The organism is uncultured Gordonia sp., assembly GCF_937858515.1.
Lineage (GTDB): Bacteria > Actinomycetota > Actinomycetes > Mycobacteriales > Mycobacteriaceae > Gordonia.
In genome coordinates this window covers 1-57,076 of the sequence record NZ_CALLZT010000142.1, presented here as the reverse complement: position 1 = coordinate 57,076, position 57,076 = coordinate 1, and the positions used below count along the sequence as shown (strand labels likewise).

Here is a 57,076-nt window from a genome sequence, read left to right as displayed (position 1 = left end):
CACAGTGGCCCGCCATGATCGGCGACGAGTCCGGATACCAGGGGCAACAATATATTCCATGTCGGTGATGTGGTCGGCGCGACAAGGATGTCGCCGGGTTGAACCCGGGCGAAGTCGTCGGATGAGGTGATGACCCGCGCGGTCCCCTCTACGACCCCGCGCGAGGCGCCATGCCCCCGCACACCCGCGCTGACCACAGCCTCATGCTCGTCGAAATTGAGGCTGATACACAGCAGGGTGAGTCGCAGGTTGGTGCGGTGCGGTTCGCCGAACGCACGCAACGGCGGCGGAGGAGGTTCGGGGGCGCCGAGCGTCTTGGCGGGCGGCGCCGGCTGCTGGAGACGGGGCCACCGCGCGGCCACGGAGGCGGGGGGGGAGGCGGTTATCAGGGCGTCGTCGATCTCGGTGACTTCGGCCAGCAGGGCGTACTCGGGGCGCGCCAGTCGGTGCCGGGCGACCAGGCGTTCCCCGACGGCCAGCAGTGCTCGACGTGTCAGGCCGGCTGACCAGTAGTCGTTGTAGAGAACCCGCGCGTCGCGCAGCGCCAGGCTGCGACGGGCGTCGGCGAGGAGTGCGTCGAACTCGCTCGTGGCAGCCGTGCTGCGGCCGAATTGCATCCTGAGCTCGGCCAGGACCGGTTGGGGATCGGCCTGAGCGACCCCGCCCTCGGCTGCGGAGCGAAGGGTGGCCAGCAAGAATGCCGGTACCTCGATTGCCCGCGGCGCCAGTACGTCGAAGGTGTCGAGGGTGCGCTCACCCGCGGTGCCCAGCCAGAGGCGAGCCGCCTCGCCGAGCGGGCCGTCGGCACCTGCCAGCTCGTTCAGTGCCGTTGCCGGGTCGGCCTCGGTAGCGGTCACCGACCGCAGTGCGTCAGGCTCGGAACGGAGCGCATCGACCAGAACACGCAGTGTCGGCTCATCGGCCACCGAGACCGGTGAACTGCCGTGCACCGCGCCCACAACCTCTTTGACGTCGGTGCCGGTCACCTCGCTGACGCGCTCGGCGAATCGGCCCATCCCGATATTGGCGGCCACCGTGAGGCGGGAGTGGAGCGTGACGCTGTCCCGAAAGGTCGCCACGCACCGGTTGACGTGCGCGGTCAGCGCCGCGTCATCGAGCGTGCCGGGGTCGTCGCGCAGCAGCGCGAGGTGCGCCGCGATGCGGGCTGGGCGGTGCACGTTCTCCCACTCGTCGACATCCTGCGCGAGAATCTCCGACGTTCGACGACCCGTGGACCTGCGGCGTCGATACTCCGGGTGCAGACGGGATATCAGCCACAGGACCGGCTCGGGTGGTGTGGCGGCACCCAGTGGCGCGCCGAGCGGGTGCGGCTGGTTGTACATCCACCCGCCGGATTCGCGGTAGGCGAGCGTCGTGACCGGCAGCCCATAGCGTTTCGCGCCGGCGGCGAATCCCTCCGGGAAGGCCGTCGTATAGATATCGCGGGCTATAGGTGACACCGGACGCGGAAAGTGCGCGTTGTCGAGTTTCCAGGAACCGGGGCCGGGAATGGGTTGGCTATTCATGGTGTGTCCTTGGGAGCATTCCGGGGGTGATCAGTGGCGCCGGGGGTATGTCGTGGTGCAGTTGATGCCGTTGTGTACCTTTCGGTTTCGATACCGGAGTGGTTCGCGAGTCAGCGCTCGGGGAACCACGCGGCCAGGTGCTTGGCGGTGTCCGCGTAGTGCTTCATCGACACCGCGCGGCCGGCGTCGTCGAACTCCCAGCGGTGCATCTCGTCGTCGACAATGCGGATTCCGGCGGGGGTGGTGAGGTCGATGCGGACGTGGACGGCGGCCTGCCCATCGCCGCTGAACATGTGGAGAATGTCGAAGCTATGCAGTTCGCAGCGGCCGACCTCGGTGAAGAACCCCGCGACCTCACCCTTGCCCTGACGGACGGACAGGAGCGGATGGCCGGCTGCCGCCGCGGTGCTCGGCGGTTCGGATGCCTCGAAACTCACGTCATCGGACAGCAGTCCGAGCAGACTCGGGATATCGCCGCGGCCGAACGCTTCATAGATGGCGATGAGCGTCGTCAGGTTGGACGCCGGCACTGCGGGCGCGGGTGTACTGGTACTCATGACTTCTCCTGGGATAGAGGGGATTTCCTGGTCATCACCAGGCCTGGTACGAACGTAGGTCGACGACGCCGGCTGCGAATCGGTTGGATGACCTATTGCCGATGGCGGCGTTCTGACACACGTCGCGCCCGCGATGCCGGCGACCGCCACAGCACAACCGGCCGAGGGTCGGTCGCACGGCGCGGCCCTTTCCGCGCCGGTGTGGTTGATCCGGTAGGCCATTTTCGTGACCAGTACTGTGATGAAACGTTCGTATGCTGCATCGGTGCACTCGTTGAGGGTGGCGAAGCAGGCATAACTGGCCGAGCGCGACGTAGATGAATGAGGTGCAGCACATGCGACGACCCTGGGGCCTTCTTTCCGTGGGAGTGACGGCGTTGACGACCCTGCTGGTGGTCTCGTCACCGGCGGTACCAGACGCTGCCGCGGCTCCGGGTGCGGCGTTGTCGGAGCAGGCGATCTTTTCGACGGTCAAGGACCTGACCGGTATCGCGCCCCGTGCCACGGGTTCGCCCGGCGGCAAGGCGGCAGCGGACTATGTGATGGACCGGTTCCGCAACGCGGGGCTCTCCGAGGTCCACGTCGAAGAAGTGACCTCGTATGACTGGCGGCCGTCGAATTTCGGTCTGCATGTGGGCGGCACCCCGGTTGACGCGTACCCGGTGGCGCACTCGTTCATCCCGGCCGACGCCAAGGCCGGCGTGCGCACGACCGGCCCGAAAGGTCGCACCGCGCCCGTCGTCGACATCGGCACCGGGAAGATCGGAGGTCGCGACGTCCGCGGCAAGATCGTCATGTTCGACCTGTCGTTCTATCTGCCCACGGCGGGGTTGCTGCCGTTGGCGGAGTACATTCACGACCCCGACAACGCGCTGTTCGACCCGGGGACGATGCTCAGCGCCAACCCGTTCCTCACCTCGCTCTCGAGCACTGTGCGTGAGGCGCAGGCGGCCGGAGCCGTCGGATTCGTCGGTGTCCTGAAGGACTACTTCGATTCCAACCGCTACCACAACGAGTACTACCGCAAGCTGACCATGACGATCCCCGGAATGTGGGTCACCCGAGCCGACGGGGCACGAATGCGGAAGTTGTTGGCGCGGCACGGAAATCGTTCCCGCATCGATCTCACGGTACATCGGCGCGCCGTGGTGGGGCGCACCGTCTTCGGGTTTCTTCGCGGGAACAGGAAGGACACCGTGATGGTCCAGTCGCATCACGACTCGGTCGGTACCGGCGCTGTTGAGGACGCCACCGGAACGGCCGAGGTGATCGCTCTGGCCGAGCACTACGGCCGTGCGGCCAAGCAGCCCGGCTACCGTCCGCGCGAGAAGTCGCTGATGTTCGTCACCTTCGACACCCACTTCACCGGGTATCAAGCGCATCAGGCATTCGTCGATCGCTACATCACCCGCCGCGCCACCCCCTGGAACATCGTGGCCAACACCACGATCGAGCATGTCGGAAAGTACGCGCGCCGCGCCACGAACGGCAAACTGATCACCACCGATCGGGCCGAACCCAAGGGCGTGTTCGAGAACGTCAATCTCACCTCGAAAGTCGCGTTGGCACGAGCGTTGACACGCAACAACGTCCGGTCATCGACGCTGCTCAACGCGACCCCGTTCCAGTTGACGGAGACCGGCATACCGACCGACGCATCCTTCGTGCTGAACGCGGGGGTCCCGGTGGTGAGTCTGATCGCCGGACCGTTGTACATGTACGACGACGCCGACACCCTCGACAAGGTCGATCGGAGCCAACTCGTCCCCGTCGCACGATTCTTCGTCGACACGATCAACCACCTCGACACCGTCCCCGGCGCCGCAATCGGTTTGATCCCATCGTGACAGTTGCCCGCGTCGCCTCGGCGATACTTGTTTCTGCCGTGCTGGTTTCGGCCACACTTGCCCAGGTTCCCGGGGCGGCGAAGGCGTGGCCGGTCGGCGTGACATCGACGGCCACCGTCGAACCGATCACGAATCCGGTTGTCGCGCTGCCCGGTGCGTCGTCGGCGATGCTGCTGCACTATCGGTCGACAAGCATCGCAGGCACGCCCGTCGCGCTGACCGGATCGCTGCTTCTACCGAAAACTGCGGTGCCGCACGATGGTTGGCCGCTGGCGGTGTGGAACCACATGACGGTGGGCAGCGCCGACAAGTGTGCGCCGTCGCGGGCGCGGCGCGGGATGAGTGCCTATGCGGACATGACCTCCGGTGATCTGACCGTGGCGGCATTGCTGCGCGCCGGGTTCGCGGTGGTGCGGCCGGACTACGAGGGCATCGGCAGCGCCGGGCCGCATCCGTATCTGATCGGACGGTCGCTGGCGACGTCGGTGATCGACGCGGCGACAGCGGCGCGGGCGATCGATCCGCGGATCGGGCAGAACGTGGTGGTGGCCGGGCACTCCGAAGGCGCGGTGGCCGCATTGTTCGCCGCGGCAGAACCGGAGAAACGTTGGGGTGATATGCAATTGCGGGCCGTCGCGGCCTACACCCCACCGACGCGGATAGCGGACCTGGTGTCGGTGATCGGCGATGTCCCGGTGGCGTCTCGGCCGGTGACCGGGGACCTCGTGGCGTTGGCCGCACTGTTGGTCTCCGGCGCCACGCAAGTCGACACCGACTTCGCCCGCCTGATCCGCAGCGGTGGACTGAGCCCGCGTGCCCTGGCATTGATGCCACAGGTCGAGACGAAGTGCTTCCGCGATCTCGCGGAAACCGACTCCTTCGGCGGGCTGGCCCCCCGAGAAGTGTTGGGGCCGAAAGGGGACCGCGCCAAAGCGCGACTGGCCACCATCGTCGACGCCAATGACGTTGCACACCTGAACTTTCCGAGCTACCTTCCGGTGCGCATCGATGCCGGAATCATCGACGCGGTGATACCGTTACCGTTTGCCGTCGAGCTGGCCGATACCTACCGCCGACGCGGAGTACCGGTGACCTACGCCCAACACCTCGCCGGACATTCCTCGGTTCCACGGGACTCGGCGACAGCCGACACCGTCGCCGACTGGCTGGCGCGGCGAGCCGAGCCCGGGCGATGAATCGACTCATAGACGGCTACCGCCGATTGTGACCGCAAACCGGTCACAATCGGTGTCTCGCAATCGGCGTCGTATCGCTTGTGCGAGCAGTAGTCTTCGCTGGTGACCACCACTGTGCAGGTACCGCGTCGCCGGATCGTAGTCGCCTCAATGGTGGGCACCACCATTGAGTTCTTCGACTTCTACATCTATGCGACGGCTGCGGTATTCGTCTTCCCGAAGCTGTTCTTCCCGTCCGGCAATCAGACGGCCAGCCTGCTGGCGTCGTTCGCTGTGTTCGGCGTGGCCTTCGTCGCGCGCCCGGTCGGCTCAATTCTGTTCGGCCACTTCGGTGACCGCATCGGCCGTAAGGCGACACTCGTCGGTTCATTGCTGACGATGGGGATCGCGACGTTCCTCATCGGCTGCCTCCCGACATATGCGGCGATCGGCTACGCCGCGCCGGTCGTGTTGGCGCTGTTGCGCTTCTGTCAGGGCGTGGGGCTGGGCGGTGAGTGGTCTGGTGCCGCACTACTGGCCACCGAGACCGCCGAGGAAGGCAAGCGCGGATGGGCCGCGATGTGGCCGCAGCTGGGTGCACCGTTCGGCTTCCTGCTGGCCAACGGCGTCTACCTCGCACTGATGCTCGGGATGGATTTCAACAAGAACGAATCGCCGCTCGACCACGCCTTCTACCAGTGGGGTTGGCGTATCCCGTTCCTCGCGAGCGCCATCATGGTGATCATCGGTCTCTACGTGCGCCTGCGGCTGGCGGAAACCCCCGTCTTCCAAGCCGTCGTCGACGCCGGCGAGAAGGCCAAGACCCCGCTCGCCACCGCGATGCGCACCGCGTGGCGACCGATGGTGTTGGGCACCTTCATCATGCTGGCGACGTACACCCTCTTCTATCTGATGACGGCATGGGCCAGCTCGTACGGCACCAAGAAATCGACCGCCGAACAGGTGACCAACCTCGGGATCGCGCCCACCACGTTCATCAAGATGCAGTTGATCGCGGTCCTGTTCTTCGCCGTCTGCATTCCGGTGTCGGGACTGCTCGCCGATCGGCTGGGCCGCAAGCCGGTGCTGATCGCCGTCACCGTCGCGATCATCATCTTCGGTATCAGCTTCAGCCTGTTCATCGGCCCGGACGTCGCCGATCAGACACGCATGCTCTGGTTCCTGATCGTCGGTATGACGTTGATGGGCCTCACCTTCGGCCCGATGAGCGCCGTGCTGCCGGAACTGTTCGCGACGAACATCCGGTACACCGGTTCGGGCATCTCATACAACATGGCGTCCATCCTCGGCGCCGCCGTCGCCCCGTTCATCGCGACCGCACTGGCGTCGAGCCACGGTGTCGGTGCCGTCGGCGTCTACCTGGCTGTCGCCGCGGCCATCACCCTGGTGGCGCTGATCCTCGCGCCCGAGACCCGCGACATCGAGCTCACCGAGATCTGACCAAGCAGGCCACTCGCCGCAGTCGGGGTCAGAATCTGTTGGCTATCCAAAAATCCTTCATTGGCAATGGGTTACGGTGTTCGTCAAACTCTCGGAGTGCTGTCCTGTAAGCAATATCTTCTGGAGTTCCGGCGTCCACCCAGGTGTGGCGTACCGGGAGTCTGAAGTGCCGAACTGCCACGAACCAACAGAAGAGACGGACCACTCGTCCGTTGAAGTCCCTGAAGGGATGTACGTTGAGGAACGAGCACTCGGCCTGGGCGAGCGCCTCCACCTGGTGTTCGGGGTCGTCGTTGAGATAGGGGATGCGGGCGACAAAGTCGTCCATCGCTGCCCGCATCTCGCGATCCACCGCCCTCGGATGAGGTGGTTGATGGCACCCGACAGCAACCTGCTCCGAACGCCATACGCCCGCGATGCCTGGCATGACCGGCCCAACGAAGCGGCGATGCAGTTCCCGCAGCAGGTCGACCGACAGCGTTTCATTGTCGAACTCGCCGTCCAGCACAGCATCCAATGTCCGACGGTAAGGCTCAGCGATCAGATCATTGAGTTCGTCGTAGGTGACGGTGCCCTGGATCGTGTCAAACGTGCGAGTGGAGTCTGAGCCTTGCACAGCGGAATGAATCAGGCATTCATGCGTGCGCGGTTCTCCCACGCAGCCGAGACGGGCTGGCCTTCCATACGCATGTTGCCGACAACCTCATCGACGACCCTGCCCCGCAACTCGCGGACCTGCGCATCGTCGCAGAGCGTGCGCCATGCGGCGATACGTTCCAGCAGCTCAATCGGCATGACTTCTCCCTTCGATGCGGCCTGCGGTGCTTCAGGATACGCCTGGCCGCGCGGTCTGACAAAGAGTTGCACCGAACGGACCGCCGATTTCGCAGTTGCTGTGACCGAAGCTCCGATGTTCGTGATCGACGCGAGTGGGGTCCGTCAGGAGTGCCGGAGGCCAACGAGTTTGTCGTTCGCCAGACCCTCTACTACACGTTCCGCACCAAGTCCGACCTACTCCAGAACCCCACGAGTGGGCGGTCCGCGACGACGGCCCGCACCCACACGAGTCGCAGTGGTGGCAGGCGGTCGAGACCGCGGACAACGTCCACGACGCGGTGGGGCATCTGGTCGCGGGCACAGTGCCGATCCTCGAGCGAGCGGCGCCGCTCGTCTGGGTGGTGCGCTCCGACCAGGATGCCCGGGCGACGTACGACTTCAACGAGAAACTACGCCGCGACCGCACTGGCGTCGAGCCACGGTGTCGGTGCCGTCGGCGACTACCTGGCTGTCGCCGCGGCCATCACCCTGGTGGCGCTGATCCTCTCACCCGAGACCCGCGACATCGAGCTCACCGGGATCTGATCGCACGTACCGGCCTTCCGGCCGGCACCTGCACAAACCTTGCTGATGGCTCCGGATTTCGGAGCCATCAGCAAGGTCTATGCGAAGTTCGTGCCGGCTTCGTTATCGGCCGTCATATCGCGGCGACGGGGGTATCCCACGCAGCCGAGATGCGTTGCACGTCAGCGCCGGTGCAGACCCTTGGCGACATCGAGCCCGAGGGGGATGAACAGAACGCTCCAGATGAGTAGGGCGACCTGACGGAGGCCGGGGTCGCCGGAGATGTTCGCCGGTGTGACCAGCGCAACGATCACCAGGCCAGTGGCGAAAACGACCCACCGCCACGGGCCCTGCCATACGCCGGCGCGCAAAACGGCGACCCCGCCCACGATCGCGCCGAGCGCGAACACGATGGACGAGATCCCGAAAAGACCGCTGACAGTCGCGGCCACGGATGAGTCGTCGGCCTCGTCGGCGATGAGTCCGCTCCAGACCTCCGCCACAGCGAGACCTACGAGTCCGAGAAGGGCGACCCACAGACCGACCCGCCCCGGCCTGCTGTTGCCAGGCGCGCCCAGGCGCAGGGCTCCGACGAAGCCGGCGCCCTGCATCAGGTGCATGAGGGCCAGCAGGACCGCCTCCACGACGAAGACCCCCCGCGTGTGGGGATAGCTCCACTGCGTCTCGGGGACGTCACCGACGTGGACCCCCATGAGGAGAGCCAGTGCCGTCCCGATCACGCCGGAGGCTGCGCAGGCCAGCCCAAGGCCACGTGTGGGGACTGAGTGTCGCTTCTGGCACGCAGTCGTATCACTCATGGTCGGTTCCTCGCTATCAAATCCCGTTGACCTGACTAGAGAGATACACTAGTGATAGTCACTAGTCAATTGGTGGGTCTAGAGTCCACTCCATGTCCCCGTCCCGCAAGGAGAAGGCCGCGGCGACGCGTCGACGGATGATGTCGGCTGCGTGCCGGGTGTTCAGCGAACGCGGGTACGGCGGGACAACGATGGAGGCCGTAGCAACGGAGGCCGGAGTCGCCGTCCAGACCCTCTACTACACGTTCCGCACCAAGTCCGACCTGCTCCAGGCCACCTACGAGTGGGCGGTCCGCGACGACGGACCGCACCCACACGAGTCGCAGTGGTGGCAGGCGGTCGAGACCGCGGACAACGTCCACGACGCGGTGGGGCATCTGGTCGCGGGCACAGTGCCGATCCTCGAGCGAGCGGCGCCGCTCGTCTGGGTGGTGCGCTCCGACGAGGATGCCCGGGCGACGTACGACTTCAACGAGAAGCTGCGCATCGACGGCAACCAGAAACTCATCGAGATGCTGGTCGCCAAACAGCCACTCCGCGCCGGCCTTTCGCTCACTCATGCCCGCGACATCCTCCTGGCACTGACCGGACCGCAGCAGTACCAGCTGCTGATCAGCGAATACGGCTGGAGCCGTGAGGATTACGCCGAATGGGTAACCGGTGCCGTTCTCCGCGAACTCTTCGGGGTGGAGCCGGATTCGACCGAAACTCGGTAACCCCGAGCGCCCCCGGCGTTGCCGCGAATGACACCGGCCCGATTGCCTGGGATACCGGCCGATGCGTGCTCGGCGGAATCCGCCCAACCGGCGTGGGCTATGGCTGATAAGAACAGTGACAACCGAATACTCAGATGAACACACGAGCGCTCAATTCTGTTCTCGCGGCCACAGCGCCACGGCCAAGAACAGCCAGCACAGGCCCCATCCTGTGAGGACCGGAAAGTTTGGTTGTCCGGCTGCGGCGAAGCTCGGAAAAATCGCGACAAACGGGTACACCCCGCAAACAAGCGGAACCCACCGCCGCCAGGCTGACCACCTCCGGGCACGGAGTACATCGATGCCAACGACCAGCATTCCGGCACCGATGGCGATGGTTGCGATCGGGAACAGCGCCTTCTCGGCGACGTCGGAGTCGATGTTCAGGACCAGCTGCGCTACGGCTGACAGCACCCAGCCCGCGCCGGCGACCATGAGGGCGACGCGCACAACACGGCCGCGTCCCGCCGTCGTACTGCGCCGGAGTTCGATCACCGCGCCGAGCAGGCAGAGATAGGCGAGGCCGATCAGGACTGTCCGGAAGCCGAACCCGGGACTCCCTGCCTCCACCCTGTCCAACGTCTCCAACACCCCGCCGAGCGTTTGCAGCAGGGCGCCGAGCAGAGCGAGGAGGACGAGTGCGCGGCTCGATGCGCGTGGACTCGACGAGAGCGGTGTATCCGTCGGTACGTGTGCGGGTTGGGTGGTCATTACGCCTCCCGTCGAGGGTAAGTATTGGAGTCAACCTTTAGTGGTTACCACTAACGCTACGATGGGCCGGTGCGCGAGGTCAAGGCATCTGCAAACAAGATGGAGCAGCGTTCCACCGAGACGCGCGCGCGCATCGTCCGCGCTGCCTACGACCTCTTCTGCGCACACGGCTTCCGTGCGACCACGATGGAGGCGATCGGTACGGCCGCGGGAGTCTCGGTGCAGACGGTCTATTTCCAGTTCCGCACCAAGAATCAAGTGCTTCAGGCGGTGCATGAATGGACCGTTCTCGGCGACGAAGGCCTGCCGCCGGAGCGTCAGTCCTGGTATCTCCACGCCCTCGCGCACCCGGAGGCCGGCACGCTCCTAGCCGCCGTCGTCGCCGGTACGGCATCCCTGAACGCGCGGATCGCGCCTACGCTGCCGATCTTTGCGACCCTGGCGAAGGAACCGCAGGGCGACATCTATCGCGCATCACAGCGGCTCCGCCGTGACGGTATGGAGCGGCTCGCCGAGGAGTTGCGTGCACGCCAACCACTCCGTTCGGGGCTCACGTCCGAGCGAGCCGCCGACATCTTGGACTTCCTGATCGGACCTGAATCCTATGCCGCACTGGTGCTCCACGCGGGGTGGTCGGCCGCGGACTGGACAACCTGGGTATCGGACATCCTGCTCCACCAACTGTTCGATCGAGCCCGAGGGGATGAACAGAATACTCCAGACGAGTAGCGCGACCTGACAGAACGATTCACCTGGAACCGGCCGGTCGGCATCGCCGACAACATCGTCTTCCGATGACAACACACGAGTGGTTCACCGATGAACTGACGGCCGGTGAGAAGCCCCAGTTCGCCTGTACGAAGCGGGCTTCTGCATCATCACGGCCCGCACCCCGCTGAACACCTCGTGATTGAAATTCAGTTGCGCCGCACAGGCACATTCAGCAGACTGCTCGTACCGAGATTCTTCAGAAGGAGGTTGGCAATGCCAAAGCGATTGTGTTAGCCCCAGAACGCCAGCCGAACAAGCCTGTTCGGCGCTGGTGGCTCCAAGGAGTCAGTCGTGCGTAACCACGACCAGAAAATCAAAGACATTCAGCGCTCCGTGCTGCCCTCCACCACGGGCAAGTATGCCCGCGAACAGCGTCGGATAATCCACAAGCAGAACCGTTCCCGCGAGCGGGATTCGTTCTCCGCCGCACGCCAGATCTTCAACGCCGACATCGACGCCGACATCCATCTCGACTTCGACGAAGGCCGTGCAACTCGGAATATGAACGAGATGGTGTGGGAACGCCGATCCCGTGACAAGGTCGGGCCGCTGTGCAATTGGGCGATCCGGACAGTCGCGGCCGACGAGAAACTGCGCGCGGCCCCACTTCACGAGCAGATCGCCTTCATCGCGGCGCTGATGACGAAAGACCTCATCGGCGCCCACGCCGTCTCCCACGTCCACTGGGCACTCGGTCGCGAGTTCCACCCGGACCGCTTTCGCCCTTGGCGGACGTCCTACGCTGTGGAACGCGCCGAACGACGTGACCGGGTCTCATCCGATCTCCGGCGAATCCTTGAGACGGGGCGACATCGCAAGCTCAATGCCGAACTGCGACGGCGCTTCGCTGTCGAGGATGATCGGGGCCGAACCGATCCTCGGCGAGTCCGGCTGCTACTCGGCCTCCATGACGTCGATGCCTTCACCGACTACGTCGGGAATAGCGACAGCTGGTACGAGGTGATCAGCCGAGTGGCCAACTGATCCGGGCTCGTCTCCGGAGGATGTCGGCCTTACGCCAGATATTGCTGTCAGTGCCGGAATCCGGAACTGACAGCAATATCTGTCTTGCGCAGACCCTTGGCACTCGTCGGAAATCACAAGGGTAACTACGACTTCTGGTCTGGTCTGTCGCACCCGCAGAGCCCCAGGGACCACCAGTCGTAGGTCCGCCGGCCTACCCGATGTCGAGAACCGTCGGGCGGCTCCGTCCTAGGGTTGACGGCGGCACACCGGCCGCCTCGGACCAAGGAGAACATCATGGCCAAGTACCTGTTGCTCAAGCACTACCGCGGCGACCACGAAATCGCCCCCGGCGGCCTCGTCCCGATGGATCAGTGGACACCGGACGAGGTCGAGGCGCACATCGCGTTCATGGGCCAGGTGGCCGACGAACTCAAGGCCAACGGCGAGTTCGTCGACGAGCAGGCACTGTCGCCGGAGGGCACCTTCGTGCGGTACGACGGTGAAGGACGCCCACCTGTCACCGACGGCCCGTTCGCGGAGACCAAGGACCTGATCGCGGGCTGGATGGTGATCGACGTCGACTCGCAGCAACGCGCCTACGAGGCGGCGGCCCGGCTGTCGGCGGCACCGGGCCCGGGTGGTACCCCGATCTGCGAATGGATCGAGGTCCGGCCGTTCTACGGTCACGTCCCGACGGTCACCGAATGACCGACGTGCTCCCCTACCTGATTCCGCAGGTCGTCGGCATCCTCGTCCGTCGTGGTCTCGACCGGGCGGCGGCCGAGGATGCCGTGCAGGAGGCGGCCATCGAAGCGCTACGACGCTGGCCCGAACAGCAGCCCGACGATCCGCTCGGGTGGCTGGTCACCGTCGCCGGCCGAAAGTCCGTCGACGCCCAGCGCTCCGATGCCGCCCGCCACCGCAGGGAGGAGCGGCTGCAGCAGGAGCCGGCATCGGGCCCGACCGAGGTCGATGACGACACCCTGCTCCTGCTCAGCCGCTGCTGCCACCCGTCACTGAGTATGGCGTCGGCGATAGCGCTGACCCTGCGCTCGGTCGGCGGGCTGACCACACGGCAGATCGCCGATGCCTTCATGGTTCCGGAATCAACGATGGCCCAACGGATCTCGCGAGCCAAGCGGACGGTGCGCGAGGCCCGGTTCGATCAGCCCGGCGATGTCACCGCGGTATTGCGCGTGCTGTATCTGATCTTCAACGAGGGTTACACCGGGGAGGTCGACCTGGCCGTCGAGGCGATCCGGCTGACCCGGCAGCTCGCCGCAGGCAGCGACGATCCCGAGATTGCCGGACTGCTTGCCCTGATGCTGCTGCATCATGCCCGACGGGCAGCCCGCCTGACGCCGGACGGTGAGATCGTTCCGCTCGCCGAGCAGGACCGCTCACGCTGGGACACCGCGATGATCACCGAGGGCGTCGGCATCCTGCAGCGGACGCTGGCGCGCGACCGGCTCGGCGAATATCAGGCGCAGGCCGCGATCGCCGCCTTACACGACGACGCCGCGCACGCCGGCGAAACCGACTGGCCCCAGATCGCGTCCTGGTACGACGAGTTGCTGCGTTTCTCCGGCGGAATGGTGGTCCTGCTCAACCGGGCCGTCGCGATCGGCGAGGCCGACGGACCGCAGTCAGGTCTGAAGGCACTCGAGGGCGTCGCAGCCGGTACCCCGCGTCGTGACGCCGTCGCCGCGCACCTGCACGAGCGCGCCGGTGACCTGGCCACCGCGGCCACGTTGTACGCGACGGCCGCACGCGCCGCGACCAATCAGGCCGAAATGTTCCACCTGACCAAACAGGCCGCCCGGCTCAACCGGATTCTCGCCGAGAACCCACACTCAGACCGTCACCTCTGTCGGCGTACCTGGTTCCAACCACAGCACCGAACCACCGAGTTCTGAACTTGCGAGGATGTCACGCGCCGCCGACTGATCCTGCCGGAAGTGCTTCCACCCCTCGCAATGAACAGGAACGATGGTCTGCGGATTCAGCTGCCGGCCGAGGTGGACGGCATCCTCGGCGGTCATCGTGTAGCGCAACGGCCCGCTGATCGGGAACCGGACACCGCCCAGGTGGATCACGGCGGTGCCGACGGTGAAACGCCGCCCCACCTCACGCACACCGTCGAACAGAACCGTGTCACCGGAGATCCACAGCACCCCGTTCTCCTGCCCCTTCCAGCGGAGGACGAAACCGATCACCGCGCCGACGATCGGTCTGCTGCCGGGTGGTCCGTGCCGGGCCGGTGTCGCGACGATCTCAAGAGTGGGCGCCCCCGACTTCGCCGATTCAACGCTTGCCCAGGGTGCCAATCCGACGGTATCCCCATGGCCGAGCCGTCGCTTCCCCGGAATCGTCGTCACCACCGTTCCGGCGCGCGACAGCATCTCCCGTCCGGCGTGGTCGAGGTTGTCGCCGTGATGGTCGTGACTGAGCAGCACGATGTCGATCGGGCCGATGTCGGTGGGTGCGATCGCCGGGCCCGCCAGTTTGCGGGATGTGGCGCCCCATCCGAAGTTCCAGTGTTCACCGGGCGGATCGAAGGTCGGATCGGTGAGAATCCGCCACCCGCCGACTTCGATGAGAACCGTCGGTCCCCCGATGTGTGTGATCGTCGCCCTGCTCATCCACAACTCCCCTGCTCATCTACAACTCTTGCCCGCCCCGCAGCGCGGTTGCCGTTTGGTACCAGTCTCGACGGGGAACGCCACCTACAGTGAGTGGCATATCTGCACACCTTCGATGAGTTCAGGACAGAATCGTTGCGTATCGCCGTCCACGCCTTCACCGGGATCACCCTGTTCCACCTCGCCGCACCGTTGCTCGTCTTCGGCGAGGTGTCACGGCAGATCCAGGACGCCGGCTGGTCGGTGCACGCATGGACATCCGAGGACGGTCCGGTGACCACCTGCGAAGGCCAGTCCCTCGGCAACCTGGCCGGCGCGGAGGCCGCCGACGACGCCGATCTCCTGGTCTTTCCGTCGTGGCCGATGGCATTCCCCGACCCCGGCGATGGGCTTCTCGAGGTGATCACCCGCGCTCATCGGCGTGGGGCGCGGATCGCCGGACTGTGCTTGGGGGCGTTCCCGGTCGCCGCGGCCGGCATCCTCGACGGATGGTCGGCGACCACGCACTGGGCCGCCGCGGAGTTCCTGGCACAGCGCTATCCGGACGTACAGGTCGATGCGGACTCGCTGTACATCGATCACGGCGACGTCTTGACCTCCGCCGGAACGGCTTCGGCGATCGATGCGAGTCTGCACATCGTGCGCTCTGAACTCGGATCCGACGTGGCGACATACATCGCCCGGTTCCTGGTGGTCGCGCCGCACCGGGATGGCGGTCAGGCACAGTACATTCACCGTCCGATCGTCACGCTCGAGGCCAGTCCGCTCGGAGACACCATCTCTTGGGCGCTCGGGCACCTCGATCAGCCGCTGACCGTCGAGGCATTGGCGGAGCGGTCGGCGATGAGCCCGAGAAACTTCTCCCGGCGTTTCCGTGAGATAACCGGGTTAAGCCCGGCGCGCTGGTTGCGGATGCAACGACTCGACGAAGCGCGAAGGCTGCTCGAGGTCACCACGTGGCCGATCGCCCGGGTGGCGGCCGAGTGCGGATTCCTCAGTGTCGTGACCTTTCGGCAGAACTTCGTCGCCCGCTACGGGACGACGCCGACCATATACCGGAGCCGGTTCAGCGGTCCGTAATCCGTTTCGCCCCTTGCTGATCAGGAGGGCTCCTGCCTGTTCGTGTATTCCTTGTCGAATACCGCTGCGTCAGAAGGTGAAAGGTCGTCACACGGCACCCGGCAATGACAGCGGATCGCACCGAGCGGATGCCCGGTGAGTAGGCTGGTCCGGGCGTCGGATGCGAAGACAGGAGCTGACACGTGAAGGCCTTGTTGTTGTCGTGGGGTGCGGGAGCGCTTCCGGGATTCCTTGACCGGCACACCGGAAAAGCACCGGCGGACATCCGGCTCGGCTATCTCAACGATGCGATGCTGCCCTTCGCCGGAGAGGACTTCGCCGGTACCGAGCATGGCCGCCTCGAAGAACTCGGCTACCGGCCCCGCACCATCACCGCGGGTGACATCGACTCCGCCGGCGAATTCGCCGCCATTCTCGACGAGCTCGACGCGCTGTATGTGTGCGGTGGCGAGACCTTCGTTCTGCTGGCCAATCTGCGTCGGCACGGACTCGACGACGTACTCGTCGACAAAGTCCTTGCCGGCGAAGGGAATTCGACATCGTTACCCTATATCGGGCTGTCCGCGGGAGCGGTGATCGCCGGTTCCAGCATCGAACCCGTGTCACTCATGGACGATCCGGCAAGTGCACCGGATCTCACCGACTATCGCGGTCTCGGTTTCATCGACACGGCGATCGTGCGCCACGCAGACAGCAAGGTCGACCTCTTCCCGCCGGAACTCTTCGTCAAGATCAATCAGACCTATTCGCCCCGGCATCAGCTGACCTTTCTCAACGACGACCAGGCAATCCTCGTGGAAGGCACGCAGACAACCGTCGTCGAATCCGTCTGATCGTCCGGTCGACGCCTGCGCAAACGTTGCCCTCAGTTCCGGATTCCAGAACTATCAGCAAGGTCTATTGCGTATTCCGTGTTCAACGGTCTCGCCCAGGTCGAACTGCGAAACATCGTCGGGGCGTGCGGGTTTCCCGTTCAGGGTCAGATTCCAGCAGGTACCTCGGAAGCGGAGCCGGGTGGCCGTCACCGACACCGGGTTGACGGTGAATCGTCCGGTTAGGTTCACCCTGACCCACGCCCGTACCCTCGGGTCCGCCTGATCGAGCCGATCCCAGGTGGCCTTCGGAACCTCCAGTGCCGCATTGCATTCGCGCGGGTCGTCGGTCAGGCCACGAGGGCGCGGCGACTGCCGCATGCCGTCGTAGGCGTGCAGCAGCAAGGTCAGCTCGGCGCCCCTGCCGACAGTGACGCGAACCTCGGTGGGCGTGCACGCCCAGTCGAAGGCGGCGATCTCGGCGGTCGCACCACCCATAGTGCCCAGGTAGCGGCGGGCCGGGCGGGTGATCGGGGTCGATGAGGCCGGCAGCGGACGTCCGGGCAAAGCCCCGCCGGTCCGGACCAACCGCCACTGCGGGGCGGCGATACGCTTCACCCACACACCGGGCCCGCCGGCATTGCGGCCTTCGACGCGCAGTTCGCGGTCACGGGCATCGAGTCCGGTCGAGACGATCGCCACCCGGTCGGTGAACGTGCCGGGCGGGGTGGGTTGGCGCTTCCAGTCGGGGATCGGCAACTGCCACGACGCCGGGTCGGCGGGCCTGCCGGTCCGCCAGGTGTACTTGCCGAGAACGGCATTGGCGCCGGTCAGATCGAAGTCGTACATCCGGGTGAAGAGCTCCCCCGACCTGGTCGCGACCAGCAGCGTCGAACCAGTCGCATCCATACCGGCCAACTGCGATGTGCCGGCGTTCGGCAGGCACACCTCGCGGCTGGAGTCCGTCGGCAACCACGGATCGAGATAGGTGATGCGGCGCCCCTGATCGAGCAGGAGAAACAGGGTGGCCACACCGATCGGCTGGTGGCGCCGCCCGGCACTGTCGGTGAAGGTGTCCGGCTTGGACAGGTCGGAAGTGGCGAACCGCACCAGGTCCGACGGCAGCCGGGCCCCCGAACCCATCCAGAGGTACGGTCCCCAACGCCACGTCCACCGGCCGGGATTCAGGTCGCCGCCCGGCATGCTGTGGCTGTACACCTGCCCGCCCGGGCCGACGGCGAGCAGCAGATTCCGGTCGGCGGAGATTCCGGTGAGCTTGCCGCGCAGGCACTCCGGCAGATTCACCTCACGCCAGATCGAACCCTTGTCGGGAACACCGTGTGTCGCCCGTCGCGCGAACAGGCGCCCCCCGCGCAGGGCGAGCGCATGATTCGCGGACACCGTGTTCCGGGTGTCCTTGAGCAGAATTCGCGACGGCAGTTTCAGCGCGGCCGGTGCGGGCGCACCCCACGTACCCTGCCCGGTGACGGCGGCCAGCGGCGGAGCCTGATCGTCGACACCCAGGACGCCGGTGGTTCCGAACACCAGCGGCAGGCAGGCGTGGTCGGTCGGCGGGCCGGACTCGATGCGCGGTGCACCGGGTGCGGCGTGCACCGGTGCGGCAGCGAACATCACCAGCAACACGAGACCGCAGACCGCGAAACGAATGGTCTGGAGCCCGAGTCGGTACACAGGCGTATTCAATCACGCCGCCGAACTCGCGGCCGAGAAGTTCCCGATCCGGCTACGAGACTTATCCCGCAGTGGTTGCCGGGCGAGTGCGCAGCGAATCCGCGAATCCCGGAATGAGTGGACGACAGCCGGTTTCGGAAACCACGCGGTCAATAGTCTTCCGGATCGTCTTCGAGTCGATATAGCCTCGGTGCCGATCGGACCTGACCAGGGACAGGCCACCACTCAGATCAGGTGTGTCGTGGGCGATGAGATCGTCGAACCGGGCGGCCAGTGCCGGATCCGAATCCTGCGCGGCCAGGTACTGGGCGATCAGGTTCGACACACTGTCGAACAGGGTGTACGCACTCGAGTTGGTCTCGATGTAGCCGAGGGTGAACAGGTTCCGATGACGGCGGTTGAATGCGGTCAGATACTGGGCGGGGCGGTCGCCGTTCCACTCGAACAAGGTGTCGTCGACGTACGGAATCCGCATCTCGTAGCCCGTCGCGTACAGCACCAGATCGATCTGCTCGCGACTACCGTCGACGAACACCACGTCCGTGCCGTCGAAGCGTTCGACCTCCGGCTTCACGGTGATGTCTCCGTGCTGAAGGTGGTGCAGCAGTTGACTGTTCAGGAGCGGGTGCGACTCGAACAGCTTGTGATCGGGTTTCGGCAGCCCCCACCGCGTGACGTCACCGACGAGCAACCGCAGCAGTGCCGTCATCAGTGGGCGCTCGATCCAGCGGGGCAGTGCCACCGGACCGTCGTCGAGCTGATCGACCGGGACTCCGAACAGGTGCTTGGGAATGACGTGGTAGCCGCGTCGGGTGGAGATGAATGCGGCGTCGGCCGACTGCGCTGCGTCGCAACCGATGTCGGCGGCGGAGTTGCCCAGGCCGACGACGAGCACGCGCTTGCCGTCGAACTCGCGGGCGCTCCGGTAGGTCACGGCGTGCCGGATCTCGCCGTCGAAGTGGCCCGGGTGCACCGGTATTCGCGGATGCCAGTTGGTGCCCGATGCGCAGACCACACCGTGATAGCGCGCGGTGGTGCCGTCGGACGTGGTCACCAACCACTTGTCGCCGTCGGCATCGACGCGGGTGACACCGTTTCCGAGGCGGATCGCGTCGAAGAGGCCGAAGTCGTCGGCGAACTGCCTGGTGTAGGAGAGGATCTGTCTGCGGGTCGGGTAGTCGGCGAACGACGCCGGCATCGGATAGTCGTAGAAACCGGACAGATCCCGGGACGAGATGAAGTGCGCCGACTCGTACATGGGCGTTCCGGGGTTGTCGATGTCCCACAGACCTCCGACGCCGCTGTGCCGCTCGAACTGGTCGTAGTCGACACCGTACTTGCGGAACATGCGCGCGACGCTGAGCCCGGCGGGTCCCGCACCGACGATGGCCACGGCCCCACTGCGATCTGCAATCTGATTCATCTCTGCCCTTCGTTTCGACACCATCGGCGACAGACCGGACCCACCGCCCGGAGATGAGTCAGGGACGGCTCCCAGATCACCTGGAAACGGCCCCTGAACTGTGCGGAAGCGACAGGATTTGAACCTGCGAGGCTTTTTACACCTGCTCGCTTTCAAGGTGAGCCGAACAGGACTGAACGCGGCCGGAGCCTCAGGCGTTGCCGTACGACTTGGTGACGGCGAAGCAGTAGAGGACCGCGTGCTCGTCGATCATAACCTGTCGGAAGGCGTCGTCGTCGAGACCGATGTGGTGGCTGCGGTCGCTGTGGTAGTCGAGCGGCCCGGTCGGCTTGGCGTCGCGGATCCGGAAGTAGCGCAGGAGTTGCTCCGGTGTGCCGGGGCCGTCGAGGAGGGTCGCATCCGCTTCGAGGGTGAGCCAGCGGTGCCCGTCGTCGGCGAAGTACAGCGTGCAGCGCGGATCAGTGCGCAGCCGCCTGCTGCGCACCTTGTCGGCGTGGCCGGCACTGGTGAGACGGCCGTCGAGGAGCGCGACTTCGATCTTCACCACCTTGGGACGGCCGTCGGCACCCACGGTGACGATCGCCGCGTGGGGGTGGGCGGCGATGAAGCGGCGGGCATCGTCGTCGAGCGGAAGGTCGTCCAGCGTGTTGTCTGACACGGTCGTGATCCTTTGGATGAGCGGCATCCCGTGAGGGGAGGAATCCGCCCCAGCCTGTACCTTCAAGTCGACTTGAACACAAGCCGTAACCTGTCATCCCATGAGTAGATCGAGCGCGGACACGCCTACGGACGAAACACTGGTGCCGATCCAGGAGGTCTCCCGGCGCCTCGGCATCCCCAGTTCGACCATCCGCTACTACGACGAGCGCAACCTGGTGACTCCCACCTCACGGCACGCAGGAAGGCGCTGGTACAACGCGCACGCCATCCGCCACCTGGCGATCGTGCGCTACTGGCAGGGCGCCGGCCTGTTGAGCCTGGACGACATCGCCGAGGTCCTCGCCGGCCCCGGACACAACCGACGGTGGCACGCGATCCTGCGCACCCGCATCACTGCGCTCGAGGCCAAGATCGTCGAGCTACGCGACGCCGCCGACCTACTCGAGCACATCCTCGACCATCACCCCGACGAGGCCCCCGACGGCTGCCCTCACTACGAGCACCTCATCTTCGGCGAGGATCCCGATGCCGTAGCGGACGTGCCGACGCGCCGATCTGGTGATCGATCCGAAAACCCCTTCTGACCTGCGGAAGCGGAGGGATTTGAACCCCCGGTGCTGTTTAGGCACGCTCGCTTTCAAGGCGAGTGCATTGAGGGTTTCACCTGGTCCTGAACTTTCCTGTCGATAAACGTCAGAGGCACTTTCTGGGCCTTCTGCCTGGCGGTCGTGTCAATGTGTCAACTCTGTGTCAACTTCATCCTGACCGCCGATTCGGCGCACTGGAGCCCCATTAGAAGGAGACCCCGCCATCCTCGAACACACCCCCGCCCCGAGAGCCCGCCAGTACAACGCCGACGACCTCATCAACCCGTGGGACACCGTCTCCAAACAGCTCGAATCCCTCGACCCCGGCGACGACCGCGTCGTCGCGCTACAGGCATGGGTCCGCAACCTCCGCCGCACCCGCTCGTGCTGGGCCGACCAATTCCCCGAAGCGTGCCAGACTCTCCTCGACCCGACGATCACCCCGATCGCAGCACCGCCCGGTGACGTCCGTTTCGGCGTGGTCCACGTGCCCGCCGGCTGGGTCCCGACCGCCAACGAGCTGCACCGCAACATCACCGCTCTCGTCGGCCCTTACGAGGTCGTGCAGGCCGGCCCGAAAGGCCGTGGCCTCCGATGGCTCACTACCGTCGACGACCACCCCGGCGTCCCCGAGCTGCGCGCTGAGGCGCACCGGATCACCGCCGGCCTCTGCGCCGTCTGCGGCGGCCCACGGGCCGACGACCAGCGCGACCCGCCCCGCTGTTCGCGCCACAGGTTCGGAGTCGTCCCGCACGTCCACGCCCGGCCGCCCCGTCGCCGCTGATCCGGCGGCGCAGCCGCCGCCGGGTCCTCCTCGACCCACCGAGGAGGACTCCACCCATGACCATCCCGATCACCATCCGCGCCGAGACGACGTACGCCACGGGTGATCACTTCACCCGAACCCTCGACGTGACCGTCCCGCCACCCGGGCCGTACCAACACCCCGCTGACTGGGCAGCCGACGAGTTGATCGCCTATACGGGTGAGGGCGATGGGTACGCGGGCATTGAGGCCATGTATGAGGTCATCGTCATCGCCAGCCCAGCCGCGCCCGAGCTTGTCGGCGTCACGGCCAGCGGGCAGGGGTGATCGACATGACCGACGTAGATCCGACGCTCAAAACACAAGCCGGACAACAGATCCATGTCACCACTGACCCCGACGGCATGATCGTCGTGACCGCTGACGGTGCCGAGGTGCTGATCCTGCGACCGAATGTGGCTCTTGGACTTGCAGACAGCCTCGAAAACACCTGCTACCGACGCTGACCTCCCGACCCCGCACCGTCCCGTCGGTGCGGGGTCGCCTTTTCATCCGGTCGGCGCAGCCGCCGGCCGACTCTCCTCGACACCCATGTCGAGGAGAGGAACCGACCATGACCGCACGCACCGACACCGACCCACCCGCCGTGTGGGTCGGGTCGCTCGCCGCATACAACGGCTCCCACGACGGCGTTCCCCGCCTGATCGGCAAGTGGGTCCCCGCCATCGACGCCGACGAGGTGACCGTCGCCGAGCTGCACGCCGGCACCGACGTGCCCTATGACGACGATGACGAGCTCTATTGCTTGGATTCAGACGGAATGCCAAGGGGCACAGGGGAAATGAGCCCTCACGAGGCCGCCGAGTGGGGCCGCGCCATCGACGCTGTCGACGAGCACCTGCGGCCGGCGTACCTCGCGTGGTGCACGATCGCCGACATCAACGACGGCCCTCCCGACGTCGACGGGTTCGTCGACGCCTATGCGGGCGAGTGGGACAGCCTCACCGACTTCGCCTATTCCTACGTTGAGGACTCCGGCATGTTCGAGGGGGTCGACGACGACAGTCCGCTGGTCCTGTACTTCGACCACGCGGCATTCGCGCGGGATCTCCGGCTGTCCGGCGAGTACACCACCGTCGACGCACCCGGCAGCGGTGTCTACATCTTCCGGTCGTTCTGACGTGATGTCGGACCCGTGAGAGATGATCCATCTATGTCCGACGACGACCCCGACCAGCTCGACCTGCTCTGGCTCACTCGCGGCGAGGGCATCGACGTCGACCAGGTCGTCGCCGACATCATCGACGACGCCGAATGGGTCGACCCGGTACCGCAGTTCGAGGATCTCGTGGCGCAGTGGCCGACGTGTCCTGAACTGTGGGTTCCACGCTCGCCCTGCCGGGTGCACCCGTGGCAGGCGCTCCGCGCCGGCCACGGTCGGGGTGGTGGGGTGGCCCGACCCAGTGGTAACGACAAGAGATAAGGACACGGCATGACCAGTGGCGACCCCGACTACGACGCCCGCGCCGCCGACATCGCCAACCAGCTCGAAGCCATCGCCGACATGCTCGCCGCGTCGGCCGGCACCGGTGATGGCGTGATCCCGCCGCCCGGATCGCCCGGTGACATCGACTTCGAGCGCGCCCTCGACGAGGCGTTCCCGCACACCCGCCGCCGCACCGACGAGGAGGTACAAGCCGCCATGGATTTCGCCGATGGCGTGCTCGGTGCCGCCGGGCGCGAGCTCGACCCGTCCGTGCGGCCCATCGTCCGCGATTACACCGCGGGCCGGATCACCCACGCGGAGTACATGCGGCGCGCCGGGCTGGTCCCGCCCGACGAGGTGGAGCGACAGCGGCGGGAGCGGGTCGCCCGCGACTTCCAAGAGGGGAAAGACGGCGGGGCCGGGGGGTTGCTCCCCCTCCCCTACCGCGACGACGGGGACGTGACCCCCCCGGCCGTTGTCGCACTTGCGATCTACTGATCCGGTGGATGACGACGAGGCCATGACCCCCGAGGAGGTCGACGCCGAGTTCGAGGCGACGCAACCGATCGGCGACATGATCCACGTCCTCGCCCAGGCCGAGGCCATCGTCGCAGCCGTCGACCTCGACCGCTAAGACCCCGTGAGCCCAGCGCTCGCGGGGTCTTAGCTTGCCCGCAGCACGCCCACACCAGCCACCGTGCGTGCCCTGCGCGAACGGCCGGCGTGTCCACCGCGGCGGCCTCAACTTGGCTCAAGACCCACCGCGATGCCGCCAATGCCCCGGCCCCGTGCCCGACGGTGTGGCGCCCTGGTCCCGCTGGCGATCCTGCCGCTAACTAACTAAGAGAAGACACGCCATAAGATCTAATCTCATCTACTAGATCTTTTACTGATAGGATCTTTCCTATGACGCCGACAATCGACACTCTGCCGCAGACCTCTGACATAGCACCGCTCCCCACCATTGACGGGGGCTTCAAGACCATCCTCGCCGATCCGCCCTGGCGCTTCGCCAACCGCACCGGCAAGGTCGCCCCGGAGCACCGACGGCTCGATCGCTACGGGACGTTGGACCTCGACGCAATCAAGGCCCTGCCCGTCGCCGATGCCACCGCCAAAGATGCCCACCTCTACCTCTGGGTGCCCAACGCTCTACTGCTCGAAGGCATCGATGTCTTGCAGGCGTGGGGCTTCCGATACGTCTCCAATGTCATCTGGGCCAAGCGCCGCAAGGACGGCGGACCGGACGGCCGCGGGGTCGGCTTCTACTTCCGCAACGTCACTGAGCCGATCCTGTTCGGTGTCAAGGGTTCCATGCGGACCCTGCAACCTGCCCGGTCGACGGTCAACATGATCGAGACCCGCAAGCGTGAGCACTCCCGCAAGCCCGACGAGCAGTACGACTTGATCGAGAGTTGCTCTCCCGGTCCGTACCTGGAGATGTTCGCCCGCTACGCCCGGCCCGGCTGGTCGGCATGGGGCAACGAGTCCAGCGAAGAGGTGGAGCCGAAGGGGCAAGCCCACAAGGGTTACTCCGGCGGTGCGATCGAGTCCTTCCCGGCGCTCGAACCGAACGAGCGACTGAGCCCGTGGCTCGCCGACCGACTCTCTCGCATCCTCGTCGACGAATACGCAGCGGGCTCGTCGATAGACCAACTCGCTCAGGAGTCGGGCTACTCTATCCAGCGGGTCAGGGGTCTGCTCGAACAAGGCGGAGCGACACTACGAGGCCGGGGCCGGCCAAAGGCGAACGGCGGAACCGGTAAGAACAACGCCGGGGTCTCCACTGCGAAGGTGCCCAATGGCGCCCAGCGGGTGACCCCCGCCAAGCGGACGACGACGAAGAAGGCGGCTGTCACCGCCTGACCTGCCGTCAGGCCCCACTGTCCTCGGCGACCGGAGGCATCAAATCCCAGATCACCCGCTTCCGATCGCCGAGTTCGCGCTGCCATTCCGCGTAGGTCCGACCCTGGCTCCGCCACACTTTCGCCTCGCGCTCGACCTCTTCTGCCACTGCCAGCTCGTCGAGTTTGCCCTTGACGTCCTGAGCCAACTCGACACCGTCGACCCTGCCGGGCTCGATGCCAACCAACAGCAGCGGGCACTCGCCGCCGCCGCCCAGGTTGACCTTCGGGATCAACTTGTCCCAGTGCGTCGTCGACTGGCCGAACTTGAAGCCGCTGTCTTTGCTCCGCACCGTTGGGCCGATCAGTTCCTGGAGTCCCGGGCCTCGGGTCACAATGACCCCGACGCTGATTGCGCCCTCATGATGCAGGGCCTGGAAATTGATCAAATCGCGGTCGTAGAACGGGTCCTTGTTATTCCACTCCATCTCGACGCCGACGCCCGGAAGCGGCTCGTCCACGCTGCCCAGCCCGAACATGTCAATCTCGTGGCCACGCGTCTTCATGGTCCGTAAAACCTTGCCGTCCAAGCCGACATGCTTCTCGATGGTGATGTTCTGCTTGCCCCACACCACTTGGCCGCTGTCGAGCTTCGCGGCTAGCGAGTCGTCGAACCGCTTGACGAAGACCGTGCGCCCGCCGCCGCCCGACCGCAGTTCGTCGAGTGTCGGGCGGAAGCTGGCCAACGCCGCCTGCAGGTCATTGCACCGCCGGCCGAACACCTGCTGCAAGATCACATCGGCATACCGCGTCGCACCGTACACATAGCCCTCGGGCCAGCCACTGGTCGTGATCTCGCGTACCTCGCCAGCGATGTCGGTGCCGCCCTCGTCAACAACCTCGCGATCCTCGTCACTCATTCCATGAACCCTATAGCCGTCGCGGAGTCGGTCACGTACGAGTACTGCGTGATGGCAGACTGAGCGGGTGCCTGTGCCTACCGTCGGAATGATCTCGTTCACAAAGTTCACCTCGCCCGAGGCGATGATGGAGAAGTTGGCAACCGTTGAGCCTGGAACGACCACCGCCGCCGAGGTGGAACAGCTCCTGGAGAGCACCGCGATCGCACAGGGTTCGACGCCCTCGCCTTTGTGGAACGACCTGATCGATTACGACCCGCCCGTGGATGACCGCGCGAAGGCCGGCTCCCAAGTCGTCATCGACAACGAGCTCCTCCGGTCGGCACGAGATGCCGAGAATTACCAGTACCTCGTCCTCTGGGCCGCGCTCAATCTCGCCGACACCAGGCTGGACACGATCACGCAGACCTTCTTGACTGATGACGACGGCCGGTTCGACGAGGCGATGATCAACCGCCAAGCCCTCGGCCAAGCGCTCACGACCTACGCACCCAACGATCCGTCTTTCCCGAAGGACGGCAAGCCGGTGATGAATATCCTCAGCCTTCTTGAGCGTTGCCGCCTCATCGTTCCGGAGAAGCACGGCGGATCGATCATCGGCGTCGAGCGGTTGCTACCGACCCGGTCCGCGGCCGTTCCCGTGGTGAAGTTGGTCGCCGAACGGCTTAGCCACCAGGGCATCGTTCCAGTCCGCGGACGGAACCAAGCACTGGCGGTGGCGATCGGCGCCAACGCCTGGCTGGGTCTCTCCTCCGGGGAGTTCCTCGATGCGCTGCGTCCCCGCGCTGCCGTGGCCGCCCCGGCCGGGCGCAGCCCGCTTCCCGACGACCTGTACGAACTGGCTACCCAGGTCCGCCGCCGAGGACAGGTGGTCCTTCAGGGCCCGCCCGGCGCCGGCAAGACCTACGTCGCCAGGAGGTACGTCCAATGGGCTACCTCGGGCCACGTCGGCAAGAGCCGTCTCCAAGCGATCATCGACTCCCTGCCCGTCAACGAACGCACCGTCGACGGCATCGCCGCGGAGGTCCAGCGACTGGGCATCGCCACGCTCTGGGACATCGTCCAGTTCCACCCCGGCTACGACTACACCGACTTCGTCCGTGCCCTGGTCGCCGAGCCCGTAGCCGGCGGCGTCACCTTCACCCCCAGGCACAAGCTCTTCAGCCTCATGGTCGGCGTCGGCAACAAGCTCAAGGAAGAAGGTTACGACCTGGAGCTGGTCCTCATCCTCGACGAGATGAACCGCGGCAACATCCCCAACATCTTCGGTGAGCTGCTCTACGGGCTGGAGTACCGCGGCGAGGCGGTCTCCACGCCGTACGCGGTCGACGGCGACGCGTCCATCACGGTGCCCGAGAGCCTGCACGTCATCGGCACGATGAACACCGCCGACCGGTCCATCGCCGTCATCGACTACGCCCTGCGCCGCCGGTTCGTCTTCCTCGACGTCTACGCCACCGACGCCCCGATCCACAGCTACGACTTCGACTCCGAGATCACGCGCGAGGCCGCCCTCCACCTGTCCATGCTCACCGCTCAGGCGCTCTCGGACGCGCCCGCAGGCCTCCAGGTCGGACCGTCGTACTTCCTCGCCGATGCCGACGAGCACGACAGCTCCCTCGAAGTCCTCGCCGGCCGCTACGTCTACGAGGTCCTGCCGCTGCTGTCCGAGTACGAGATGGAGGGCGAGATCGACGCCGCCGCCCTGAACTCCCTGCGCAGCCAGCTCGCACTCGCCGCCGACGCCACGCAGCGCCAGCAGGCGGAGGGTCTCGCAGACCTGCTCGCGCAGCAGGTCTGGGCCGCCGCTGACGGAGACGTGCCCGCCGACGAGGATCCAGTCGAGCCGGCCCCATGACCCGCTCGCACCCGGTCGACGTCGGCGAGCGGCGCTCGGTGCCCATCGACGCCGCGGTGGCCGAGGGTGTCCCCGAAGAGTTCTGGCGCGCCGCCGACTGCTCGGTGCAGCGATCGCCCGGGCAGCGCGACTGGACCCTCACGGCCGGCGACTGCGTCGGCGTCAGCCGGATCGTCGCCGGAGAACTGGACTTGACGCTCACCGTGGCGCCGAAGCTTCCCGATGCCGACATGTTCTTCCTCGCCGACTACGCCTACGGCCAGCGGCAGGAGGCCCTGCGCGTCCTCGACTTCGAGCAGGCTGCCCTGGCGGAGGTCCACGATGATCCCACCGCGTGCTTGCTCATGTGGCACGTCAACGCCATTGATGCCTTCGCCTCGCGCTGGCTGCGTCGCGACTACAGGTCGAACGAGCGAGTCTTCGACGGGAAGGTCAAGGGCCGGATCCTGCTCGACCGGTACGTCACCGGCCACCTGGCCACCGGTCGTGCCAACGAAATACCGTGCCGCACCATCGAGCAGACCCAGGACACGCCCAACAACCAGGTGCTCAAGGCAGGACTCCGGCACGTAGCCGCACTGAGCCACAGCCTTCCCGTCGCAGCCGCGGGCCGGGCCGTCCGCCACCGGGTCGCATCGGCTCTGCCCAAGTTCGCCCAGGTCTCCGACGTCAACGTCACCCAGACCGTGCTGCGCGCGACCTCGACCCGCGGGCCGCAGCGCCACTACGCCCAGGTGCTCCGGGCCACGCGCAGCCTACTCGACGGCCGATTCACCGGCATCCGGGCCGGCGGCCTGGACACTGAGTCGTTCATGTGGCGCATGCCTGTCCTGTTCCAGGAGTCCGTGCGCGGGATCGTGACGATGATCGACGAAGTGGAGCTCGACCAGACTAAGCCGCCCGCAGCCACCGTTCACGACAGTTCAGGACTCCGGGTCAGGACCTCCAAGGTCGATCCCGACCTCGTCATCGGCGTCCCCGGCCACGGGTGGCTGCTCCTGGACACCAAGTACAAGAACGTCCTGACCGGACCGACAACCACGCCTGAAGCAGATTCGATCGTCCTCAGCGAGAAGGTCCGCATTGCCGTGTCTCGGTCAGACATCTATCAGGCGGTCGCGTACGGCCACCACGAGAAGTGGTCGGACAACGTCATTGCCTCAGGTCTGCTGTTCCCGGTGAGCCTGCCGGCCGGGGCCTCGCTGCCCGACCCCATGTCCGTCCGGGGCTTCGGCGAGTCGATTCCGCTGCTGTTCATCGACATCGGATCGCAAGCCCGGCAGAACCTACAGCATTTCCGCAGTGCCTTGCTCGAACTGGCCAGCACTGGCGCCTCCAGGCGTCCACCGTCCAAATCCCACGGTGTGCCTGACCTGCCTCCGCTTGTCGGACTTGCCTGACAAGATGATCGAGTGAAGACCTACCCACTCGTCGTCGGCGACGATCACGTCCAGGGCCTCGCCCACGAGAAGGACCCGGTCAAGGCCGTGATCGAACTCGTCTGGAACAGCCTCGACGCCGATGCGCACCACGTCGCAGTCGTCCTGAACCGGAGCCAGACCGATGTGGTCATCGGCGTCGAGATCACCGACGACGGCCACGGCGTCGCGCCCGAGGAGGTGCGCAGCGCATTCGAGCGGGTCGGCGGCTCGTGGAAACGGACCGCGCTGCGCAGCCAGGGCGAGAAGCGGCCGCTGCACGGGAAGTTCGGCCGTGGTCGCCTGCGCGCCTTCGCCCTCGGCACCAAAATCGAGTGGGACACCGTCGCCGACAGCACCGACGGAAAACGCCTGCGCTCGGTCGTCACCGCTCGATCTGCCACGCGCGACCACATCGCCGTCACTGACCCCGCCGAAACTGACGCCGGCACCGGGACGAAGTTCACCGCCGAGGGCAAGGAATCGCTCGACCCCCTCGACGGCGACACCGCCGCCGACCGGCTCACCACCGCGCTGGCGCCGTACCTGATCGCCCACGACGGCGTCGAGGTCGCCTACGACCGCCAGCGCATTCTCCCCGCGGAGAACATCGCCCGCGACACCGAGCTGCCGGTGGAGTGGGGGCACGACGGCACCGTCCTCCACGCCAAGCTCCGCGTGATCGAGTGGAAGAAGGCGTCCGGGCGCGAAATCCACCTCTGCGACGCCGACGCCGTCGTGGTCGACACCCTCGACTCCGCTCCGGGGCCGGACTTCTCGTACTCGGCGTATTTGCTCTGGGACGAGATGCCCCAGCACCACGACCAGTGGCCGGTCGCGAGGATGGAGACCACGCCGACCGTGCTGGGCGCCATGCTCAAGGAGTTGGACCAGGTGCTCGCCGACTACCTTGACGCCCGCCGCGACGAGCAGCGCCGCGAGCAGGTCCAGACTTGGAAGTCCACCAAGGTCTACCCGTACCAGGGCGAGCCGGAGTCGGTCGAAGAAGAGGTCGAGCGCGCGACGTTCGACGTGTTGGCAACGTCCGTCGTCCGGCACATCCCGAAGGACGGCAAGCGTAAGCAACGGCTCACCCTCGGTCTGCTCAAGGACTCGTTGCAGCAGAGGCCGGGCGACGTGACGGCGCTGCTCGATCAATACGTGGGCCTATCCGAGGAGGAGCGCGAGCACCTCGACAGGCTCCTGAAGGGCACCGGGCTGTCCAGGGTCATCCAGGCATCGACCGACGTCACGAACCGCCTGGAGTTCCTCGCTGCGCTTCAGCTGATGGTGTTCGACCCGGAAGCGCACAAGCTGGTCGGAGAACGCGATCACCTGCACAAGATCCTCGAGCGCGAACTCTGGGTGTTCGGCGAGCAGTACAACTACATGGTGAGCGAGAGGGGCCTGACCGCGGCCCTGGACCGCCACCGCGAGCTGCTCGGCCATAACCGGAGCGACAAGAAGCCGGTCAAACGGCTCGACGGCACCGTCGGCCGGCTCGACCTGCTCCTGTCGGCAGCGGCCACCGAGCATGACCGCAATCGGCACCTCGTCGTGGAGCTGAAGGCGCCGAAGGTGGTCGCCGGAGACACCGAACTGCGCCAGATCAAGTCGTACGCCAAGGCGGTTGCCAAGGATCCACGCTTCGCGAGCACCACCACGCAGTGGGACTTCTGGTTGGTCACCAGCGAGATCGACGACGATGTCCGGCAAGAGGCCAATCAGCGAGGACGTGAGCAGGGCATCGTGTTTGAGCCCCAGCTGCCCGAGGCTCCGGGCGCCACGGTCCGGGTCTGGGTCCGCACCTGGGGGCAGATCATCGACGGGGCCAGGCACCGCCTCGACTACTTCCAGAAGAGCCTTCAGCACGACCCTTCGCTCGACGAGGCCAAGGAGTACCTGCGCCGGGAGCACGGCGATGTCATCCCCGAGGGTCTGCTCGCAGCCGAGGACGCCGGCGAGACCGAGACCGAAGCACCGGTGCCGTAGCCACTTCACTGCGGCATCGAACAGCAGATCAGCATCTCCGTCAGCGTCTTCCTCGGCGACGTCGACATCAGCGCAAGGCCCTCTCGGCCGTTGACGATGGACCGGTCGAGATCGAGATCCCGGTCGACCTCGGCACGCTCGGCTGGCTGAGCATCCGATTCGACGCATGCCCACCAGGCCCCGCGAGCACCGTGCTCGCGGGGATCCATCGTTTCCGCCACGTCCGCAAGCCGGTGGTCCAGCGAGGTGCCGGTGATCACCGCCGCGGCTGGCGCAAGCGCAGGCCGCAGGGTCTCGCAAGGCCCGCACTGATCCGGCGTCCGGTGACGGTACCGGATGCGAGACGACTGGGATCTACGCCGGCCCCGGAGCCGGACCCACCGGTGGGGCACCGTCGGCCGGCCCGAACCGGTGTCCATCCCAGACCAGGAGGCCAGCGTCGTACGCACGATGATGGTTCGGGCACATCGGGCGCATGTTCTCCACGCTTGCCGCTCCGCCTTCGGCGTCGGCGACCAGGTGGGCCGCCTCTACGATCTGCGGGACGTCCAGGCCGCAGTACGCGCAGGCGGTCCCGTGATGATCGAGAGTCATCTTGCGAAGCTCGGGCTGGTGGAGCCGCTGCCATACGACGCGTTCGGCGTAGCTGCGCTCAATCTCGTCACCGTGCGCGATGGCCGCCGCCAGCTCGGAGCCTCCCCCTCCGACGTCCAGATCCACAGTTTCTCGCGGGCAGTCGTCGTCGCTGAAGTCGGCACTGCCGCTGCCGTACCACTTGTTATTGCATCTCGCCGCGCCGTAGGTACCAGCTTGGCCCAGGCACTCGATACCCTTTACCCGCCGTTGTGGGCCGGTGATCTCATCGGCGACGCCGGGTTCGACCGCGTAGTGACGAGGAATCCACACTCCGTCGATCATCTCGGCGATCACGCCTTGTTCCGCGGCGATGTTGACCTTCCGCGAGATGCGGTGCTTCCTCACATCGTCGCGGAGCCTCGCCCAGTACTCGGCGAGAGCGTCTATATCGTCGCTCTGCGCCTCGGGGATCGCGTGATTCCAGCAGAAGTGCCGTGGGGAGTTCCACAGGCCGTAATGCCGCTCAAGCTCGATGGGGTCCTGGAAGCCGCTCGTAGTTGCCACGGTGATCACTGTGTCATGAGTGTCCGACAACGCTGGCCTATCCGTCGATACGGCGACACAGACATCATCGAACAACCGTTTGTTCCACACGGGTACACCACCATTGACGGACCCATCAACCGCCCACCTCTACGCCGACATGGGAGGAGATGGAGCAGGGCACTGCGAGGGGTCCGACATGGGAGAGGAAGCAGAGGGAGGCTCCGAGGCACCCGTCAGAGGTGGAGATGGAGCAGGGCCACCTCGACGCCGACAGCACCATCACCTTTGACGGACCCATCAACCATCACACCAACTGACCGTCCTCACCTACCTCGAATCCCATCTCAGCCAAGAGTCGCGGCGGAATCTCCTCCTGTAGCGGATGCACTGGTCCGCGATCCTCCGGCATTACGCGCTCTTTCGTGTAATCCAACGCCGCCGCGACATCACGCAAATCGTCCTGGTGCACATGTGAATACGTCCGCAACACCAGCTCACCGCCGTCGGAATGCCCAAGCCACATGGCTACTTCGGCCGGTGATCTCCCCATCGCTATGAGCCACGACGCCGTCGTGTGCCTGGCCGCGTGCAACCGCCGGTGCGGTACCCCGGCCGCGACGAGCGAATCACGCCACCAACTGTCGAGCGTGCGCGGCGACGTGGGTCGTCCATTCTGCTGCGTCAGGACATAGCCGTCGTCGCCACCGAGCCACTTCGCCCCGTATCTCTTCTTCTCCACCTCCTGCCGCGCGTTCGCCTCGCGCAGAACCAGGAGTGCCCACTCGGGCACCGGTAGCCACCTTGACGCCGATCTGGTCTTGCCTACGTTCTGCTCGATGACCTTGCCGCGCACCGCAATCCGTGTCGTTTCCGCTACCTTCATCGTGCGCTTGTCGAGATCAACGCTGCTCCACCGCAACCCGGCCATCCCCCCCCGCCGCAGGCCGAGCAGACCCAGTGCAATCATCGGGGCGCGCATTGCGGCAATGTATCCGGCCGACCGCATGTGCCCTTCTGCCGGCGGCGTCGCCGGGTGGGCAGCCCTCAGCGCTTCCACCTCGACATCGGTGAGCCGGTCGGAGAGATCCAGCATCCCGGAATTGGCCGCGACGGGATCGTCCCTCTTCCGGAGAGGCTTCACCAACTCGACAGGATTGCGGCCGAGTTTCCCCTGCTCGACAAGATCGGCCCAAACGCTCTGCCAGCGCGCCCGCATCGGGTTAATTGTGTTCCGCGACCACCGACGCCCGCCGGGGCCGTTCCCGTCGCGCAGGTCCGAGATCAGCTTTTCCACGTCGGACTTCTCGATGGTCTGAACACGCCGTCTGCCGTACCTCTCGACTACGGGTGCCAACGCCGACTCGTACGCGGCCGCAGTGCCCGGCGCGACGCGCTGGGCGTCAAGCCATTCCTCGATCGCCTGCTTCACCGTCAGATCTGTCGAAGGCACCAGCTTGCCCGCCACCGAGTCCGCGATCGCCTGTTTCCTATACGCCGTGGCCTCGGCAACGGTCTTGAATCTGCGGCGCTGCTGGCGCCGCACACCGTTGACCTCGGCGTCCACGCGGACCTCGTAGCGCACCGCGCCACTCTTGTATTCGACCTTGTCGACACCCTCTGGAAGCCTCGCCACGGAACTAATCTAGCGACTTTTCCCAGGTGGGGTGTGTCAACTCGTGTGTCAACTCTCGCCGAGCCGATACCGGCCACGACGAGGGCCTGGTCAGAAAACATTCTCTGACCAGGCCCTTCCCTGCGGAAGCGGAGGGATTTGAACCCCCGGTCCTGTTACGGACGCTCGCTTTCAAGGCGAGTGCATTCGGCCGCTCTGCCACGCTTCCTTCGGCCACGAGGGTACTCGACGCGGGTATCGGGCCACAAAGTGAATAGGGGTTCTGTCAGAGTGGAGGTTGTGCGCGCCGTAGCCGATACCGAGTCCCTGTCCGTGTCCGAGGTTCCCGATCCGGTTGCCGGGCCGGGTGAGGTGGTGATCGACGTCGTCGCCGCCGGGGTGAACCGGGCTGACCTGCTGCAACGACGGGGGGCATATCCACCGCCGAAGGGGGCGTCGGAGATTCTGGGGCTGGAGGTGTCGGGGCGGATCAGTGCCCTCGGGCCGGGCGCCGACGGGTGGTGCGTCGGCGATGAGGTGTGTGCGTTGCTCTCCGGCGGTGGGTACGCCGAGAAGGTGGCGGTGCCGGCGGCGCAGGTGCTGCCCGTTCCGGCGGGGGTCGACCTGGAGACCGCGGCCGCGCTGCCCGAGGTGGCGTGCACCGTCGTGTCGAACCTGCTCCTGACCGCGAATCTGCAAGCCGGGGAACTGCTGCTGATCCACGGTGGGTCCAGCGGCATCGGTACCCATGCCATCCAGCTCGCGTCCGCACTCGATGCCCGGATCGCGGTCACCGCCCGTAACCAGGCCAAACTTGATCGTTGTGCCGAACTCGGTGCCGACATCCTCATCGACTACACCACCGACGACTTTGCGCAGGTGATGAAGGACAACGGTGGTGCCGACGTCATCCTCGACATCATGGGCGCCAAGTACCTGCCCGGCAACATCGCCGCGCTACGCACCGGGGGCCGGCTGGTCACCATCGGGCTGCAGGGCGGGGTGAAGGGCGAACTGAACATGGGGGTGCTGCTGGCGAAACGGCTGTCGGTGTTCGGGACGACGCTGCGGTCGCGGCCCGTCGACGGGGCCGGCGGGAAGGGTGAGGTCGCCGCCAAGACCCTGGAGGTCACCTGGCCGCTGATCGAGACCGGACGGGTGGTTCCGATCGTCGACTCGGTATTCGATTTCGACGATGCCGCGGCGGCACATGCGCGGCTCGACAGTGGGGATGTTGTGGGGAAGGTGTTGTTGCGTTTCGCTGCGTGAGAGTTTCGGGGTGGTCCGGTGAGGGTGGTATCTCACCGGACCCTTCGAGACCCTCGCTCCTTCGTCGCTTCGGCCTCAGGGATCAAGTGGCGTGCCCCCGCCCAGCACCGGCTCGGCCTCAGGGATCAAGTAGCGTGCCCCAGCCCAGTACCGGCTCGGCCTCGGGGATCACGATGCGTTGTCTGGCTGCGCAGGTGGCTCGCCGGCTGCCGGGCGACGACGGCCACGAATCGGGACCAGTTCGGCGATCTCACGACCGTAGCGGGTGACGGTGAACGACTCCCCACGTTCGACGGCATCCATGATCTCGCGCGACCGCATGCGCAGGTCACGCTGGTTGATTTCACCTCGAGCCGAACTCACCCCCGAGAGTAGCGCCGAGTGCTACCCGGTGACGGCAATGTGCAGTGTCAGCCGAGGGAGGCGAGGGTGCGGGCCAGGTGATCTACTTCGACGGGGGTGGAGTAGGGGCCCAGGCCGATGGTGACGGCACCGCCGAAATCGTTGACGCCCATCACGTCGAGGGCGCGGCTGGGGACACCGGCGAGGGCGCGGACTCCGTTGTCGGCGAGGCGCTGGACCACCTTGTCGGAGCTGACGCCGGAGAAGGTGAAGCTGAGCAACGGGACCCGGTTGGCCGATTCACCGATGACGTGTACCTGGCTCAGGTTTTCCAGCGTGGACCGCAGGTACACCATGAGACGGCCGAGGTATTCGGCCTGACCGCTGATCGCGGTGGTCAGCCGGTGCCGACGTTCACCGCCGGAATCCTCGTCGAGGCCGGCCAGGTAGTCGACAGACGCAACGGTACCGGCGAGGAGGGCGCCGCTGACCCGTTCGGGTTCGAGGCGGGCGGGGCCGGTGGCCTGCGGGTCGAGGCTGACCGATTCGAGGGCGTTGATCCGGTCGGGGTCGGCGAACACCATCGCCGCAACCGGCGGACCACCCCACCGCTGCGCCGACACCACCACCACGTCGGCGCCCAGTTCTTTGATGTCGAGAGTGTGGAACGGTGCGGCGCTGGTGGCGTCGACGACGAACAACGCGCGCGCGTGAGCGGCTCCCGGGGCGATGGGTTGAAGGTCGGTCAGCACGCCGGTCACCGTCGACGCCATCGACACCGTCACCACCGACACCGGGCCGGTCAGGAGTTTCTCGTACTGCCACGACGGCAGCTCTCCGGTCTCGACGTCGATCTCGGCCCACCGGGTATTCCAGCCGCTGCGTTTGGCCAGCCGCAGCCACGGGATGATGTTCTCCTCGTCGTCGGTGCGGCTGACCACGATGTCGCCGACGGCTTTGCGCGAGGACAGCAGCGACTCGGTGAGCGCCGATATCAGCGAGAGCCGCGAGTTGCCGAGGACCACCCCGGCGGGGTCGCCGCCCACAAGGTCGGCGATGGCCCGCCGGGCCCGGTCCGTGACGTCGGCCGTTGCCCGTCCGGTAGGGTAGAGCGGACTCGGCGGGGCGGAGAACTGCCGGAATCCGGTCGACACGGCCGAGGACACCGAGTCGGGGATCGGCATCCCGGCCTGCGGATCGAAGTGAATCCAGCCGTCGCCGAGCGAGGGAAACAGCCCACGCACGTACCCGACATCGAACGCCATGGTCCCCACCCTAACGCGCACCCCCGGCCAAACTCGCGCATTGCTGTCGGAGTGACCCCATAAACTCGTGCGCATGATTCCTAATCCGTTCAGCAGTGAGGGGTCGTCCGCATCGGGTGCCGGCGACGAACAGGTTGTAGTGGTCGGCGTCGATCACGGCGACGGCGAGGGGCAGAGCGTCGCAGAGATGGTGGAGCAGCCTGCCAAGGTGATGCGGATCGGCACGATGATCAAGCAGTTGCTGGAGGAGGTACGGGCCGCTCCTCTCGATGACGCGTCCCGCAACCGGTTGCGCGATATCCATCAGACGTCGATCCGCGAGTTGGAGAGCGGGCTCGCTCCCGAGTTGCGGGAGGAGCTCGAGCGGCTGGCGTTGCCGTTCTCCGACGAGGTGACGCCCTCGGATGCGGAGCTGCGGATCGCGCAGGCACAGCTCGTCGGCTGGCTCGAGGGGTTGTTCCACGGGATTCAGACGGCGTTGTTCGCGCAGCAGATGGCCGCCCGGGCGCAGCTGGAGCAGATGCGTCAGGGGGCGTTGCCGCCGGGTATGGGGGTGCCGGGCGCGCAGGGGCACGGCCACGACAGCACCGGGCAGTATCTATAGGACCGTGCGGGCCGCACCGGTGGCGGGCGTTTCGCTTGTATGCTGAATCTCCGTGTCAGTAGTTGTCGGCGACGACGTCCCCCCGGCCCCCGCGGTGTCCGATTCGCGTACGCTGCGTCGAGGTCTCGCCGACCTCGCCCAGGGGTTGCGCACGCACGAGCTGTGGCTGCACCTGGGTTGGCAGGACATCCGGCAGCGATACCGGCGGTCGGTGCTGGGTCCGTTGTGGATCACCATCGCCACCGGTGTGACGGCCGTGGCGATGGGGCTGCTGTACGGCGAGCTGTTCGATCAGGACATCAAGACGTTCCTGCCGTATGTGACGCTCGGGTTCATCTTCTGGAACTTCATCCAGATGTCGATTCTCGACGGCGCCGAGGTGTTCAGTAAGAACGAGGGCCTGATCAAGCAGATCCCGGCGCCGGTGAGCGTGCACGTGTACCGGGTGGTGTGGCGTCAGCTGATCATCTTCGCCCACAATCTGGTGATCTTCGTGATCGTGCTGATCGTGTTCCCGCAGGATCCGGGGTGGGGGGCGTTGCTGGTGTTCCCGGCGTTCGCACTGTACATCCTCAATTCGGTGTGGGTGGCGATCGTATTCGGCATTCTGTCGACCAGGTTCCGCGACATCGGTCAGTTGCTGACGACATCAGTGCAGTTGGTGTTCTTCATGACGCCGATCATCTGGTCCGCCGACAGTTTGAGCAGCACGACGCACGAGTCGTCGAGCAGGCTCAAGATCGTCGAGATCAACCCGATGTTCCACTATCTTGAGGTGGCCCGCGGGCCGTTGCTGGGCAACGACATCGAGTTCTATCACTGGGCGATCGTGCTTGGTTGTACGGCTTTCGGCTGGCTGCTGGCACTGTTTGTGATGCGTAATTATCGGGCCCGCGTGCCCTACTGGGTGTAGGAGAAGCACGAATGGCAACCTCTGATGTGCGGGTCGACACCTGGAATGCGGGTGTCGATTTCCCGATTTTCGATGCCAAGACGCGGTCGATCAAGAAGTCGGTGATCGGTGCCGCCGGCGGCGTGATCGGGACGACGGGCTCGAAGGTGATGGTCGTCGAGGCCCTCAAGGACATCAACCTGCATCTGCGGCACGGTGATCGGGTGGGTCTGGTGGGCCACAACGGCGCCGGAAAGTCGACGTTGCTGCGGCTGCTGGCCGGCATCTACGAACCGACGAGCGGGTCGTGCCGGGTGCGGGGCCGGGTGGCGCCGGTGTTCGACCTCGGCGTGGGCATGGATCCGGAGATCTCCGGGTACGAGAACATTCTGGTGCGCGGCATGTTCTTGGGCATGAGCCGCAAGGAGATGCTGCGCAAGGTCGACGACATCGCCGAGTTCACCGAACTGGGCGACTATCTGGAGATGCCGCTGCGCACGTATTCGGCGGGTATGCGGGTGCGGGTGGCGCTCGGGGTGGTGACCAGCACCGACCCGGAGATTCTGATCCTGGATGAGGGCATCGGCAATGTGGACGCCGCGTTCATGAAGAAGTCCCGCAAACGTCTGCAGGAGTTGGTGGAGCGGTCGGGCATTCTGGTGTTCGCGAGTCATTCGAACGAGTTTCTGGCGCAACTGTGTGATCGCGCGCTGTGGATCGATCACGGCCGGATCCGGCAGGAGGGCGGGATCGAGGAGGTCGTCGAGGCCTATGAGGGTCCCGAGGCCGCGGCAAGTGTGCGCAAGGTGCTGGCCGACATGAAGAAGGACAGCGAGTGAGCGAACGTATCGTCGCGGTCGTCGTCACGCACAAGCGCGCCGAGTTGCTGGCCGAGTCGCTGAAAGTGCTTGCCGCCCAGGATCGTCCGGTCGATCACCTCGTGGTGGTCGACAATGCCGACGAGGCCGTCGTGGCTGATCTTGTTGCCGGGCAACCCATCCCGACAACCTATATCGGTTCCAAGCGGAATCTCGGCGGGGCGGGCGGTTTCGCGCTCGGGATGTTGCACGCACTCGCACTGGGAGCCGACTGGGTATGGTGCGCCGACGACGACGGCCGCCCGGACGGTCCGTCGGTGCTCTCGACGCTACTCGCGTGTGCGAAACGCCATGGGCTCGACGAGGTGTCGCCGGTGGTCGCCCGCATCGACGACCCCGACACCCTCGCCTTCCCGCTGCGCCGCGGGCTGGTGTGGCGGCGCAAACGTTCCGAATTGTTCGCCGACGACGAGACGCAGGACGACGATCTGCTGCCCGGCATCGCGTCGCTGTTCAACGGGGCACTGTTCTCGGCATATGCCCTGGAAGTGGTCGGCGTGCCCGATCTCCGGTTGTTCTTCCGCGGCGACGAGGTGGAGATCCATCGCCGCCTGCAACGATCGGGCCTGAATTTCGGCACCTGCCTGACCACCGGATATCTGCATCCCGACGGCGCCGACGAATTCCGCCCGATTCTGGGTGGCCGCATGCACACCCAGTACCCCGACAACGAGGTCAAACGGTTCTTCACCTACCGCAACCGCGGCTACCTGATGAGTCAGCCCGGAATGCGTAAACTACTGCCGCAGGAATACGCCCGATTCGGCTGGTATTTCCTGATTCAGCAGCACGACCCGAAGGGCTTCGCCGAGTGGATGCGGCTACGTCGGCTCGGCCGGCGGGAACGGTTCATCCGGCCCGAATAGTGTCATCGCCGGCTCTTCCTCGGGCAGGCCGAGATCTAGCTGCCCCTGCCCTTCGCTCAGGCGCTGGGCGGCGACCCGTTTGAGGATGTCGAGTTCCTTTGCCGAATGCGCCGACCCGAGGTGCTCGATCTGCCGTGACCCGCGCCGGTTGGCGTACACGATCTGCACCGCGGTCGCCCCCGAAGCCGTCTTCACCGTCCGCACATACGCCACGGGCACCCACGGTACAGGCAGCTACGACCAACTCACCGCATCCGATGCCCAGACCCCCGTATCCCAGGTTCCCGTATCCCGGATTCCCTCATCATCGACGTCCGGGTCATCTGCGCCACGATGCCCTCGGCGCTGCGGGCGGCAGCCCGGCACACCCGGGTGGTGAAACCATCGTTGAGCGGGTGGCCGGACCGGGCCCGCCATCGTTGCACGGCGGCCAACGCCCGGTCGCGGCCCGAGGTCATCGCCTCGAACGGATCCAGCCCGAGCCGGTCGTCGGGTGAGGCCCCGTAGCCGCCGATCAGGCGCGTCACCTCGACGATCTCACTGTCGGTGAGACTCGTCTTGCACGAACGCAGCCGGCCCAGCAGACGCACCTCCTCGAAGCCGTGGACGTCCCCGAGCAGCCGACGGGTGGCGGCCAGGATCGGCGCGGTGCCGTCGACGGGATGCCTGGTCAGTATCCGGGCGAGTTCGGTGAGCGCCGAATGGGCCTTCAACTGCTCTGCCCGCTGCCCGAATTGCACCTCGATCCGCTCACGCAGTTCGACGATTCCGCTGCGCTCGAGCAATTGGGCCGAGAGGGTCGCGGCATCGGGTACTCCTCCTTGCAGCAGGGCGATGGCGATACGGATGCCGAAGATGCCGAAGCGGTTCAGCAGGGCCACACGCACGTCGGCGGGAACCGGCAACGGACTGTTCTCGCGGGAGAATCGGTCGACGGACAGCATTGCGAGCTGCAGATCGTCGGCGGATGCCTCGGCAAGTGCACGCAGTGCGGTGAACTCACGCTGGCGCAGTGTCCGGGCGGTCACCGCGAGCAGCCCGGCGACGGGGACGACGGCCTGGCACAGTCCCGATGCCGACAATTCGCCGGCATATCGGGCGGCGATCTCCTGGGCCGAGAGCATCGCGTCGATCCGTCCCACGCCGATCTCGTCCGCACGTGAAAGGACCCCGATCACCCCGAGCGGGCCACCCCGGCCACCGACCTGCCGGTTGAGTTCGGCCAGCGTCGAATAGTCCGCGGCGGTGGACGTGCGCATCAGGTACACCACCGCGTCGGCGCCCGACGTCCCGTCCTCGGGGGCGAGCAACCGCAGTGTGCGCCGGGAGATCTCGGCGTTCAGCGAAGTGGTGCCGGGGGTGTCGATAATGGTGACGCGGTTCAATTCCGGTGTCGGCCAGGCAACTTCGAGACGATCGAGCTCAGCCGGATCGAGCCGGCCGAGATCGAAGTTCAGATGTGCGTCCCGCCGCTCGATGGGGACCGCGGCGTGCTGACCGTTGACATGGCAGGCCTGCACCGACGGCGTGGTCCCGTGCCGGAACCAGGTGACGACCGTGGTGCATTCGGTTGCCGCGGTGGGCGCGAGTTCTTCGCCGATGAGGGCGTTGAGCAGGGTCGACTTACCCGCCTTCAACGCACCGGCCAGGGCGATGCGCAGCGGTTCGCGCAGTCGCCGGGCGCACCGCTCGACGTCGGCGAGCGCGATCGGCGGTGCGTTCCGGTCGCGCCGGTACACTTCGACGGCGTCGTCGAGGAGTCCGGCGAGTTCAGGCGACGTGCTCATGTGCTGCTCCTCTCGCCTTGTCCCCGCTCACTTTGTCCCCGCCAGCCTTGTCCCCGCTCACTTTGTCCCCGCCGGCCTTGCCCCCGCTCGCCCAGGAGGCGACGTCGGTGAGGAACTTGAGTCGGGACTCCAACTCCTTGGCCCGCTTTTCCTGCTGGGACACTTCGGATTTCGCCGATGCCTCGATCGCCTTGAGTGATTCGGTCAACGACCGGGTGGTCTGTTCGGCGATGCCCCGGAAATGATCGCGCAGCACGCGCTGGATTTCCCGCAGCCGGGTCCGGGACTCGCGTCCGACCTCGAACAGCACATCGTCGACGAAGGTCCGGATCGCGACCTTCGCCTCGGCCCGGCGCCGCAACAGCCGGTTCTCGGCGTCCTCCTTGTAGGATTTGCGGCCGAGCAACATGCCGGCGGCCAGCGAGAACGTAACGGGTATCGGCAACCCCAGCATCGCCGGCAGCATCGCGAACATCATTATGCCGCCGTAGGATCCGCGCATACCGACGAGCATCTTCTCGCCGAAGCCCAGCGGCTCGAGGTCGAGGCCGACCAGATCGCTGACCGGGCCGAGTTCGCCGCCGACCGAGCCGAGGGCGCGTTCGGGAAGTTCCATATCGACAGCGTCGGAAAAGGATTCGGCGACTCGCCGCGCGAGCTCGAAGGATCGTTCGTGGGTGACGATGAAATTGTCCCCTACACTTTCGGCGATCTCGTTCTTGAGTTCTTCACCCAGTTCGTCCCACATCTGGGCCGGATCACCGGAATCGATTCTGGCCTCGTACTTCTTGAGCATCGTGCGGGTGCGCATCCGCAGGTCGTGGTCGGCATCTGCGGACAGGTCGGCCACGCCGTCGTTGAGCACCTGCTGCCACAGCGCCGATCGCGCCGACAGTTCCTTGGCCTCGACGCGGGCTCTGTCGAGTTCGGCGATGATCGCCTCGCGCGCAGCCGGATCACGGGCCGCTTCCAACTCGGCACGAGTAACCAGCGCCAGATGCTCTGCAGACGAACCGATCTCGGCCATGACGAGCTTCTGCATCCGTGCGGTGGCCTGCGCGATCACCTTGGTGTGCAAGAACTCCAGGATGGCCGGGAAACCCGATTCGTCGTTGAGTTCGGTGTCGTTGAGCCGGATCGCGTGATCACGCAGAACGGACGACACCGGCAGCGGGGTCAGATCGGTGCCCTGCTTGCGCAGATGCGCGATGTCGGCGTCGACCACCTCCCGCCACATCGGATACAGATCTGTCTTGGTGCCCACCACGAGAGCGTTGCCGCACAGCTCATTTGCCTGCCGGATGAACGACATCTCCGGGGCCGTGTACTCCTGGCTGACATCGGAGGCGATGACGATCGCATCCGAGGACGCGAGCAGCCCGAGCGTGCCCGAGGCGTGCGGATTGCCCACCCCACCGGTTCCGGGCGTATCGACGACCACGAGACCGCGGGCCAGCAGCGGGGACGGAACCCCGATCTCCAGGCGGACCACGCGGGCACCGCCGGCTTCGGGTGCATGGGACAGATCCCGCGACACCGCGTCGATGGGCAGTTCGATGCTCCGCTCCCGCACCCGTCCGGAGTCATCGGGCTGCGGTTCCTCGACGATCAGCCGCGCCCGCGGCTGTTCGGAGTGCCCGACGACGGTGATCGTGGAGGTGGTCTCGCCGTCGCCGACCCGGGCGACGGGCACGTTCAGCAGGGCGTTGATGAGATGACTTTTGCCCTGTTTGAGCTGACCGACCACCACCACGCGGGCGGCCGGGTCATCGATCCGGGCCCGCGAGCCGCGAAGCCGGCGGGCCAGGTCGTCGCGCCCGGCGTCGTGTGCCATGTCGACCAGTCGCCCGAGGATCTGGCAAACCTTGGCGGTGTTCTCGTCCATCTGCTGATTCCTTCTCGTCTGCCGGGCCTGTTCTGGTCGAAAGATGTTGTTGCCGGGTTCGATTCCCTGGGATCACCCGGGTTGGGCGATCCCAGGGAATCGGTCACTGTACTGCCCGGTGCGCCCGTGACGGGCGTCCGCGGTCAAGCGTCGAAGACGTCGCCGAGGAATCCGACCGGATCGGACAAGCCGGCCATGACGTCGCCGACGACCGTGGTGTAGGAGTCACCGAAGTGCGTCGACTCGTGGGTGTTGTACGAATCGTCGGTGTTGAACGAGTCGTCGGTGTTGAACGAGTCGCTGACGTCGTGCGAATCGTGCGACGAGTTGTCGACCTTGAAGGCGTCGCTGATGTCGTGCGAATCGTGCGACGACTGATCGTTGAACGAGTCATGGGCCGACTGATCGTTGAACGAGCCATTGAACGAATCGTGAGCCGACTGGTCGTTGAACGAGTCATTGACCGACTGATCGTTGAACGAATCGGTGACGTCGTGCGAATCGTGCGACGACGAATCGTTGTACGAATCCTTCGTGACGTGGCTGCTGCTGTCGGAGGTGATTCCGCCGGTGCGGCCGCCCATGTCGATGTCGCCCAGATTGATGCCGCCGCCGTCGCCGCCGGCGCCCGGGCCGCCATGACCACCGGGTCCCCAGCCGCCGCCCCCGACGCCCCCACCGCCGTCGCCCGCGTTGACGTTCAGGGTGTTGTGGCTGTCGTTCTGCGAGTTGTCGGTGTTCTGGGTGACCGTGGTGTTGCCGCTGCCGTCACCGGTGTACGACTGGTCGATGTTGGTGGTGGTCGTCGTGGTGGTGTTGCCGACGGAGTTGCCGATGCCGGCGACACCGCCGGTGGTGGCGACCGGGGCGTTGATGTCACCGCCGGCGGCGACCGCTCCGGTGCCCTCAGCCGTGACGTTGGTGTAGGTCGAGCTGTAGTCGTTGTTGCTCGCGTCGTACCACTGGTTTCCGCTCATTGTCTTTTCCTTTGCCTGAGTTGTGATTTGGATGTTGTCGGGATGGCTTCCCGATGTCTTCTACGTTATTTCTTGTTGTGCTGTCCGGGAACGGGGTTGACCCCCTCCGTCTTTGGGGGATCACCGGGGGTCTCCCCCGTCCGGGTGATCAGGGACCGCCCACCAGGTGGTGGTCGAGTTCGGTTGCCGCAGGAGCGGTATCGGCCACCGGGGTGATCTCGGGGACGTAGCTCACCGGTGCGGCATCGACCGGCTGGTCGTACACCTGCGAGTACGCACCGTCATCGACCGGCAGTGTCTCCATACCGATATCCCCGGGCGCCGCCAAATGCTCGACGGGAGACTGTTCACCACCCAATTGATCGGCCCCTGATTGGTCACCGGGCAGCTGGTCACCGGCAGAATCATCGCCGGGCAACTGATCACCCTGGGAGTGGCCGGCGTCGGGATGATCGACGGCCGCCTGACCGATCTCGTTGTTGCCCAACCGATTCTCTTCGACGGGAGCGTCGCGAAACGGTCCGGACGTCGCCGGCGTCTCCTGCACTACTTCCGAATCATATTCTGGTGCAGTGTGATTGACCTGCGGAACCGGCTCGGTCGACGATGTCTCCGAGGCCAGGAGTGTGGCCGGCACCGGTTCGAAGGCCTGCACCACCGGCTCGGCCGGCGCCGGGGACGACTGCGTGGGCGTGAGAAGCGGCACCGCGTCCACACCGATCGGAACCGGATGGAATGCCGCGGCCTGCACCGGGGCCGGGGCCGGGGCTACCGGTGCGGCCACCGGCGCCGGTGGGGCCGTTCCCGGAGCACCAGGACCCCCGTCGCCTCCTCTACCACCCTCTCCCGCACCGATATTCAGCTCGTTGTGGCTGTCGTTCTTCGAGTTGTCCTCGATGTCGGTGATGGTGGTGTTACCGCTGTTGTCGCCGGTCCTCGACGCGTCGACGTTGGTCGTCTCCGTCTTGTCCTCGTTGCCGACCTTATTGTCGGCTCCTGCGACGCCACCGGTGGTGGCCACGGGTGCGTTGATGTCACCGCCGGCGGCGACGGCACCGTCGCCGATCGCCTGCACGACCGTATTGTTGTCTCCGTAGATCTCGGTATGAATGATCTGCTGGTAGTAGTTGTTGGTGATCTGCTGGATGATCGATGCCGCCGAGCTGTCCGGGGGGCACGCCGGCGGCTCCCAGTGGCCACCACCGCCGCCACCACCGCCACCACCGCCCGGGGTGGGTGCGGTCGGGGTGGATACGGTCGGGGTCGGCGCAGGAATCGACTGCACCACAACCTCCACCGCATCGTGAACCTGCTGCGGGGTGACGTGTGAGAGATCGGCGTCGGCCAGGCAGCCGGCGGGGTTCTCGTTGAAGTGCTGTGCTTTGTCCGCGTCGCCGAACAGACTGCGGATGAACTCGATCAAGATGTTCTCATCGCGATCGTGGTCCTGCGCGGTCCGTTCGGGACTGGTTGTCGGGTTGGGGCTCATCGGATCTCCTCGGTTTCGGTGCCTCACTGCGAGGCGACGTGACTTTCACGCTATGACCGAACGCCCCCGAACTGAACGGGACACTCCCCCATCGTTTTCCGTACAGGAGGGGGGATCGTTAGGGGTGTCAGTCGCCGCCCATGAGGTGCTCGTCGGGCAGCTGCTCGTGGACGTGCTCAAGGCCGGTCTGGCCGAACGCGGGGTCGATCGCGACGGACAGCGGGGTGTGATCTGCCAATGCCGGGTCGGGCGTGTGATCGGGGAATGCCGGATCCAGGGTGTGGGTTTCGGTGCCGGTGATATCGGCTTCCAGAATGTCACTGCTCGGGGTCCAGGACTGCTGCTCGTTCGGCTGATAGTCGACCGGCGCAACGAATTCGGAGAACTCCGTGGGAATCTCGCCGAACCCACCCCCGTCCGTCGAACCCGCGCCCCAGTCCCCCGCGACATGTTCACCCGTAAAGGATTCAGCAGGGTCGGGTTCACTCATGACAGGTTCGTCGAGTAACGAGAACGCTTGTGCGACATCGCTGCTACGCCAGATGGCGGCCGCGTCGCCGTCGGTCGACGTCGCGGTGGGCATACTTCCGGCGACCGGCAGCAGTGCCCCGATATCGTCGGGTGATACATCAGGCAGGTTTGCCTCGTGGAGAACCTGTTCGGGGTTCGCCGAATAGGCGGCCGCCAGCGACGGGTCATGGACCAGCGCGGTGACGAACTCCAACAATGACGGCGCGGACACGAGAATCTCCTCATTTCGGGCTATGCGCAAATGCAAGCGGATACTCCGACGGTATCGCCGACCACGTCCTCCGGGTTCGGGGCAATCACCCGTGGCCTTGCCCGTCACCCCGGGGACAACTCCGCATCGCCGATCGGCTCATTAGGGGATCGGGTGATGCGACCTCGGGGCTACTCGGATCCCCCAAGGGTGCCCCTAACAGAAATGAGTAGTCCCCTACGCATGTGATCACCCGTCGCGCCCGGTTCACTCGTATCCATTCACCCGAACGAATACGCACGAATCCGGTTCACTTGGAGCCGGCTCACACGAACTAGTTCACGGACAACACGCCACAGAACACAACTCACCGCGGAGGAGCCGACCATGAACACCGTCCCGGGCGCGACCTCACTGGGCATCTCACTGGGCACCGGCAACCTGTATGCGGTGCCGGGTCCGGAGGCCGTCCCGGTTCGTCACAGTGCCGTACTGACCATCTGGCCCACCGCTCCCGACGGTGGCGGATCGGCCCCGGAAGGCGGGACGGCGACCGAGAATCCGAGGCTGCGTCCCGGCGGTCTGACCATCACCGGGTTCATCGACCGCCTCGGCGATCCGGTTCCCATCACCGCACCCGACGGTGGCGCACATGCCGCCGAATCCCTGACCGCGGATGCGATCAGGTCGATCGCACGTGCGGCCACCGGCGGATTCCCCACGGCCTCAACGGCTGTCGTGGCCTATCCCGGTTGGTGGCCCGGTGATCGGGTGGCCGCTCTGCGCGACACGCTCGGCGAGCAGGTGCTTCTGGAATCCGATATCCGTTGTGCTCTTGCCGAACTCGGACAGCACCCCGATTTTCCGTCCGCCGGGCCGGTGGTTCTGATCGACGTAGGCGCGTCCGGCACCACCGTCGCGTTGGTTCAGGGTGACCGGATTCTCACCGTGCCCGTGCGGGTCGACAAACCTAGCGGCAACGACATCGACCTGGCGCTGCTACGGACGGTGCTCGCCGAGGCGGTCGACGACCCGGCAATCCTGGCCGGCAACGATCCGAATATGACCGCGGCCCTATCGGTGCTGCGTGCGCGGTGCACCGCGGCCAAGGAGGAACTGTCGACGGCGACGGCGGTGGTCGTAGACGTCGACCTGCCGGGATATCGGACCGACGTCCGAGTCACGCGCGGGGAGCTCGATGAGATCGTCGGCGGTCAGATCGATCAGGTCGTCCAGGCGATCGGTGAGGTCACCGCACGCGCCGGAGGCGGCCCGCAGGGGGGCCCACTGTCGGTGACCGATCTGCACGCACTCGCGGCCGTCGGTGGTGGGGCCTCGATAGGTGCACTGGCCCAACATCTTTCAGGAGTGTTTCATCTTCCGGTGGTGATAGACCGGGACCCCGCGACCACCACGGCCCGCGGTGCGGCCCGCATCGCCCGCCCGGCCGGGTCACCACCCCGGACTGTCGCTCCCCAGATGCCATCACCCCAGACGCAATCGCCCCGTGTGCCATCTCCCCGGGTGCCATCACCGCCGATGCCATCACCCCGGGCGGCGGCGCCCCAGATGGCGGCACCCGAGATGTCGGCACCCCAGACGACAGCACCCCAGACGACGGCCCCGATCCCGGTTCCGGGGTCGTACAGCCCCGATGGCCTTCACCCGCCGGTCCCGACCGGGATGGCCGCGGTCGGTGGGCCGGGTGCAGGCCCCCGGCCGATGCTCACCTTCGCCGAACCGGCAAAGGGTCCGGCAGCCGACAAGCGCAGGCGTCGGTGGCCGGTGATCGTCGCGGCCGGAGCGGTCGTGGCGGTGCTCGGCATCGCCGGTACGGCCGCCGCACTGCATGACAACGATGCGTCCGCACCGCCCGACACCCGGCCATCGACCTCGCAAAGTCGTTCCGCGACAAAATCATCCACATCGACGACGACCAGGACGGTCACCCCGCAACAGCAGGAGGTGGTTCCGGAGACCGAGCAACAGACCGCGCCCACCGCCGAGGTGACCCAGGAGCGGCGCTCGGTGACCGATCCCCCGGTCGTCACCACGTCGAGGGCCCCCGTGTCGGTGGTCACCCCACCGGTCCCGGTCAACTCTGGCACGCCTCCTTCCAATCCGCCGCCGGTCATCAGCTCCGATACACCACCGGTCTCCTCGAATCCCGAACCCAACCCGAATCCCGACCCCGAACCGAACCCCGAACCCAACCCGAATCCCGACCCCGGGACCGGGACCGGCACCGGTGACGGGACCGGGACCGGAACGGCCAAGGGACCAGGCACCGGCACCGGCACCGGCACCGGCACCGGTGCGGATTACTCCGCTGTCCCGGTGGCCCAGGAAAGCGGCGTGCAGAAGCCGGCCGCGAGCGCCGCTCCCGACAGCCAGAACAACAGCAACCAGAAGACCCAGAACGGCGGAGGTGACTGACCCCATGAGCGTGACCTCATGGTTCGACGATCAGGCCCGCACACTCGTGGCCGGCCTGACCGATCCGGCGGGCCAGGCCGAGACCCGGCTCGTCGTCGGCCCCGCGGGCAGTGGCCGATCCCGGGTTCTGCACGCGGCCGCCGGCCACCTGCGGGCGGCCGGCATCACCGTCGGAACCCGATGGGCGAACCCCGGACCGGAAGGGTGCGCACTGCTCGTCGACGATCTGGACCGGCTCGACGGCGACGCATTACAGCAGGTCACCGAGCTCGCCGACAGGCACACCCATGTCATCGTGGCCACCTGTGCGCCACGGCGCCGGCCTGCGGCGCTGCGTGCCACGGCCGCCCGGCTGACGCTCGACGCTCCCCCGCTCCGGTTGGGGTCGCTGACCGCCGACCGGATCGCCGAGCTGTTGCCCGAATCGGACCGGGCGCTCGCCGACAGGGTGCACCGGGCGACCGGCGGCATCCCGTGCCTGGTGCACGCGACGCTGCCGGTACCACCGCAGTCGCATCCGAGCACCGCCGATCTGAACGAGGCCGCCGACCGCGAGATCCGCGTCCGGCTCGGCGAACTGCCCGCCGCGCAGGTGTCCTCGATCGTGCTGGCCCCCCTCGACGCGTCGATCGGCACCGCCGACATCGCCGCCGCGCTGGGCGTCGGCTTCGACGAGGCTGCCGACATCGTCGACCTCGCCGCCTGCACGGGACTTCTCGACGCCGACGCCGCGCTCAGGTCTCGGGTGCACCGGCTGGCGGTGACCACCCTCGGGCGATCGGAGGTCACCCGGATCGAGCGTGCGTTGGAGTCGGCGTTGCGGGCCGGCGGCGGATTGTCCGCGGCGTTGTCGGACCGGCTCGCCGCCGATGGGCTGACCCGTTCGGTCGATGCCGAACTCGACGCACTCACCCACCGGATGCGCTGCGGTGAGCCGGCCGGGGTCGAAGCGGTGCTGGACGGCCTGTGGGAGCGTCTGGACGACGGTCAGCGCGTCCGGGCGGTCGACCTGTCGGTGGCCGCGGCCGCCGCGGCCGGGGACAGCGAGCGCGCACTGGGTCCGATCGACTGGGTACGCCGCCGGACGCCTGCCGAGGCGATCGGGCCGGCGACCCGGGGCCGCTGGGCCACACTCGCCGCCATAACCGGAAAGGTACAGTCCGTCAACGAGTTTCGGGAAGATCCCATCGAATCGGGGCCACAGCTCACCGACCGGGTCGATGTGATGGTCGCCGGCGGTGTCTGCGCCTCGCTGAGCGCGTCGGGAAGCACCGCGATGACCACGCTGATGCGGGCGGCGGCTGCCGAACGCGACTGCCTGGGCGTCCGGCCGACCGTCGACACCGCGGCCAACCTGGCAGCTCTGCTCGCCCTGCACGTCGGCCGGCCCGACGCGGCCCGCTCGGTTCTGTCCCGGGTGCCCGGCGACGCCGTCCACGGCCATGCGCTGCGCGGCGAGATTCTGCTGGGCTGGGCCGCGATGGCGTCGGGCGACCTGGACCGGGCCGAGGCCGTCGTCGACCGCCACTGCGGTGAAATACTCTGTGCCAGAGACGATATCGCGGTATCCTCGTTGCGGGTCGCGATCGCGCGGCGTCGTGGTGACGGCGGCACGATGCGGGCCGCGCTCGATCGGGCGATGGTGGTGCTCGCCGAGTACCGCGTCGACCTGCTCGGGCTGATGTTCGTCGGGGAACTATGGGTCGCGGCCGCGGCCGCCGGGCGGGCAGCCGAACCGGTGTCCGCGGTCTCCCGCGCCCGCGAACTGGTCGACGCGCTGGGCCCGGCAGCCCAGTGGTCGAGCCTGTTCCACTGGTACGGCGTCCACGCGGCGATCGCCTCCCGCACCCCGGCGGCGCTGGTACCGCACGCCCAGGCGCTGGCCGTCGCCGGCCGGTCCTGCGACTACGCCGCCGCGCTGGCCCGGGCCGGAAAGGTGTGGGTGCAGGTGCTCGGCGGGGACGTCGACGCCGACGACGTCGACGCCGCCGCCAGGGAACTCGATGCCCACGCCCACACATGGGATGCCGCCCAGCTCGCCGCCCAGGCCGCGCTGTGCGCACAGGACCCCCGGGTGGCCGGCACGATGTTGCAGCTCGCGCGGTCCCTACGCACCCACCACATCCCCGAGGACCAGGCCGAACCGGACGAACCGGCCGGCCGGGCACGCATGACGTCGATGCTCAGCGAACGCGAGCGTGAGGTGGCCGCACTGCTCCTGGACGGCATCACCTACCGGGATATCGGTGCGCGCCTGTTCATCTCACCCAAGACCGTCGAACATCACGTGGCCCGGATCAAGCGGCGTCTCGGTGCCGACAGCCGGACCGAGCTGCTGACCACGCTGCGGGCCATGAAGCTGGGTTCGGCGGCCAGGGGGATCTCCCGGCCGGCCTGAAACCCCGATCTACCGAAACGCGGCTTACCGCGAGCCCGCGATGTACAGCGAGCGGACGACGTAGTCGGCGAAGACGGTGCGGCCCAGGCCCAGGTGCACGCCGTCGCGGGCCCAGAATCCGGGATAGAAGGTGAACGCGCGGTCCCAGTGATTGACGTCGAGGTTGGCGTAGCGGACGTCGGCGAGGACGAGTTGGCGACGCATGACGGACATGTACTTGTCCAGGAAGGCGTGGTTCATGTAGTTCGGCGAGCCGGAATTGACGATGGTGCGGGGGGTGATCCAGTCGACACGGGAACGGCTCCCGACGGCGTTCATGATCTGGTCGATGCGGCTGCTCAGCTGGCCGGCGTCGCCCCTGGTGGTGGCGGCGTCGTTGGTACCGATCTGCACTATGAAGCAGTTGACGCCCTGGCCGCGCATCCAGTGGATCACCTGGAGCGCGTTGCCGTAGTAGCCGGTGGTGTTCTTGCCCGCATGGGTGACCGAACGTCCCGACGCCGCGCTGTACAGGAACGGTTTGCCGGTTTTGCGGAGGTTGTACTTGAGCCGGTCCCGGCTGCCGCTGCCGCCGGGCCAGGGTCCGGCGCTGAGGCTGGCACCGACGAGGCCGACCTTTCGGCATTCGTTGAGGGTGCGGGGCGCGCCGAAACCACTGGAACCGAGCGAGCCGGTGCTCGAGCCCGCGTTGGAGGAGCCGAGTTCGCTGGAACCACTGGCGACGGCGTCGGCGGGTCCGGTTGCCACGACATCGCTGGAGCCGGTTGGCGCCGCCACGGCGACTCCCGGTGCCGACAGGGTGAGTGCGGCCAGGAGCGACACGGCAGACATCAAGACGGCACGCATCGACAGAGCGGCGATCGACTTCTTCACAACCTGGACCTTTCAGGTGAGTCATGGAACGCCGATCGGCGCGCACGAGGTTAGGTTCGCCTCGTTAATCTAGCCGTCGACACCTGCGCGTTACCAACAGGAACCCGCCGCGTGACGCATGCCACATTCTGAGCTCATGTCGGGATCTCAACTCCTGGCCGAGAAACTAGAACGTGTTCTAGTATCGGGTATGCGATTCACCTTCGCCGAAGCGATGACCGACCCCGCCTACTACGCACCCCTCGCGCAGGCCGCCGAGCAGGCCGGATTCTCCGGGTTCACCATCCCCGACTCCCTCGCCTACCCTGAGCAGTCCGACGCCAAGTACCCGTACACCGAGGACGGCGACCGCGAGTTCCTCGAGGACAAGGCGTTCATCGAGACGTTCATCATGGCGGCCGCACTGGGTGCGGTGACCCCCACGATCCGGTTCCCCCCGTTCGTGCTGAAACTGCCCGCCCGCCCGCCGGCGCTCGTCGCCAAGCAGGCCTCGTCGGTCGCGTATCTGACCGGCAACCGGCTCGCACTGGGCGTGGGCACCAGCCCGTGGCCGGAGGACTACGACATCATGGGCGTCGACTTCGCCCGCCGCGGCAAACGCATGGACGAATGCATGGACATCATCGCCGGCCTGACCACCGGCGAATACTTCGAATTCCACGGCGAGTTCTACGACATCCCGCGCATCAAGATGACCCCCGCGCCCACCGAACCCATCCCGCTGCTCGTCGGCGGCCACGCCGACGCCGCGCTGCGCCGGGCCGTGATCCGCGGCGACGGCTGGATGCACGGCGGCGGGTCCGGCGACGAACTCGACGCCCTCCTCGACAAGATCGCCGACATCCGCAAGGCCGAGGGAAAACTCAACGACCCCTTCGAGATTCACGTCATCTCCCTCGACGCCTACACCGTCGACGGCGTGAAACGGCTGGAGGACAAGGGCATCACCGACGTCATCGTGGGCTTCCGCGTGCCCTACAGCAAAGGCCCGGACACCGAACCTTTGCAGAAGAAGATCGACCACCTGAACTGGTACGCCGACAACGTGATCGCGAAGGTGTAATCGTCAGCCGATCTTGAAGATCACCGCGCGCTGCACCACGAAGTTGATGACCGTCGCGGTGCCCTGGGCGATGCCGTAGGCCAGGAGCGCGTAGATGAAACCGTCCGGCCACAGGTGCACGAACAGCGCGTACAGACCGACGTTGACGGCGAAGGTGACCAGGTACAGGCACATCACGGCGATGAACCGGGCCGCGCTCGGCTCGGCCCGGAACGTCCAGCGCCGGTTGATCAGGTACGCGGTGGTGGTGCCGACGATGAACCCGATCGTCTTGGCCAGCCACGGGTCGAGCCCGACGGCCGCCTGCAACAGGTATGTCAGGCCGAAGTCGAGGACACCCGACCCGGCACCGGTCACCACGAACCGGACCAGCTGCGTTTTCAGATCGACGTCAGTCTGTGACATCCCCCCTCGCTGGGCTCGCCCGGCCTCTTCATCGTCCACGGGGATCTCGATCGGCATCGGCGCATGCCGCGTCGAGAAGTCCTCGTGGTGGCTCTTGCCGGATTCGGGGTGTGACACGGCGACAACCCTAGCGCGTACTCAGAATTCTTCGTCGATATCGGAGTCGCGGGCGGCCGGCTCACCCCGGTCGAGCGCGGCGAGCGCGGTCAGGTCGTCGGAGTCGTACTCGAAGTCGAACAGGTCGGCGTTCTCGATCTGCCTGCCCTCGTGCGACGACTTGGGGACGATGCTGATGCCATGTGTGACAGCCCATTTGAGAGCGATCTGGGTGGGCGACTTGCCGTATTTGCGGGCCAGCGCAATGACCGACGGATCACTGAGCAGCCCCTCCTTGCTGCCCGTCGGATGCCACGCCTGGGCGTGAATACCCTTGTCGGCCATGAACTCCCGCAACTCGGTACGTTGCAGCACGGGTGAGCACTGGATCTGGTTGAGAGCCGGCCACCGGCCCGTCTCGTCGTACAGCGTCTGCAGGTGATGCCGTTTGAAATTGGACACCCCGGCCACCCGCACATAACCCTCGTCGACCAGCGTCAGCAACGCCTTCCAGGTGTCGACGGTCTTGCCCAGCGACGGGCACGGCCAATGAATCATGTAGATGTCGAGATGGTCGACGCCGAGCCGGCGTGCACTCTCCTTGGCCGCGTTGATCGCCTCGTCGAAACCGTGATCGCCGCCGGACAGCTTGGTCTGCACCACAATGTCGTTGCGGGACACCGCCGATGCGGTCATACCCATCCCGACGGCGAGTTCGTTGCTGTACCTGGTGGCCGTGTCGATGAGGCGATATCCATTGCGCAGCGCCGTCGACACCGACCTGATACAGGGGCGCCCGAGCATGGCGTAGGTCCCGAGCCCGACCAGTGGGATCGAATACCCGTTGTTGAGCGCAACTGTCGGCATTTCCACCGGGCCAACGATACTGGTCACCTGCTGCATACGCGGCACAACCGGCTCTTATACCCTCGAACAGATGAACCGCTCGCGCACTCTTCTCCGACGTCCGACGGTGTTCGGCTCTCGCCGGCGAACCGGGCTGACCACCGGGGCATGTGCGGTGGTCGCGGCCCTGGCCGTGGGTCTGGGCGGGGGCCTGGGTGCCGGCACCGCGGCGGCCGACGAACCCGAGTACCACAGCTGGTCGGGCATGGATGTCCGCGGCTACGCGGGTCCGATCCCGGCCAGGTCGGGCACACTCATCCGCGACGTCGCCCTCGACAAGAAGCTGTGGGTACCCAATACCGCACGGGCGCAACGCTTCCTGTACTCGACGCCCGACGTGCACGGCAAGAATGCGGTCAGTACCGCCGCCGTGTTCGTGCCCGCCGGCACCGCACCGGCAGGCGGCTGGCCGGTCGTCGCGTGGGCGCATGGCACCACCGGACTCGGCGACAACTGCGCGCCGTCGACATATCCGCGTATCCCGCGCGATACGGCCTATCTGGCGCACTGGCTCAAGCAGGGGTACGCGATCGTCGCCACCGACTACGTCGGCCTCGGCACGCCCGGGCTCATGAGCTACCTCAACGGACCCACCGAGGCGCACTCCATCGTCGACTCGGTGAAGGCGGCCCGGCAGCTGGGTCTACCGCTGGCCCGCAAGTGGGCAATCGTCGGCCAGTCCCAGGGCGCCGGCGCCGCCCTGGCCGGGGCACGTCACGCGACCGCGTTCTCCGCGGGCAGCGGACTGGACTACCGCGGGGTGGTCGCCACCGGTACCCCCGCCAACATCGAGCAGATCGTGGCGCTCGCCGGCCCCGGCTTCCCGCCGATCACCCTGCCCGCCGCGCTCAACGCCTACACCGCCTACATCCTCGCCGGATTCGCCGACGCCCGACCGGACCTCGACGTCGACGGCGTACTCACCCCGCTCGGCAAACGCGTGCTCAAGCAGGCCACCGAACTCTGCTACAGCGAACTGAGCCCGAAGATGGACGGTGTAAAGGCCAGTGCGATGTTCAGCAAGCCGTTGTCGAGCCTGCCGAACGTCCGGGCCGCGCTCACCGAATACATGGGCACGCCGTACAGGGGCTACGACCGGCCGATCTTCCTCGGCCAGGGACTGCTCGACAAGGACGTCCCCGCCCCCTCGGCGCTGTCCCTGTACGCGCAGATGAAGGCCAACAACCAGCCCGTCGAACTGCATGTCTACCCGGACAAGGACCACTCGGGAACGGTGCTGGCCTCGCTGAAGGATTCGACGCCGTTCGTCGCCCGCATCATGCGCTGACCCGCCGGAGGTCTGGATACACCTGGTGCGTGGGGCAGCGCCCATACCAGGTAGTGCGGCGGCGTAGGTCGAGTAGCCGACTACGCTGCCGGGCCTGGCCTGGCGGGCCTACGCTGGTGTGATCGGCCTCACCGGGCCGCAGCCCGTCCCACCATCTCACCAGAGGTCACCCATGAAAAAACGTGGGCCATTGTTGACCATCGCCGCCGTGGCGATACTCGGCCTGATACTGATCGCCATCGCCGTCTTCGACAAACCCGAGGACACCACCGCGCGCACCTCAACGCCACCCGCCACGAGCACCGGCACACCGCCGCCGTCCGGGCCGCCCACTTCGGCCGCTGACCGGACTGCGACAACTCCGTTTCCGCCCAACGCCGACTTCGTCGGGACGCTGCCACCGACATCGGCCAACACCACGACACTCTCGGTCACGGTCGAAGGTGCCAACGTCATCGCCTACGCCTGCGACGGCGCAACCACCGAAACGTGGCTGAGCGGGACCATCACCGACGGGAAGATCGACATCACCGGAAAGAACAACTCGCGGATGACCGGCACCCTCAACGGTGACGACCTCGTCGGAGAGATCGAACTCGGCGACGAGCAGTGGGACTACACCGCCGGTAAGGTCCAGGCGCCTGCGGGACTGTATGTCGCCGAGCAGAACGGTGAGAAGGTGGCCTGGATCGTCGACGCCGCCGGCTCGGTCACCGGAGTCCGGCGCCTGCCCGACGGGACGTTCCGCCCGGCACCCGACCTTCCGATGAAGGATGGCAAGGTCACCGACCCTTC

General features: G+C 66.4%; 57 protein-coding genes, 2 tRNA genes and 1 pseudogene (1 of these 60 cut by a window edge). 33 read left to right on the top strand and 27 right to left on the bottom strand.

Features of this window, described 5'->3' with window-relative positions; translation table 11 throughout:
- Both Q0627_RS13440 and Q0627_RS13435 read right to left on the bottom strand, forming a co-directional pair.
- Positions 1-1,526 carry the 5' portion of a PEP-utilizing enzyme gene (locus tag Q0627_RS13440; RefSeq protein ID WP_298810619.1) on the bottom strand. The gene continues 172 nt to the left of window position 1, outside the view, so only the first 1,526 of its 1,698 coding nucleotides appear in the window; the start codon lies at positions 1,524-1,526; the stop codon falls past the left edge of the window.
- A gap of 110 nt (positions 1,527-1,636) precedes the next feature.
- Positions 1,637-2,083 (bottom strand): nuclear transport factor 2 family protein, encoded by a 447-nt coding sequence (locus Q0627_RS13435; protein WP_291019724.1) that lies wholly within the window; start codon positions 2,081-2,083, stop codon positions 1,637-1,639.
- 335 nt (positions 2,084-2,418) lie between these two features.
- Between Q0627_RS13435 and Q0627_RS13430 the strand changes: the two genes are divergently transcribed.
- From Q0627_RS13430 to Q0627_RS13420, 3 genes are all read left to right on the top strand, one after another.
- Complete coding sequence (locus tag Q0627_RS13430; RefSeq protein WP_291019722.1) at positions 2,419-3,930, top strand: M28 family peptidase; 1,512 nt, start codon at positions 2,419-2,421, stop codon at positions 3,928-3,930.
- On the top strand, positions 3,927-5,126 hold the full coding sequence (locus Q0627_RS13425; RefSeq protein WP_298810612.1) for a lipase family protein: 1,200 nt from the start codon (positions 3,927-3,929) through the stop codon (positions 5,124-5,126). The genes Q0627_RS13430 and Q0627_RS13425 overlap by 4 nt, the downstream gene beginning before the upstream one ends.
- Positions 5,127-5,276: 150 nt before the next feature.
- Positions 5,277-6,566, top strand: a complete 1,290-nt coding sequence (locus Q0627_RS13420) for an MFS transporter (RefSeq protein WP_298810776.1) — start codon at positions 5,277-5,279, stop codon at positions 6,564-6,566.
- Between the two features lie 28 nt (positions 6,567-6,594).
- Here Q0627_RS13420 and Q0627_RS13415 read toward each other — a convergent pair whose 3' ends face one another.
- Both Q0627_RS13415 and Q0627_RS13410 read right to left on the bottom strand, forming a co-directional pair.
- The gene (locus Q0627_RS13415; RefSeq protein WP_298810610.1) at positions 6,595-7,224 is read right to left on the bottom strand and encodes a Fic family protein; all 630 of its coding nucleotides are present in this window, start codon (positions 7,222-7,224) and stop codon (positions 6,595-6,597) included.
- Positions 7,194-7,361 (bottom strand): hypothetical protein, encoded by a 168-nt coding sequence (locus tag Q0627_RS13410; protein ID WP_298810607.1) that lies wholly within the window; start codon positions 7,359-7,361, stop codon positions 7,194-7,196. The genes Q0627_RS13415 and Q0627_RS13410 overlap by 31 nt, the downstream gene beginning before the upstream one ends.
- A 399-nt stretch (positions 7,362-7,760) precedes the next feature.
- On the opposite strand from Q0627_RS13410, the gene Q0627_RS13405 reads away from it, so the two are divergent.
- Positions 7,761-7,928 carry a hypothetical protein gene (locus tag Q0627_RS13405; protein WP_291015258.1) on the top strand — a complete coding sequence of 56 codons (168 nt, stop codon included), beginning with the start codon at positions 7,761-7,763 and terminating at the stop codon, positions 7,926-7,928.
- Positions 7,929-8,089: 161 nt separating this feature from the next.
- On the opposite strand, the gene Q0627_RS13400 is transcribed toward Q0627_RS13405, so the two are convergent.
- A complete protein-coding gene (locus tag Q0627_RS13400; RefSeq protein ID WP_291015256.1) occupies positions 8,090-8,725 on the bottom strand; it encodes a hypothetical protein in 636 nt (211 codons plus the stop codon).
- 92 nt (positions 8,726-8,817) lie between these two features.
- On the opposite strand from Q0627_RS13400, the gene Q0627_RS13395 reads away from it, so the two are divergent.
- Positions 8,818-9,441, top strand: coding sequence for a TetR/AcrR family transcriptional regulator (locus Q0627_RS13395; RefSeq protein ID WP_298810605.1), 624 nt, complete (start codon positions 8,818-8,820; stop codon positions 9,439-9,441).
- Between the two features lie 150 nt (positions 9,442-9,591).
- On the opposite strand, the gene Q0627_RS13390 is transcribed toward Q0627_RS13395, so the two are convergent.
- Positions 9,592-10,191 (bottom strand): hypothetical protein, encoded by a 600-nt coding sequence (locus Q0627_RS13390; protein ID WP_291015251.1) that lies wholly within the window; start codon positions 10,189-10,191, stop codon positions 9,592-9,594.
- A gap of 69 nt (positions 10,192-10,260) precedes the next feature.
- Between Q0627_RS13390 and Q0627_RS13385 the strand changes: the two genes are divergently transcribed.
- The 4 genes from Q0627_RS13385 to Q0627_RS13370 all read left to right on the top strand — a co-directional run bounded on the left by Q0627_RS13385 (position 10,261) and on the right by Q0627_RS13370 (position 13,844).
- Positions 10,261-10,920, top strand: a complete 660-nt coding sequence (locus Q0627_RS13385) for a TetR/AcrR family transcriptional regulator (RefSeq protein ID WP_298810604.1) — start codon at positions 10,261-10,263, stop codon at positions 10,918-10,920.
- 333 nt (positions 10,921-11,253) lie between these two features.
- Positions 11,254-11,946: a hypothetical protein gene (locus Q0627_RS13380; protein ID WP_298810603.1), complete on the top strand. Its 693-nt coding sequence runs from the start codon at positions 11,254-11,256 to the stop codon at positions 11,944-11,946.
- 276 nt (positions 11,947-12,222) lie between these two features.
- Positions 12,223-12,636, top strand: coding sequence for a YciI family protein (locus Q0627_RS13375; RefSeq protein WP_298810601.1), 414 nt, complete (start codon positions 12,223-12,225; stop codon positions 12,634-12,636).
- Positions 12,633-13,844 (top strand): RNA polymerase sigma factor, encoded by a 1,212-nt coding sequence (locus Q0627_RS13370; RefSeq protein WP_298810599.1) that lies wholly within the window; start codon positions 12,633-12,635, stop codon positions 13,842-13,844. The genes Q0627_RS13375 and Q0627_RS13370 overlap by 4 nt, the downstream gene beginning before the upstream one ends.
- On the opposite strand, the gene Q0627_RS13365 is transcribed toward Q0627_RS13370, so the two are convergent.
- On the bottom strand, positions 13,782-14,570 hold the full coding sequence (locus Q0627_RS13365) for an MBL fold metallo-hydrolase (RefSeq protein ID WP_291013820.1): 789 nt from the start codon (positions 14,568-14,570) through the stop codon (positions 13,782-13,784). The genes Q0627_RS13370 and Q0627_RS13365 overlap by 63 nt on opposite strands.
- 93 nt (positions 14,571-14,663) lie before the next feature.
- On the opposite strand from Q0627_RS13365, the gene Q0627_RS13360 reads away from it, so the two are divergent.
- The gene (locus tag Q0627_RS13360; RefSeq protein WP_324383564.1) at positions 14,664-15,650 is read left to right on the top strand and encodes a helix-turn-helix domain-containing protein; all 987 of its coding nucleotides are present in this window, start codon (positions 14,664-14,666) and stop codon (positions 15,648-15,650) included.
- Positions 15,651-15,832: 182 nt separating this feature from the next.
- Complete coding sequence (locus Q0627_RS13355) at positions 15,833-16,483, top strand: Type 1 glutamine amidotransferase-like domain-containing protein (RefSeq protein ID WP_291013823.1); 651 nt, start codon at positions 15,833-15,835, stop codon at positions 16,481-16,483.
- A gap of 54 nt (positions 16,484-16,537) precedes the next feature.
- Here the strand turns inward: Q0627_RS13355 and Q0627_RS13350 are convergent, their stop codons facing one another.
- From Q0627_RS13350 to Q0627_RS13340, 3 genes are all read right to left on the bottom strand, one after another.
- The gene (locus Q0627_RS13350) at positions 16,538-18,097 is read right to left on the bottom strand and encodes a hypothetical protein (protein ID WP_298810595.1); all 1,560 of its coding nucleotides are present in this window, start codon (positions 18,095-18,097) and stop codon (positions 16,538-16,540) included.
- 118 nt (positions 18,098-18,215) lie between these two features.
- Positions 18,216-19,577 carry an NAD(P)/FAD-dependent oxidoreductase gene (locus tag Q0627_RS13345; RefSeq protein WP_298810592.1) on the bottom strand — a complete coding sequence of 454 codons (1,362 nt, stop codon included), beginning with the start codon at positions 19,575-19,577 and terminating at the stop codon, positions 18,216-18,218.
- 190 nt (positions 19,578-19,767) lie between these two features.
- Positions 19,768-20,235, bottom strand: coding sequence for a pyridoxamine 5'-phosphate oxidase family protein (locus Q0627_RS13340; protein ID WP_298810590.1), 468 nt, complete (start codon positions 20,233-20,235; stop codon positions 19,768-19,770).
- 100 nt (positions 20,236-20,335) lie between these two features.
- On the opposite strand from Q0627_RS13340, the gene Q0627_RS13335 reads away from it, so the two are divergent.
- The gene (locus Q0627_RS13335; RefSeq protein ID WP_298810587.1) at positions 20,336-20,821 is read left to right on the top strand and encodes a MerR family transcriptional regulator; all 486 of its coding nucleotides are present in this window, start codon (positions 20,336-20,338) and stop codon (positions 20,819-20,821) included.
- Positions 20,822-20,825: 4 nt separating this feature from the next.
- On the opposite strand, the gene Q0627_RS13330 is transcribed toward Q0627_RS13335, so the two are convergent.
- Positions 20,826-20,918 (bottom strand) — tRNA-Ser (locus Q0627_RS13330).
- Between the two features lie 384 nt (positions 20,919-21,302).
- Between Q0627_RS13330 and Q0627_RS13325 the strand changes: the two genes are divergently transcribed.
- The 8 genes from Q0627_RS13325 (at position 21,303) to Q0627_RS13290 (ending at position 24,941) form a co-directional block, all read left to right on the top strand.
- Positions 21,303-21,608 (top strand): hypothetical protein, encoded by a 306-nt coding sequence (locus tag Q0627_RS13325; protein ID WP_298810584.1) that lies wholly within the window; start codon positions 21,303-21,305, stop codon positions 21,606-21,608.
- Positions 21,609-21,664: 56 nt separating this feature from the next.
- Positions 21,665-21,916, top strand: a complete 252-nt coding sequence (locus tag Q0627_RS13320; RefSeq protein WP_298810581.1) for a hypothetical protein — start codon at positions 21,665-21,667, stop codon at positions 21,914-21,916.
- On the top strand, positions 21,913-22,095 hold the full coding sequence (locus tag Q0627_RS13315) for a hypothetical protein (protein ID WP_298810578.1): 183 nt from the start codon (positions 21,913-21,915) through the stop codon (positions 22,093-22,095). Before Q0627_RS13320 ends, Q0627_RS13315 begins: the two co-directional genes overlap by 4 nt.
- 107 nt (positions 22,096-22,202) lie before the next feature.
- Positions 22,203-22,769 (top strand): antirestriction protein ArdA, encoded by a 567-nt coding sequence (locus Q0627_RS13310; RefSeq protein ID WP_298810575.1) that lies wholly within the window; start codon positions 22,203-22,205, stop codon positions 22,767-22,769.
- 33 nt (positions 22,770-22,802) lie between these two features.
- A complete protein-coding gene (locus tag Q0627_RS13305) occupies positions 22,803-23,072 on the top strand; it encodes a hypothetical protein (RefSeq protein WP_298810573.1) in 270 nt (89 codons plus the stop codon).
- A gap of 9 nt (positions 23,073-23,081) precedes the next feature.
- Positions 23,082-23,573: a hypothetical protein gene (locus Q0627_RS13300; protein WP_298810570.1), complete on the top strand. Its 492-nt coding sequence runs from the start codon at positions 23,082-23,084 to the stop codon at positions 23,571-23,573.
- A gap of 4 nt (positions 23,574-23,577) precedes the next feature.
- Positions 23,578-23,709 carry a hypothetical protein gene (locus tag Q0627_RS13295; protein WP_298810567.1) on the top strand — a complete coding sequence of 44 codons (132 nt, stop codon included), beginning with the start codon at positions 23,578-23,580 and terminating at the stop codon, positions 23,707-23,709.
- Between the two features lie 272 nt (positions 23,710-23,981).
- Entirely contained in the window at positions 23,982-24,941 is a 960-nt protein-coding gene (locus Q0627_RS13290) for an MT-A70 family methyltransferase (protein WP_298810564.1), read from the top strand.
- Between the two features lie 7 nt (positions 24,942-24,948).
- Here the strand turns inward: Q0627_RS13290 and Q0627_RS13285 are convergent, their stop codons facing one another.
- Positions 24,949-25,839: a BglII/BstYI family type II restriction endonuclease gene (locus Q0627_RS13285; RefSeq protein ID WP_298810561.1), complete on the bottom strand. Its 891-nt coding sequence runs from the start codon at positions 25,837-25,839 to the stop codon at positions 24,949-24,951.
- A gap of 88 nt (positions 25,840-25,927) precedes the next feature.
- Here Q0627_RS13285 and Q0627_RS13280 point away from each other — a divergent pair, with 88 nt between their 5' ends.
- The 3 genes from Q0627_RS13280 to Q0627_RS13270 are packed head-to-tail and all read left to right on the top strand — an operon-like array spanning position 25,928 to position 31,107.
- Positions 25,928-27,697, top strand: a complete 1,770-nt coding sequence (locus Q0627_RS13280; RefSeq protein WP_298810558.1) for an McrB family protein — start codon at positions 25,928-25,930, stop codon at positions 27,695-27,697.
- On the top strand, positions 27,694-29,097 hold the full coding sequence (locus Q0627_RS13275) for a 5-methylcytosine restriction system specificity protein McrC (protein WP_298810555.1): 1,404 nt from the start codon (positions 27,694-27,696) through the stop codon (positions 29,095-29,097). Before Q0627_RS13280 ends, Q0627_RS13275 begins: the two co-directional genes overlap by 4 nt.
- Before the next feature lie 12 nt (positions 29,098-29,109).
- On the top strand, positions 29,110-31,107 hold the full coding sequence (locus Q0627_RS13270; RefSeq protein ID WP_298810552.1) for an ATP-binding protein: 1,998 nt from the start codon (positions 29,110-29,112) through the stop codon (positions 31,105-31,107).
- Positions 31,108-31,112: 5 nt separating this feature from the next.
- Here the strand turns inward: Q0627_RS13270 and Q0627_RS13265 are convergent, their stop codons facing one another.
- From Q0627_RS13265 to Q0627_RS13250, 4 genes are all read right to left on the bottom strand, one after another.
- A complete protein-coding gene (locus Q0627_RS13265; RefSeq protein ID WP_298810549.1) occupies positions 31,113-31,367 on the bottom strand; it encodes a hypothetical protein in 255 nt (84 codons plus the stop codon).
- A gap of 94 nt (positions 31,368-31,461) precedes the next feature.
- Positions 31,462-32,247 carry an HNH endonuclease gene (locus Q0627_RS13260; RefSeq protein WP_298810546.1) on the bottom strand — a complete coding sequence of 262 codons (786 nt, stop codon included), beginning with the start codon at positions 32,245-32,247 and terminating at the stop codon, positions 31,462-31,464.
- A 286-nt stretch (positions 32,248-32,533) separates the two neighbouring features.
- The gene (locus tag Q0627_RS13255; RefSeq protein ID WP_298810543.1) at positions 32,534-33,862 is read right to left on the bottom strand and encodes a tyrosine-type recombinase/integrase; all 1,329 of its coding nucleotides are present in this window, start codon (positions 33,860-33,862) and stop codon (positions 32,534-32,536) included.
- 123 nt (positions 33,863-33,985) lie between these two features.
- Positions 33,986-34,070 (bottom strand) — tRNA-Ser (locus Q0627_RS13250).
- 71 nt (positions 34,071-34,141) lie between these two features.
- Between Q0627_RS13250 and Q0627_RS13245 the strand changes: the two genes are divergently transcribed.
- Positions 34,142-35,110: an NAD(P)H-quinone oxidoreductase gene (locus tag Q0627_RS13245; protein WP_298810540.1), complete on the top strand. Its 969-nt coding sequence runs from the start codon at positions 34,142-34,144 to the stop codon at positions 35,108-35,110.
- Positions 35,111-35,278: 168 nt separating this feature from the next.
- Here Q0627_RS13245 and Q0627_RS13240 read toward each other — a convergent pair whose 3' ends face one another.
- Together Q0627_RS13240 and Q0627_RS13235 are read right to left on the bottom strand one after the other, a co-directional pair.
- Complete coding sequence (locus tag Q0627_RS13240; protein WP_298810536.1) at positions 35,279-35,473, bottom strand: type II toxin-antitoxin system Phd/YefM family antitoxin; 195 nt, start codon at positions 35,471-35,473, stop codon at positions 35,279-35,281.
- 47 nt (positions 35,474-35,520) lie between these two features.
- Positions 35,521-36,717, bottom strand: coding sequence for an aminotransferase class V-fold PLP-dependent enzyme (locus tag Q0627_RS13235; protein WP_298810533.1), 1,197 nt, complete (start codon positions 36,715-36,717; stop codon positions 35,521-35,523).
- A gap of 73 nt (positions 36,718-36,790) precedes the next feature.
- On the opposite strand from Q0627_RS13235, the gene Q0627_RS13230 reads away from it, so the two are divergent.
- The 4 genes from Q0627_RS13230 to Q0627_RS13215 are packed head-to-tail and all read left to right on the top strand — an operon-like array spanning position 36,791 to position 39,957.
- The gene (locus tag Q0627_RS13230; protein ID WP_291014877.1) at positions 36,791-37,321 is read left to right on the top strand and encodes a bacterial proteasome activator family protein; all 531 of its coding nucleotides are present in this window, start codon (positions 36,791-36,793) and stop codon (positions 37,319-37,321) included.
- Positions 37,322-37,373: 52 nt separating this feature from the next.
- Entirely contained in the window at positions 37,374-38,234 is an 861-nt protein-coding gene (locus Q0627_RS13225) for an ABC transporter permease (protein WP_291014875.1), read from the top strand.
- 11 nt (positions 38,235-38,245) lie between these two features.
- Positions 38,246-39,052 carry an ABC transporter ATP-binding protein gene (locus Q0627_RS13220; RefSeq protein WP_291014873.1) on the top strand — a complete coding sequence of 269 codons (807 nt, stop codon included), beginning with the start codon at positions 38,246-38,248 and terminating at the stop codon, positions 39,050-39,052.
- Positions 39,049-39,957 carry a glycosyltransferase family 2 protein gene (locus Q0627_RS13215; RefSeq protein ID WP_291014870.1) on the top strand — a complete coding sequence of 303 codons (909 nt, stop codon included), beginning with the start codon at positions 39,049-39,051 and terminating at the stop codon, positions 39,955-39,957. The genes Q0627_RS13220 and Q0627_RS13215 overlap by 4 nt, the downstream gene beginning before the upstream one ends.
- A gap of 30 nt (positions 39,958-39,987) precedes the next feature.
- Here Q0627_RS13215 and Q0627_RS13210 read toward each other — a convergent pair.
- From Q0627_RS13210 to Q0627_RS13185, 6 genes and pseudogenes are all read right to left on the bottom strand, one after another.
- A pseudogene (locus tag Q0627_RS13210) lies at positions 39,988-40,125 on the bottom strand (IS1634 family transposase); the annotation flags it as partial.
- A 77-nt stretch (positions 40,126-40,202) separates the two neighbouring features.
- Entirely contained in the window at positions 40,203-41,744 is a 1,542-nt protein-coding gene (locus tag Q0627_RS13205; RefSeq protein WP_298810528.1) for a dynamin family protein, read from the bottom strand.
- Positions 41,728-43,629, bottom strand: a complete 1,902-nt coding sequence (locus tag Q0627_RS13200; RefSeq protein ID WP_298810527.1) for a dynamin family protein — start codon at positions 43,627-43,629, stop codon at positions 41,728-41,730. Before Q0627_RS13200 ends, Q0627_RS13205 begins: the two co-directional genes overlap by 17 nt.
- 143 nt (positions 43,630-43,772) lie before the next feature.
- Positions 43,773-44,606: a hypothetical protein gene (locus Q0627_RS13195; RefSeq protein WP_298810525.1), complete on the bottom strand. Its 834-nt coding sequence runs from the start codon at positions 44,604-44,606 to the stop codon at positions 43,773-43,775.
- Positions 44,607-44,754: 148 nt separating this feature from the next.
- Positions 44,755-46,095, bottom strand: a complete 1,341-nt coding sequence (locus Q0627_RS13190; RefSeq protein ID WP_298810523.1) for an IniB N-terminal domain-containing protein — start codon at positions 46,093-46,095, stop codon at positions 44,755-44,757.
- A 127-nt stretch (positions 46,096-46,222) separates the two neighbouring features.
- Entirely contained in the window at positions 46,223-46,837 is a 615-nt protein-coding gene (locus Q0627_RS13185; RefSeq protein WP_298810521.1) for an IniB N-terminal domain-containing protein, read from the bottom strand.
- 366 nt (positions 46,838-47,203) lie between these two features.
- On the opposite strand from Q0627_RS13185, the gene Q0627_RS13180 reads away from it, so the two are divergent.
- Complete coding sequence (locus tag Q0627_RS13180; protein ID WP_298810518.1) at positions 47,204-49,252, top strand: Hsp70 family protein; 2,049 nt, start codon at positions 47,204-47,206, stop codon at positions 49,250-49,252.
- Positions 49,253-49,256: 4 nt separating this feature from the next.
- Complete coding sequence (locus tag Q0627_RS13175; protein ID WP_298810515.1) at positions 49,257-51,650, top strand: LuxR C-terminal-related transcriptional regulator; 2,394 nt, start codon at positions 49,257-49,259, stop codon at positions 51,648-51,650.
- Between the two features lie 24 nt (positions 51,651-51,674).
- Here the strand turns inward: Q0627_RS13175 and Q0627_RS13170 are convergent, their stop codons facing one another.
- Entirely contained in the window at positions 51,675-52,523 is an 849-nt protein-coding gene (locus tag Q0627_RS13170) for an SGNH/GDSL hydrolase family protein (RefSeq protein ID WP_298810512.1), read from the bottom strand.
- Between the two features lie 190 nt (positions 52,524-52,713).
- Between Q0627_RS13170 and Q0627_RS13165 the strand changes: the two genes are divergently transcribed.
- Positions 52,714-53,586, top strand: coding sequence for a TIGR03619 family F420-dependent LLM class oxidoreductase (locus Q0627_RS13165; RefSeq protein ID WP_298810509.1), 873 nt, complete (start codon positions 52,714-52,716; stop codon positions 53,584-53,586).
- Between the two features lie 3 nt (positions 53,587-53,589).
- Here Q0627_RS13165 and Q0627_RS13160 read toward each other — a convergent pair whose 3' ends face one another.
- Positions 53,590-54,048, bottom strand: a complete 459-nt coding sequence (locus tag Q0627_RS13160; protein WP_298810772.1) for a GtrA family protein — start codon at positions 54,046-54,048, stop codon at positions 53,590-53,592.
- Between the two features lie 81 nt (positions 54,049-54,129).
- Entirely contained in the window at positions 54,130-54,960 is an 831-nt protein-coding gene (locus Q0627_RS13155; RefSeq protein ID WP_291014475.1) for an aldo/keto reductase, read from the bottom strand.
- A gap of 64 nt (positions 54,961-55,024) precedes the next feature.
- Here Q0627_RS13155 and Q0627_RS13150 point away from each other — a divergent pair, with 64 nt between their 5' ends.
- Together Q0627_RS13150 and Q0627_RS13145 are read left to right on the top strand one after the other, a co-directional pair.
- Complete coding sequence (locus tag Q0627_RS13150) at positions 55,025-56,281, top strand: lipase family protein (protein WP_298810506.1); 1,257 nt, start codon at positions 55,025-55,027, stop codon at positions 56,279-56,281.
- A gap of 193 nt (positions 56,282-56,474) precedes the next feature.
- On the top strand, positions 56,475-57,076 hold a 602-nt coding region (locus tag Q0627_RS13145; protein ID WP_298810503.1), incomplete at its 3' end, for a hypothetical protein.

Excerpts from the sequence above, each read along its gene's own strand:
- Q0627_RS13290 (WP_298810564.1), top strand. The coding sequence starts at position 23,982 with ATGACGCCGACAATCGACACTCTGCCGCAGACCTCTGACATAGCACCG.
- Q0627_RS13410 (WP_298810607.1), bottom strand. The coding sequence starts at position 7,361 with ATGCCGATTGAGCTGCTGGAACGTATCGCCGCATGGCGCACGCTCTGC.
- Q0627_RS13180 (WP_298810518.1), top strand. The coding sequence starts at position 47,204 with ATGAACACCGTCCCGGGCGCGACCTCACTGGGCATCTCACTGGGCACC.
- Q0627_RS13305 (WP_298810573.1), top strand. The coding sequence starts at position 22,803 with ATGTCCGACGACGACCCCGACCAGCTCGACCTGCTCTGGCTCACTCGC.
- Q0627_RS13175 (WP_298810515.1), top strand. The coding sequence starts at position 49,257 with ATGAGCGTGACCTCATGGTTCGACGATCAGGCCCGCACACTCGTGGCC.
- Q0627_RS13370 (WP_298810599.1), top strand. The coding sequence starts at position 12,633 with ATGACCGACGTGCTCCCCTACCTGATTCCGCAGGTCGTCGGCATCCTC.
- Q0627_RS13320 (WP_298810581.1), top strand. The coding sequence starts at position 21,665 with ATGACCATCCCGATCACCATCCGCGCCGAGACGACGTACGCCACGGGT.
- Q0627_RS13400 (WP_291015256.1), bottom strand. The coding sequence starts at position 8,725 with ATGAGTGATACGACTGCGTGCCAGAAGCGACACTCAGTCCCCACACGT.
- Q0627_RS13310 (WP_298810575.1), top strand. The coding sequence starts at position 22,203 with ATGACCGCACGCACCGACACCGACCCACCCGCCGTGTGGGTCGGGTCG.
- Q0627_RS13205 (WP_298810528.1), bottom strand. The coding sequence starts at position 41,744 with ATGAGCACGTCGCCTGAACTCGCCGGACTCCTCGACGACGCCGTCGAA.
- Q0627_RS13220 (WP_291014873.1), top strand. The coding sequence starts at position 38,246 with ATGGCAACCTCTGATGTGCGGGTCGACACCTGGAATGCGGGTGTCGAT.
- Q0627_RS13165 (WP_298810509.1), top strand. The coding sequence starts at position 52,714 with ATGCGATTCACCTTCGCCGAAGCGATGACCGACCCCGCCTACTACGCA.
- Q0627_RS13190 (WP_298810523.1), bottom strand. The coding sequence starts at position 46,095 with ATGAGCCCCAACCCGACAACCAGTCCCGAACGGACCGCGCAGGACCAC.
- Q0627_RS13275 (WP_298810555.1), top strand. The coding sequence starts at position 27,694 with ATGACCCGCTCGCACCCGGTCGACGTCGGCGAGCGGCGCTCGGTGCCC.
- Q0627_RS13200 (WP_298810527.1), bottom strand. The coding sequence starts at position 43,629 with ATGGACGAGAACACCGCCAAGGTTTGCCAGATCCTCGGGCGACTGGTC.
- Q0627_RS13405 (WP_291015258.1), top strand. The coding sequence starts at position 7,761 with ATGCCCGGGCGACGTACGACTTCAACGAGAAACTACGCCGCGACCGCA.
- Q0627_RS13235 (WP_298810533.1), bottom strand. The coding sequence starts at position 36,717 with ATGGCGTTCGATGTCGGGTACGTGCGTGGGCTGTTTCCCTCGCTCGGC.
- Q0627_RS13365 (WP_291013820.1), bottom strand. The coding sequence starts at position 14,570 with ATGAGCAGGGCGACGATCACACACATCGGGGGACCGACGGTTCTCATC.
- Q0627_RS13420 (WP_298810776.1), top strand. The coding sequence starts at position 5,277 with ATGGTGGGCACCACCATTGAGTTCTTCGACTTCTACATCTATGCGACG.
- Q0627_RS13150 (WP_298810506.1), top strand. The coding sequence starts at position 55,025 with ATGAACCGCTCGCGCACTCTTCTCCGACGTCCGACGGTGTTCGGCTCT.
- Q0627_RS13300 (WP_298810570.1), top strand. The coding sequence starts at position 23,082 with ATGACCAGTGGCGACCCCGACTACGACGCCCGCGCCGCCGACATCGCC.
- Q0627_RS13345 (WP_298810592.1), bottom strand. The coding sequence starts at position 19,577 with ATGAATCAGATTGCAGATCGCAGTGGGGCCGTGGCCATCGTCGGTGCG.
- Q0627_RS13280 (WP_298810558.1), top strand. The coding sequence starts at position 25,928 with ATGATCTCGTTCACAAAGTTCACCTCGCCCGAGGCGATGATGGAGAAG.
- Q0627_RS13430 (WP_291019722.1), top strand. The coding sequence starts at position 2,419 with ATGCGACGACCCTGGGGCCTTCTTTCCGTGGGAGTGACGGCGTTGACG.
- Q0627_RS13335 (WP_298810587.1), top strand. The coding sequence starts at position 20,336 with ATGAGTAGATCGAGCGCGGACACGCCTACGGACGAAACACTGGTGCCG.
- Q0627_RS13395 (WP_298810605.1), top strand. The coding sequence starts at position 8,818 with ATGTCCCCGTCCCGCAAGGAGAAGGCCGCGGCGACGCGTCGACGGATG.
- Q0627_RS13195 (WP_298810525.1), bottom strand. The coding sequence starts at position 44,606 with ATGAGCGGAAACCAGTGGTACGACGCGAGCAACAACGACTACAGCTCG.
- Q0627_RS13160 (WP_298810772.1), bottom strand. The coding sequence starts at position 54,048 with ATGCCGATCGAGATCCCCGTGGACGATGAAGAGGCCGGGCGAGCCCAG.
- Q0627_RS13285 (WP_298810561.1), bottom strand. The coding sequence starts at position 25,839 with ATGAGTGACGAGGATCGCGAGGTTGTTGACGAGGGCGGCACCGACATC.
- Q0627_RS13390 (WP_291015251.1), bottom strand. The coding sequence starts at position 10,191 with ATGACCACCCAACCCGCACACGTACCGACGGATACACCGCTCTCGTCG.
- Q0627_RS13435 (WP_291019724.1), bottom strand. The coding sequence starts at position 2,083 with ATGAGTACCAGTACACCCGCGCCCGCAGTGCCGGCGTCCAACCTGACG.
- Q0627_RS13230 (WP_291014877.1), top strand. The coding sequence starts at position 36,791 with ATGATTCCTAATCCGTTCAGCAGTGAGGGGTCGTCCGCATCGGGTGCC.
- Q0627_RS13375 (WP_298810601.1), top strand. The coding sequence starts at position 12,223 with ATGGCCAAGTACCTGTTGCTCAAGCACTACCGCGGCGACCACGAAATC.